We start from the raw sequence: 57671 nt of genomic DNA, 5'->3' as shown, positions 1-57671 counted from the left end.
CGTTGGACCTGTTGGGCCTGCTGCTCCAGTATCTCCTGTTGGACCTGTTGCTCCAGTTGCTCCTGCTAGACCTGTGTCTCCCGTTGGACCTGTTGCTCCTCCTCCTGGACCTGTTGGACCTGTTGGACCTGTTGCTCCTCCTCCTGGACCTGTTGGACCTGTTGGGCCTGTTGCTCCTCCTCCTGGAGTAGCACCAATTAATTGAGTTAATAAGTTTAATAAAAGTTGTAAACTTGCAGGGTCAATAATTAAAGAGAAGAAGAATGGTGCAAGAGCACTATAGAATTGTTGTAATAAAGAAAGCAATTGACCTAAATCTGGGTTAGGAGATTGTAGTAAATTAATAATACTTTGAATTAATTGTTTTAAGAAATTCCCTTCTGGAGAAGGTGCTAATTCATTTAGTAAGTTCAATAGTTGAGTAAACAAATTGAGTAAAGCTAATCTGTTTGCATCACTTGGATTTGCAAAAAACGCTGCAATAGCCGCTATTAAAGAGTTTAGTAAAGTAATTAATCTACCTAATTGCTCACTAGTAATTGGAACTGTTTGTGGATTATTACAACAATCTGGAGTGAAAACAATCGGATTATTGCAGTGGTTATGACCAAAACAATTATTGTTTGTCATTTATGTCCTCCTTACTTGTTTTATATTTGAGTTTTTCCTATTATAAGGATCATAAAGTTGTAAAAAAATATGTTATATATTGACTTAAAATAGGAAACATGAAATATAATTAAACTTAAAAACGTTATTTAATTATGTTCATGACTCACATATTAATTATATGTTTTTAATAATTGACTGCTTAGATTAAATACCTAAACTTACGGGTTTATTTTATTTTTCCACGTTTATCTCTTAGGTTTAAATACACATATTAATTTGAATATACTAAACAATTAACAGTGCCATTTTTTTATATAAATATACATTATTTCTTTACTAAGATTGTGTTCTCTTTTTAAACATGAAGCCATTTGTATTATAGAGAACTCTCATATAAAATATATTGAAAAATTCATTCTATATTTTATTCCCATACACTATAAAAAGAATTGAAGTTAAAATTCCTATCAGTCAACCATTTATGACAACTAGAAATTGAATGTACCTTCACTTAATTTTAACTATTTAAATATAAAACAAAAAGGACAGATTCCTTTTCATTAAGGATCTGTCCTTTTAATTAATAATGATAAATTGTAATATAATTGAAGATCCTTGCGATGGTGGTTGCGTATCCAATAAAGTTAATTTACCAGCACTCACTTCATATAATGGTTGTGGTTGCAGTATTCCGTTAACAAACAAATTAATGTAAGAAACTTCAATAGGAGACAAAATATTCGTTGTACCATATTGAGGTATCCCGTCAGCATCTGTATATATAAGCTTCTCTCCATCCGCAAAAGTGTAATATAACAAATTGGTTGTTGTTATAGGGCCATTACCCCCAGTTGGACCTGTTGCTCCAGTTACTCCGGTTGGTCCTGTTGCTCCGGTCGGCCCCGTTTCTCCGGTCGACCCCGTTTCTCCGGTCGGCCCCGTTTCTCCGGTTGCTCCTGTTATTCCGGTCGGTCCCGTTATTCCGGTTGCTCCCGTTTCTCCAGTTGGTCCTGTTATCCCTGTTGCTCCTGTTATTCCAGTCGGTCCGGTTGCTCCCGTCGGTCCTGTTATTCCGGTCGGCCCCGTTATTCCGGTCGGCCCCGTTATTCCAGTCGGTCCGGTTGCTCCTGTTGGTCCTGTTATTCCGGTTGGTCCCGTTATTCCAGTTGGTCCTGTTGCTCCGGTTGGAATATAAATTGGTGGAAGAATCGGAAATGTAGGTCCAATATTTTCTGGTCCTATCATCCCCTTATTCAATGATAAATTGTCATTGCGTTTCAATTTAACACCTCATTCCACATGTTTTTTAATTTATACACATCATTATGACCCTATCATTAAAGAATAACTTTATAACTATTCTCTTTTTTCTTCCCAAAGAATTATTACATATATTAAACATTTTACCGTTGCTATAACCGCTTTAATTAATATAATAAATTAATCATTCTATTTAAAAAGTACTAAATCTATAACATTCTTATTTAAAAAGTTGAGGTGATTTATATTCAAGATAATAATGAAATTAGAAAAAAGGAATTAATGTCAATGGCTCTTGACATTATTTTCCCTTACAGGCTTACGGGGCCTACCGGGAATACTGGATCTACCGGAAGTACTGGCCCTACCGGAAGTACTGGATCTACCGGGAGTACTGGCCCTACCGGAAGTACTGGGTCAATCGTTACAACAAACTCTATGTTCGCTAATAATACATCAGGTGGTCCTGTTTCAGTCATATTAGGAGGAACAAACATTCCACTTTCAAATAACCACAGTCTTGGTAATTTTACAGTTAACGCTTCAAATGACGTATTTACAATTCCTGTAACTGGAAGATATCATTTAACCTACCAAGTTAATACGACAACCGCTCTACTTGCTGGAACTAGACTACTACTAAACGCTTCTACGCCAATTTCTGGCTCTATTTTTTCTCCCGCTTTATCAACTTCAAATTATAGTAATAATTTAATTACTAATTTAAATGCTGGTAATACAATTTCACTACAATTATTTGGTATATTATCTGTCGTGAATTTAGTTGGAGGTGGATCAACAGGTGCCTCTCTTACAATTATACGAATCGATTAAAAAATGATTCATTCTTTTTATAATAAACAACTTAAATACTCAATTGGTAAATATTACGATAGTGATTACGTAATAAAAGTAAATTGTACTATATCCATAGTAGAAAACATCTATACTAAATTTTCCGTATATATATTATCAATTTACACTTCCCCCATGTCGATGTTACATTAAAGATGAAGATCGTTTCTTTTTTACAGACCATCTCAATATGTATTTGAGGAACATCTCCAATCCTATACGCGAGAGCAATACTACATTGACACTCAATTGAGTGTCTTTTTTTATATTCAAAAAAATAAAACCATCTCTTATAGATGGTTTTAACAATACACATTTACTTTTACTCTTTATATTATTGCCAGCTTATAAAGCTGGATAATAAATAGTTATACTTAACCGAGTTAATGTTCTTCCTGAATTAGTATAAGTATGCGGTCTATCCGCCTTAAAGCGAATTGAGTCTCCATTATTTAACGTATATTGACAATCATTTATGTCAATTGTCAATTTCCCTTCAAATACCGTTATAAACTCTTCTGTTCCTTCTCTATGCGCTTCTGAACTTAATTTCCCTTCTGTATCAATTTCAACCATATAGATTTCAAAGTTCCTATCATCTTGGAAAGGAAATGAGGGATACACCTTATATCTCCCATTGTCTTCAGACAATACTTGAACATCATTTCGTAAAACTACTTTCGTATCAGGCTGTGGATTATTGATTAAAGAGGTAAATGATACTTTCAAACCATTAGCAATTTTCCATATTGTTGTTAGTGTCGGGCTTGAATCTCCTCTTTCTATTTGTCCAATCATTGTTTTACTTACACCTGTTAATTGAGAGACCTTTTCTAAACTTAATTTTTCTTTTTCACGTATTGATTTTAAATTTTTTGCCAGAATAAGTTGAATTTCTTCCATAAAAAACACTCCTACACTGTATACAATATAACGACCGTTATGTATAATAAAAAGCACACGTCATATTGTTCTTTTTGGTCATTATAACATACAAAAAATGGGGGTTTTGAAATGCCTATATTTTCTTTTTTGTTATTTGTATTTATAAGTAGCTTCACACCTGGCCCCAACAATTTCTTAGCTATGACATACGCAAATCAACATGGATTAAAGAGAAGCATAAACTTTTGCTTTGGAGTAGCATTCGGTTTTTTCATCCTTATTTCTTTATGCAGTTTCTTTAATATTGTATTAATTAATATTATCCCTATAATTGAATTTCCTTTAAAAATTTTAGGTGTCGCGTATATGCTATATTTAGCCTTTAAAATAATCACTAGTAAAGGCGGTGCAGATCACAATGAAAAAAATAATAAAAACTTATTTACAGTGGGTATTTTCATTCAATTTGTTAATCCAAAAGGAATATTATTCGGACTCACAGTAGTCTCTACTTTTATACTCCCCTACTACAATTCATATTCAAGTTTTCTGCTTTTCTCATTATTTCTAGGTATAGTCGGTTTACTGAGTACATTTAGTTGGAGCCTTTTTGGTGCCATGTTCCAAAAACTTTTATTAAAACATAATCAATTATTTAACATCATCATGGCTGTTTTATTAGTTTTCAGTGCCGTTTCAATCGTTATACACTAATTCGATGCTCATTTTAGATTTTGTACTTTTTAATACCACTCTTTATCAATCAGACTACTTTACATACTAATCCATCCACATACCCTATGTGGTTTAAAACTTTTAAGAGGAAACCTTCTAACAATAGGTTTCCTTCCATATCATATTAAATAAGAAGCAGGTTAAATACGGAGGTGATTTTGATTAAGACTACTTTAATTTCTCATTTTTACAATGAAGAATATCTACTTCCATGGTGGTTAATGCACCATACAAAGCTATTTGATCATGGCATTCTTATTAACCGTGGATCCACTGATCGTTCAGTTGAAATCTGTAAAACATTCGCTCCTAATTGGGAAATACGAAACTCAAAATCACTCGAATTTGATGCTTATTTAGTTGATCAAGAAGTTATGGAAATTGAAAGAGAGATTACAGGATGGAAAATGGTATTGAATACGACAGAATTCCTGTGCTGTTATAATAAAGAACAATTTTTCAAATCACTTAACACTATGGGCGGCAATATGTTTTCAATAAGAATGATTATGATGATTGATGAACCGACTCATGGCTACACTAATCCAAGATATAGCTCTCCGCTTGTTAAACAACGTTATCACGGCATAATAATTCAACCTAATCCAAACCAACTATATCTTAACGGTAGATTAATTTACAATAATTCGCACGGGAACTATAGAGTCGGGAGACATGGTTCGCATTATCCTTATAGCATTTACATGGAACCTACTTTTATTTTTAAATTTTTTTATAGTCCATGGAACGATGCAATGAAAAAACGAAAATTACAAATCGGGCCGACTCTTTCTCAACATAGTGTACGACGCGGATTAGGTTCTCATCACTTAACAACAATTGAAAAATTAGAAAAAAAATACAAATACTATGCAACCTTAACTACGGATCTCCGGTTATTCCCAGAATACCAAATTATATTTTCTGATCTTTGTCCTTAATGTCATGAATATTTAGTTTCGACATCCATCCGTTTTTTATTAACATACCAACTCCAACTAAATACTTTTCTCTAGTAGAAATCTGAGCTAGAACTCTTGCTGCACGGAAATTCCTCTTATTTAATCTCGTATCACTAACCTATAATCTTTGATACCATTTCATTAAGCACTTGATGTTGGATCAGAAATAAAAAATGGTAGTTCATTTGGAAAATTTTCAATTTCAGATTTTATACCTTATAAAACAAAGAATTCAAACAATAGAACCTAAACTAAGATTTTAAGTTATGGCTTTATTTTTTTCTTATTATTCACTTTAAAATCTTTTTATAATAATATTGAAAAATACGATATACTATAAATTACTGCTCTTTAAGAGGATCACAATGGCTGATAAGTATAAATTTTTTATTCTCATTGTTACCGCATTTTTTTCATTCTTTTCTTTAATAAAAGATTTCCGCAACACTTCAAAAAGTTTCTTTTGGGGTAGTTTTATCATTCTTACAAGCTTCATGATACTATTAATACATGCTCTAGATTTAACTCAAATACTTTTTTATCCAAAGCAAATTGCGCTTGAATTTATTACCATACCACGTAAACCATTTTCAGCCCATTCATATATAGGTGCTTTTAATTTCACCTTGTCCAAGAATCCTTTACGTACAAATGAATGACCTTTCCATATATAATCTTCACCCTGTTTAAATAGTAAACCAACCGCAGCAAAGTCTTTGATACTGGCAAAGTCGAGTCCCCCTACAGCTACTTTATGTTTTAAATCAGGAACTTCTCTGAGCGTTTCTCCATCTTCTTCAAAACCAGTACGCATGATTTCTTCCCATGAAGCTACAGACTTTGTTAAATCTACTTCTGGTATATTCATTCTCTTAGTCATGAAATTTTCTCTATTAGACGAATCGTTTTCTAGATTTTTATACTGACGCATAACTTTCTTAAACAATCCTCTAGCGTATTGACTCATTGGCTTACTAAACATCGGATTTACTTTTTCCCACATATCAGGATTATCAACTTCTTCAGCGTTATCAAGCTTACAAATAAAAGGAAACAATCTATCTTCTTTTTTTCCCTTTCAGGATATTCATAGCTCGCTCTTTCATTTTGTCAAGATAACCCTCACGAACAAATCCATCTGTGGTAATAAAAAATCCCCTAGAGTTAGGAACTTTACCTAAACCACTAGAGAACACTTCTACAACATCGCTATTTTCATATCTATGTATCTCATCGTAAATAACACACTCATCCCTTAACGAGTCTTTACTCCCTGCATTAGACGTATGAAATTCAAAAGTCGAACGAGTAGCTTTATTTGTTATCAATTGTTTTGTTGATACAAATAACTCGTCTAATATTTCATGTTTTTTATTCTTTTCATAAACATCAATAAAAGAAGTTTTAGCCTGCCTTTCTGTATTAGTAACTACTGATACGTTGTAATGCTCAATACCGTGCAATTCGCTAATAAAGAAGTGTGTCAATGTACTAATCAATCCGTTTTTACCAGCACCCCTTGCCATCATCCAGAAGTGTTGATCAAAATAAACATCCTCATATTCATCAAACAAAAACACAAATGCTATTAAAAATTTCTGAAAGGAGTTTAATTTGAAATGCCACTTTTCTATGAAAGTTACACATTTATGAATTAATTCCACATCAAAATGTAAATCATTTCGGGTTAATATATCTTGCTTTAAATAATTTATAAGCATGATACGTTCTTTATTTAATACCACTGTTCCTATTTCATATAGTTCTATATATTCACTTACATACTTATGAACAATCATATTAAATCACTTGCCGAATATTTCTTAATTTCTTTTTTATTATTTCCTTCTGGCAACAAATCCGTTAGTTGTTTAATAACCCTTTGATATGATTGATCACGGGTATTATATAACCGGGCAACAGGTCGTTCTCTTTCATACGGCTCTGTTTTATCAGATTGTGAGAACATTTCATAGTCACCATTCTCAGATATATCCATCCACATCTCATTTAATAAAACTCGTAATCTTGCTGCCTGAATAATTAATCCTTCAACCACTTTTAACTTACTAGGTGGGATGTCTTTAAATAATCTTTTCAAACGATTTTTTTCTTTGTTAACTAGCACCTCACGCTCATCAATATCCGCCATAATATCACCTCGATTCAATCATATTTTCATACTGGGTAGGGGTCCTATACGATACAACTTAAAAATCCGGAAAAACGACCCCCTCCTCCGGTGCCCCTTAGAGCAATTTTTTATGAAATATTTTAAGGGGGGGATTATTAATGAATCATTTTTACCACTTTTCATCATGTTCCCATTTATTCTGATTCTTTTTGAATGTTCTACCGTGTTCTTTATTGTGGCAATTAACACAGACGGTTTCAAGGTTATCTATTTCAAGTGCAAGTTCTGGATGATGTTCTAGTTCTTTTATATGATGGACAACGAGTTGGATTTTCTTACGTTTTGCACTCTCACTGTATTCATTGGTATCTGTTTGCACTCGCCCATTTCTTTTGCATTCCTGACACTCATAGTTGTCACGCTTCTTTACTTGTTCACGTAGCTTCTTCCACTCGACACTGTCATAGAACTTACGCTTCTGTTGTTTGGATTTAAACTCTTTCATAACCGATAAAGCTCTACCTGTTCTTCCACAATAGGATGATTATGTTGAATGATCTTAGTATTGCAGCGTTTATTATTAGATGGTACATGTTCAATATGAATGTATGTCCTAGTAATCTTATCAATCGATTGTGATTCCCAATCAAATGCAACCCGTAACTTTCTATCTATCTGTTTACCTTTGTAATGAACTATTGGTTTAGCATCTATATCTGATAATATAATGTTTAACAAAGGTTGTTTTTCATCCATTTGTCTCACTCCTTGCTCTTCAGGCACTCATCCATAGTTTTATCTAACTAACCATTGCTTCTCTTCTTTGCTTTGGCGTTGTGTTATCTTCCATCTATTTCATTAAAGATCGGAACGACACTTTCTAACTTCTGTTTATTGATGCGTTTATTTACAACGCCTGGTCCCAACATCGAAATAAACATGTCAATTATAATTGCTTGTTCTTGTTTAGTTAATCCCATTTACTCATCACCCTTTTCAATTAGATAGTCAATACCTTAAAATACTTCTTCATCATTAACATTTATCGTTACATTTCTTAAAGTAGTAATTACATCATCTAACGATTGGATTTTATTTGGATCAATTTTATATTGCTTTAAAAGTTTAAATGTTATTATTTCACTTCCGATCCCTCATTCCTATACAAAATAAAAAGCACCCACTGGATGCTATTTATTTGCTAAAACTTTTCTCGGTCCTCTATCTTCTCTTGGCTCGATAATATTATTTTTTTCTAATTTATTAATAATTCGAGCAGCCCTCGTATACCCGATTCTAAATCTACGTTGTAACATTGTCGTTGATATTATCTCCCTTGTAATTACCCACTCTTTAACAGATTCATAAATCCCATCTACATATTCTTTAATCTTCTCTTCCACTGTCCTTCACCTACGTAACGTAATTTACAATTGAATGTAAAAGCAAGAAATACTGTCCGTCCAATATGCAATCACCCTTGTTAGTTATAACTATCCAATTTCAATTATCAAAAGGATCTCGAGCAATGTTTCACATTACTCACAATACAAATATAACACGTTACCTCCAAAACAACCGACACATTTTCTGCCAAAAAACGGCCATTATCCTGTCACTTTTTTTTATTAGATTCATAGTATAAGATACCTTTATAATAACAAAGGAAATAAACAATATTACCTTAATAAAAGAAGTTTTTTTAAAATTTCCATCTTCTTTTTAATATAGTATCCATAAAAACAGAGATGTCGAAAGATTCGAATTAATATAGAATGAGTTCATTTTTCATCATTATCGTTTTCTGATTTCGTACCATTATCTTTAAAAAAATTACCTGCTAAATTAAGTAGTTTTTTTCCGCCTTCACTATTCATTAGATTCATTAAAAATACCGGATCTTGAATTTTTTTAAGTAGCGTTTGCATAAATACAGATTTAGCAACACTTAATATCTCTGTTGAAGTTATTTTTATATTAAAATACGGAATGTTAATTTGAAATGGCGAAGAATCTGATGGGTTATTTTTCTGTTTATTAATGGTTTCATCTGTAATTTTATCTGGGGTTTCATCTGGGGTTTTATCTGGAGTTTCATCTGGGGTTTCATCTGGGGTTTTATCTGGAGTTTCATCTGGAGTTTCATCTGGAGTTTCATCTGGGGTTTCATCTGGGGTTTTATCTGGGGTTTCATCTGGAGTTTTATCTGGAGTTTCATTAGTTAATTCGTTAGTCTGTTGAGGAAGTGTAATGGTTTCGACCGTTATAATACGAATTTTTTTCTGAATTACCTCGTTTGTTGGAATAGCTATAGTTTGGTACGAAACATCTTTGTGAAAATATGGATTAGATTCCATTTTTTTCTCCTTTCACAACGAACATATTGATAGTCCTAAACATATATTATATTATATTAATAAGGGATTACTTCACATGATGTGAAGTAATCCACAGTTTAATCTTAGAATAGGATTTACTTAAGCACCATATCCCCCACCCCAACAGCTTGCACCAACAATAATAAGCAAAATAAACAACACGACTAGTAATGCAAATCCGCCGCCAAAACCACAACCATGTCCATATCCTTTTTCTGCAGCCAAGATACTCTCCTCCTTTCTAGAAAAAATAAACTTTATAAACTAACAAAAACAAGCAGCACCAACGATAATAAGCAAAATAAACAACACGACTAGTAATGCAAATCCACCGCCACAACCATAACCATAGCCATACCCTTTTCCTGTAGCCAAGATACTCCCCCCTATCCTATATAAAGGTAAATTTCATAATTCTAACAGAAGTTCTATTAATGCTGCTTGTAATGAAAACAAGTTAATATAAAAATGACTTTTTTCATTGCAATCACTTTGTACTTGCTTATCACTACACTGACACTATATGTATTGGGCCGTAAACGGTTATGTGCTTTTATATCAACTTTTCCATTTTTGATAAAAATGCCGTTATCCAATTTGTTAATCGTTACATACAGATTAATAATTTTAAAGTTTTCTATTTAAACTCAATCTTTTATATCTTCTTACTCTAATTTAGCAATTCAAAATCATTATTGTCTTAATCCATACTATTTTCATTAAGTAATTAATATATTATTTCAAGTTCTCTATGAATTACCCATATCTTATATTGTGTGTAACTGACCCCTTCACTGAATCCCTTGGTATCATTGATTTCATTTAATTTTCCCTTTTGAGTTACACAGTACAAAAATTATGAGTAACTGTATAGGGATACCTCCAGCATTTTGCAAAATAACCTACGCTATGCGGAAAAATAAAATCAGCTTCCCATATGGAAAGCTGATTTACATAATTATTGATTATTGGTAGTTAATACATCTAGAAGTCTACAAAAATATCCTCCAGTTAAGTACTCTAGAGGATATTCATATTTACATCATTATTCTTAAAAGAAGCTACACAAAATGAAACCTCTTTAGCTCCCAAAAGGCTTACTCTTATCTATTAATAACTGTACATCGTCTTGCTCCTCTACAGATTAAACGCTCAGCTTCTCTTAATGAAATTGGAACAAGTACAGCTTCATCAACACCGTCTTCTACATCAAAAAACGCAAATATTTCTCTTGCTAGTTCTTCTAAAAATACAGGTGTAACATATCGCTGTAATTCTTCCACAAATGGTTGTAGTTCATCTTTAATCGAAAGATTTATATGAAAACGTCATTCTTTCTAATCTAGCTTGTTTAGAAAGAATAACGTTTTTTTGTAATTAGGAGTATTAAAATCTCTTAAGTTGATGGGCATATATAGTGACCCCTATTTGAGATTTTTTATCATAGAAACAACTTTTATATTTATGCCGTTTGGTTTATTTACAACTTCCTCATTATAGATTTCATAACCAATTGAACTATATAACTTTATATTTTTAGGCACAGTCATACGAACTTTGCAAAATATCATAGCCACTCCTTTTTTTATTGCGAATTCTTCTAAAAATCTTAATATTTTTTTCGCAATACCAAAACCCTGTTTTTCTGGAACTACTGAAAGTCTATAAAAATATAAACCCTCTTCTTTTAATTGAAAACGAACCATTCCAACTGGCTGATTATCAACATAACTTATTAAAGCCTGCTCATCGTTTTTTAAAGCACTTAAAAGGGACTGTGCAGTTTCCTCCAAAGCACTTGAAGGTGGTACTTCGTCTTTATATTCCATAAACGCCTTAATCATTAAGTTGTGTATAGTCTGTGCATCTGATACCTTAGCAAATTTTATCTCCAAGAATATCCCTCCTTTTAAGTTATAAATATACAATATTATGTATTTTTAATCAACAAATAATATAGCTAATTATCTAAAAATTACTTCTCTTACTCAAGATGGATCGATTGTAGCATAGAGTAACTGGAGCTTTTAACTTTCCTGCTTTTTTATAAAGTAGAATTTGTTATGTAATCACTGTAACATTATTAATCGTAATCCTTTTTATTACACAAGGAATCCTTTTATATTAAGTTTTCTTTTCCTTAGCGTGGGTTTTATGTTAGTACATTGGCTGTATACCCCATGTCCATTAACTTAACAGTACAGATTTCCCCAAAAACAAGAAAATTGACATCTTCATGTAAAAATGTACATTTTTTGTTTTGGGGTGTTATAAAATTCTTAAGTTGATAGGTATGTGCGATACCCCTAAATAAAAAAAGAAATAAGCAATGATTAGATTTTAAACCTAGTCATTGCTTTATCCATTGCATCTTGATTTACACCTATATAACGTAACGTGACCTTCTCTGACGAGTGATTGAATATCTCCATGAGTAATGCTATGTTTTTTGTTTGCATGTACATATGGTACCCGTACGTCTTTCTTAGGGTATGCGTTCCGATTTCATCTAATCCAAACTCTGCCGCTGCTCCGCTTAATATCTTATATGCCATGCTACGACCAATCGGACGATTCCTACCTTGTCTACTTTGTAATAGGTACTCATTATCTTCTCTTTCTTCAATAAACTATTTAAGTTCTCTTTTCAGTGCTGCAGTAATTTGTATTCGTTTCTGTTTTCCTGTTTTCTTTTCTCTCATAGATATATGACTACCTTTGACATCTCCTACCTTTAGTTTCAAAATATCCGAGATTCTAAGACCTGTATTAATCCCCATAATGAAGAGAATGTAATTACGTAAGCTCTTTTCTTTAAAATAATCTTTTAGTTGCTGTATCTGCTCTAGATCACGTATTGGCTGAACAAAATTCATTATTCATTACCTCCAGTTTCTTCAGTCTCATAAACTTCTAATCTAAGAGCAAAAGCAAGTTTATAAAATACTCTTGCCTTAACACGTCGATAAGTACGCTCGCTCATGCCGATTTCGTTATATATCATATAATCACATACATCTTCATCTTCTAAATAACGCTTAATGATGATGTCTCTTTGATCCTTTCCTACACGTCCATTACCCAAACGACTAAGAAACTGGTCAATACAAAATGATGTTTGCTTAATCCACTCTTCTCTTTTACTTTGTTGGATATTAGCCATCGCTACATCTTCTAATGGCTTTCCTACATCATTTGTAGGTCCGTGATATCTAATTTCATAAGAAGGAGTGACTTTCATTTCTTCACGCATCATTCCAAACTGTCTATATAAACGTACATTTTCGAGAACACCTTCTAATTTTTTCTGCGTTGCTACTCTATCGATTTTTGGTAAGAAAGATAATTGTTTAGTCATGCAAGACCACTCCTTTTTATTTTTTAATTACTTTTGTCTTAATGCTCCACGTCTACGCTCGTAACAAGGTCTATGTATCCCCATTAAATCCTCAATTTCACGAGTGCCTAACTTCTCTTTTGTTTTTTCTTGTTTTTCTTCTTTCCTTGCTTGGATTGCTTTTTCCATCCACGTAACTGATCCTTTAACGCCTTCATTCTCCCATCTCCCTTTTCAAAATAAAAAGGACACTTATTCCTAAAACTGCTTTAATGAATCAGTGCCCTCTAGTTTTCTAGCCGGATTATATTCTGTTTGCTTTACTTTAAAAGGATTATTTTGTTTAAATTTATACGACATCTAATAAACACATAAGAATTATACTTTTTTCCTAGTATACAAGCCGTATCTCTTAGTAGAAGCACAGCATAATATACGATACAGGACAAAACTTTCAAAAAACTTGTCTAAGTTAATTCTCAAAAAGGGGTGAATATAAATGCCTATCGTTAAACCTTTTATAGCAGGAAGACGATTTGTAAGTACAGCAGCAACAGGAACTGCTGCTGGTGCAGATTTAACTTTTGCTAACACAGACTTCACTGATGACACTGGTGCTGTAACAACATTCCCTGCTTCTTATGCCTTTTTAACACTTTATATTAATGGTGTTATTCAAACAGGTGATACTATTACTGGTGTGACTACTACAGCTGCTACTATTGTAGGAGGAGCAGTCCTAGATGGAGGCACTCCTATCGCAATTGAATTTACTATAACGTAAATTTAGTTGTCTTTTTAGAGGTTTCATTAAAAGAAACCTCTAATTTTAAAAATTCACATCAATTTTAGTAGCAACTACATAATACAGTGCAAATACTAGATAGAATGATAGAAATTTATACTCACTCTCAAAAAGAGCACTTATCTATAGTGATCTTTTTGAGAGTGCAATAATTTTGCGCCTATTTGCTCTTGGAGAACCTACTAAGCAGTTACCTAACTGCTTTTTCCATATAGTATTTATTATTATTCATTGCCTTATTCGTAATAGTAACGCTTATGCACTATCTACTATAAATTTTCATATATTGTATTATGCTTGTCCAAAATGTGAAGTTAATACTCACAAAATCTAAATACAAGAAAGGAGTGAAAATATGCGCTCATCCATTCGTAAATTTGCTAATTTTAATTGTGAAGCACAAGCACCTAGTACACTACCTGCCCTAGGTTTTGCATTCAATGCTACTTCACCTCAATTTGCAACATTATTTACACCACTACTATTACCTAGTACAGGCCCAAATCCTAACATTACTGTCCCTGTAATCAATGATACAATTAGTACTGGAACTGGTATTAAAATTCAGGTAGCTGGTATTTATCAAATTAGCTATACATTAACGATTAGTCTTGATAACGTTCCAGTAGCCCCAGAAGCAGCACGCTTTTTCTTGACATTAAATTCATCGACTAATGTTATTGCAGGATCCGGAACCGCAGTCCGTTCTAATATTATTGGAACTGGTGAAGTCGATGTATCAAGTGGCGTCATTCTAATTAACTTAAACCCAGGTGATTTAATTCAAATTGTCCCCGTTGAAGTAATAGGTACAGTAGATATTCGTTCTGCAGCGTTAACAGTTGCACAAATTCGTTAATAAAGTGAAACTTTAATCATTGGGTTTTAGTTCATCCCCCCATAATTATTAGCCCTCACCAATTGGGTTGCCCGTTAATGCGGGATAAAAACAAAAGACTTGGCTAACTAACATTTAATGTTCCTTATACACACTAAAAAATATTTTTATAGATTTGACACACATTTATATCAAACAAGCATATTTTATTGTATGTTGACTATATAGTCATACAAATCTAAAGCGTTCATAAAAGCACACTTATATGTGTGCTTTATTTTTCATTAAAACCTACAACATTCTCACACAATTTCCATATATTATCTTGATTCCTCTCTAAATATATGGTTTGTCTCAGAGCGCTTTTAACAGCGCTCTTTTTATTTAAATTCCAATTTTTAAGGTTCGATTTTATGATTTACATTATACACATGCTACGCTACTTTTGAAACAAGGTATACATCCAAAGACTGTAAGTAAACACTTCAGTTATAAAGATATGTTCATAACATTAAATCGTTATTCACATGTTTTTCCTAGAATACAAGGGGATGCTGTTAAAATATGTAGTGAAAGACCATTTGAATAGTAACATTTACAAATATAAAAAATGCGGTTTCTCCTCTCAAGAGAAACCGCAACATATCAATGCTTTTACTATATTTTAAACTGACTCGTATACAAATCAAAATAAAACCCTCTATCTTCCATGAGAGATTCATGATTCCCTCTTTCTAAAATATTTCCATCTTTTATAACAAGAATTTGATCTGCTTTTTCAATTGTTTTAAGTCGATGAGCGATCACAAAACTTGTGCGACCTCTCATTAAATTATTTAGTCCTGCTTGTATTTGTAATTCTGTTCTTGTATCAATATTTGATGTCGCTTCATCGAGAATTAATATATCTACATCTGCTAAAATTGCTCGTGCAATCGCTAGAAGTTGTTTTTGTCCTTGACTTAAATTCGATCCTTCTGAAGCAATTTCTGTTTCATATTGATTTGGCAAATGCTTAATAAAAGAATGTGCAGATGCTGCCTTAGCTGCAGTGATAACTTCTTCATCAGTAGCATCTAAGCGTCCATAACGGATATTATCCATAATCGAACCAGCAAATAAATACGTATCCTGTAAAACTACTCCTATTTTACTTCGTAAAGAATTAATATCATAATCTTTTATATCTTTTCCATCAATATGAATTTGTCCTTGCTGTATATCGTAAAAGCGAGTTAACAAATTAATGATTGTTGTTTTCCCTGATCCAGTCGGACCAACTAAAGCAATTGTCTCTCCTGGCTGCGCTTTAAGACTCACTTCTTTTAAAATCGTTTTATTTTCTGCGTAGCCAAATGAAACATTCTCAAGTGCAACATGCCCTTGTAAATTTTGTACAACGAATGCGTCTTTTTTATTTTGAATTTCTGGTACCTCATCCATAATTTCAAAAACACGTTCTCCACCAGCAACTGCCGCTTGAATTGTATTCATTAAAGTCGCAAATTGACTTAGCGGTCTTGAGAATTGACGAGAATAATTAATAAAAGCCGCAATAACTCCTACTGTTGTCATTCCGTTTAAGACCATAACTGATCCAGTCCCAATGACAAGGCCCATACCTAAATTATTAATAAAGTTCATACTTGGAAAAATAAAAGCTGAAAATGTATCAGCCTTCGTAGCTGAAACTCTTAGCTGTTCATTAATTTTATTGAAATTTTGTACAGTTTCTTTTTCTTTTCCGTACAACGTTGTAACATCCGCACCTGTAATTGCTTCCTCAATAAATCCATTTAATTCACCTAAATCTTTTTGACGCTTCGCAAAGTTTTTACCACTATATGCAACTAGTTTTTTTGTAACGTAAAACATAATAGGTACTGTAATTAAAGTTACAATTGCTAAAATCCAATTTAAGGCGAACATTGCAATCGTTACACCTATAAAAGTTAATGCTGATGAAATAATTTGTACAACGCTTTGTGTCAAGGCTTGATTCAAATTATCTATATCATTTGTCACACGGCTCATTAAATCACCTTGAGAACGCACATCAAAGAACCGTAAAGAAAGCGTTTGGATTTTCTCAAAAATATCTTGTCGTATTTTTTGAATTGTTTTTAATGCAACGTTAATCATGACAAACGTTTGTAACCATGTTAAAAGTACAGTTACACCATAAATCGCGATAAGTAACATACACATTCTTGCTGTACCACTTAAATCTTTCGGTACAATATATTGATCTATAATGACTCCCATAAAATAGGGACCTAATAATCCAAGTAATGTAGTAACAACGACTAGAAATATAACAAACATAAGAGCAGCTTTTTGATAGCCCATATAGTTCCATACCCGCATTACAGTTCCTTGAGCATTTTTAGCTTTTCCCATCTTTGGGGTGTTTCGTCCACCTTTATTAGCAAATTGCCCTTGAAAATTACGCATGTTCTTCCCCACCTTCTTTATCCAAATTACCACCTTGGGAAAGATAAATTTCCTGATAAACCTCACTTCGTTGTAACAATTGTTCATGTGTACCATTGCCAACTAATTCACCATTATCTAATACAAGTATTTTATCCGCATCCATTATGGAAGAAATTTTGGACGCAATTAATAAAGTTGTTGTGCCTTTATATTTTGTTTTTAAAGCTATTTGAATAGTAGCCTCTGATTTTGCATCAACTGCTGATGTAGAATCATCTAATATGAGAATCGGTGGTTTTCTCACAAGTGCCCTTGCAATTGATACACGTTGTTTTTGTCCACCTGATAGATTTGTCGCGCCTTGTGTTAAATTATATTGATAAGATTCTTCCAGCTTATTGATAAACTCAGTCGCACAAGCTGATGCAGCTGCTACTTCCAGCTCGTCATGTGTTGCATCTTCTTTACCATAACGTAAATTTTCTTCTATACTGCCTGAGAACAACAACGCCTTCTGAGGTACAAACCCTATTGAAGCACGGAGTTTTTGCAAATCATATTTTTTAACATCTATTCCATCTATACATATTTCACCATGATCCACATCATATAGACGTGGTAACAGTTTCACTAAGGTAGATTTACCACTTCCAGTTGATCCAATAATCCCTACTTTTTCACCTTTTTGTATGCTAAACGAAATATCTTTTAAAACGTATTCATTATTTTTCGTATAGCTATAACTAACATTTTTAAATTCGATATTTCCTTCAATTTTCTCAGGTTCGATCGCATTCGCTTCGCTTATAATATCAACCTCGGTATTTAACACTTGCTGTACACGATCCGCAGATGGAAAAGCTCGCGCAATTTGAATAAATACCATGCTAATCGACATAAGTGACATTAAAATGATATTCAAGTAATTAATAAATGCCAAAATCGCTCCTACTTGAAGCGTTCCATCGAATACTTTTTCTCCACCAATCCATAATGTTGCGACAATCCCGCCACTTACAACTAGCATAATGATTGGCATCATTAAAGAAATAAGTTGCACAGCTCGAATATTTATCTTCGTTAAATTTGTATTTACATTTCCAAATTGAGCGATTTCGTATTTTTGTCTTACATACGCTTTTATAACACGCACACCAGATAAATTTTCTTGTAGCTTTGTATTCACTTTGTCTAATGCCTCTTGCACCTTTTTAAATGTACCACTTGCTTTACTTGCAATTAAAATAATCGCAAGTAATAAAATCGGAACAACTACAAGTAATATTGGAAATAACTCTCGCGCTGTTACAAAAACAATAATTATACTTCCGATAAATAACAGTGGACCACGAACGAGAACACGTAATGTCATCGTCATTGCCGATTGAATGGAAGTGATATCATTTGTCACGATCGTTAATAATTTACCTGTTCCAAATGAGTCCCGATTATTACTAGAAAATGTTTCTATTTTCGCAAACACATCTTTTCGTATGTCTGTAGCGAAATTAACAGCTGCTTTTGTAGAATACATCATACACCCAAGCCCTCCAACTAAACCGAGTGCTGCTGCTCCTATCATAAGAAGCCCCATTTTTATTACATAATTTAAATCCCGATTTGCAATCCCAATATCAATGATATGTTGCATAATAGTCGGTTGAATTAAGTCCATCGCAACCTCAAGTACCATAAATAGCGGCCCAATAATAGAGAAGAACATGTATGGTTTTAAATACTGTAATAACTTACGAAATGATTTCATACATAATCTCCTTTTCCCATGAAATTACCACTGAATAATTCATATCCTTCCTTATTTAAGCTATATATTTTGTAATTTCTTTATTACTTCTATTATATTATGTAAATTAATATTTAACATTATTAAATGATAAGTATTAATGACTTTCTAGTCAATAAATGTGCTTTATATTATATAAATACAAAAACCGCATTCTTAATGAAAAGAATACGGTTTTTCATCTATATTTCTTCAATTGTAAAATGTAAAAACTCAGTCTCAAATCCCTTATTTTTAGAAGGACTACACGTGTAAAAACCTATTTTAATAGGCTCATTTCCTATATCCTCCATTAAATGAGCGATTCTTATTTGTTCCCATTGATGGCTCTTTTTCACATATATTGTATAATCACCGCGTTTTCGAATAATTCGAAAACGAAGTTGTTGCTTAGCTGCTTCAGTTGGATAATCTTGCGTTGACCAATCAGAATATCCATTATTCGTTACGACAGCACCTAAGTGAGATGGCCCTTCGGGGATATATTCTAAAGATGTTTTTAGCCAACAGTTCTCCGAAATCATAACAAAAAGACCTGCCTGATCGAATTTTGAATTTGGATTCATACGTAACTGAACTTCAGCTTGAAAGTCTGTCATCATCTCATTATAAAACACATGACCATTCATTACTTCAAAACCATAATGTGTTTTTAGCCAAAAATCAGTTTCTGCTTTCGAACGGACAATAAACGCATGATTATCATTAATTTTATAGTAATCAGGTACATTCATTATAGTGAGTTGCTCAATACGTTCTGGTATATACGATATATTCATAGCTCCTCCATAATAAAGCATTTATATAGACATTTAAAACTCCGCTAATACTGGGAATTTATAACCTTTAAAATCTAACTCTTTATCACTTCGCACCATTAAATACTTGCTAGACTGTAATTCTGTAAACTGTACATCCTCAACCCCTAATTGATCCGGAGAAAAATAAAATTCGATTTCAGTAAACCTTTCATTGATTTCTCCACATAATTCATCTAAAACCGGAATTACTGGCGCAAATACTCCAAATAATTTCAACTTTTCATTGTCTACCTCATAAACGATTAAAGCATCTAGTTTCTCTGAATAATACAATTTCTCATTCCATTCCGAATCATACATATTCAAATAAAATGAAGGATGGAAGTTTAAAGTTGAAAAACTATTTGAAAGTCTTTGGCTACTATCAATAGTTTCATGTATTAACTGTCTATTCTCTATATTATAGTAATCTAACTTTTTAAGTAGTGAATCGTTATTATTAATATTTTTATCATATGGTATAGTCATCAAATATTCCTGCACAACTTTAAATCCAAATGCTGTATATAGTTCAGGTTTTTCCGTAAACAATAATGCACATTCACATTTCTTATCGATTTCTTCTATCATTTTACCCATTAATTGTGTCATTAGCCCTTGTCTACGGAAATTAGGGTGTGTCATTACTGATTGAATACCCGCCGCATTTATTTTTTCACCATTAATTAATAATGGGAGTGAAAATGCCGCAACATTTGCAATCACTTTATCTTCTTGTAAAAATGATAAAGCTTTATATGTATCATCCCAATATCCTTTATCCGAAAAATCATTCAATGTTTGAGTTGTAATTCCAAACACTTCTTCAAATAAAGGAAATAACTGCTCTCTTTTCGGTTCTTCTATTAGAAGACTTGCCAATTTTTCAACATTCCCCATGTTGTACCTCCAAATGTTAAATTCCATTAAATTAGATATACTTATATGACCTACTCTTAAAAATAGAGGTCTTACCAATCAATATACTATCACAAAACATAAAAAAAAAGTCTAATTAATTTTATGTTTTGACTATTTGAAAATAAGTCGAATAAAACGATATTAAGATTTCTGGATATTAATTAGTTTATTATACAAAAATAGCGCTTTCTAATTAGCTTTTACTAATAGAAATACACTATTTATAATAAAATATTTTTAGTCTTTTATTCCTTCAAGTCTTTCCTTCGTATTAATTTCTTCTCCACTTATACGCTTTTCAAAAGACTTTCTCCAACTACATGAGAGTGCATTTACTTCTAATATCCTTTTTACCCCTTCAATATTTTGTTTTTCCTTATGCATGATACGATTAGCAAACGCTACTGACACACCTTTTGGATCAGACTGTAGTTTTTTTAAGGTATCGACTGATGATACCCATCCTTCTTTTAATACACGAAAATAAAATCCTGTATATCCTGTTTCTTGAAAATATAGTGGTAACTTTGGAATATTATATTTTTTTGCTAATTTAAAACAAGGTTGCCTTGGTTGTGTTACCTGTACGATTGCCTGTCCTAGCTCAAACGTATCACCAATACAAACATCCTCTTCGCGCATACCACTAACTGTTATATTTTCTCCGAAAGCCCCATATACAAAATCTTGATTCAATTCTTTTTCCCAATATGGATAGTGATCACCAGTATAAACACAAACTGCTTTATCTACTCCTCCATGATGAACTAAGTCAGCTTGTCCATCCCCATTAAATTTTACAAAGGATAAATATACCGGTTCCTTTACTTGTTTCTTATTTATGCCTGTATGAATTACTTTTCCGCCGTATGTAACCTCTTTTGGTAATCCTATATTTAAAGATAATAATTGATATTCATTAGCCATTCTATTTCCTCCTTTAAAGGTGTTACATGTATTTTCTCTCGATTAATTTTTACAACCCTCTCTGTTACATAAAGATGATTATAAAACCTCTAAAATCATTGTTCAATTCAATTATTTATATAATAATGATAGGTATAACCTATCATTATACTTGAGGTGATTCCAATCGAATTACGACAACTTGAATACTTTTTAGCTGTTTCAAAAGAATTACATTTCACAAAAGCGGCTGAAAAATTAAATATTTCACAGCCTTCACTAAGTCAACAAATACGTGCATTAGAGCATGAAGTAGGAATGCCACTTTTCGATCGAATTGGTAAAAAAATATCATTAACTGAAGCAGGGAAGATTTTATTATCACATAGTAAAACCATTTTTCATGAAGTCGAACAAGCTCGTTCAGCTATTCAAGACCTAAACGGATTACAGCAAGGTTCCTTAACAATAGGGGCTTTGTTAACCGTCGTAAATTATTTACTACCACCAGCTATTTTAAATTTTAATAATTTATATCCCAATATAGAGCTTTCTGTATTAGGGCTTCGTACAGGAGATATTCGTGAAAAATTATTACAAAACGAACTAGATATTGGAATTACATTTCTCCCGGTGCAAGATAAAGAGATTATCTCCATCCCTCTATACAAAAGCGATCTTACATTGGTCGTGCCCACTGGTCATCGATTAGCTGAACGTAATCATGCATCTATTGCTGAATTACAGAACTACCCTTTAATTCTTTTACCTAAAAATTTCTTTTTAACCGAACTAATTACATCTCATTGTCAAAAGTTAAACTTTAAACCAAGGCCAATTTTAGAAATTAGTACGATGGAATCTTTAATCCAAATGGTTTCCAAAGGAATGGGAATTACAGTGTTACCCAAACCATATATAGACTTTTTACAAAATAAAAACATTCAAGCTATTAAAATAGAAAACCCTACTCCAATAATTGAAATAGGGCTAATTTATAGAAAAGATAAATATATGTGTGCTGCAACTCGAGAATTTATTGAGCAACTAAAAATCACAGTACGTTCTTTCCAAAACTAAACAAAAGAGATTATCCTATGAAACCGTTTCACAACAATTTAGTAGAATAATCTCTTTTCAAAACAAAGTAAACATTATATTTAACTCTTATAAACTTTAATGTACCTTTTTAGATATTGGAATATATTTAGTAAAATATGCACCAACTAGCAATAATACAATTGAAAATAACCAAGTAAAAGCACCGCCAAAATGAAACCAATATGCAAACATATTTAAGATTGCAAGTGAAAAGAAGCAAATAGAAGTTACCGCACTTTTCAATCCTTTTATCCCAGACTTTTTTCTCTTTTGATAAGCGATATACATCGCAATAATAAGAAAAAAGATAAGGACAAATGGTAACATAACTTTCAGCATTGGTAATCCCTCCAGTGTAAATGCACTCTTTACACTACCATATTATACCACATAGTACTAAAAAACTTTTATTCATTCCTGTTGTTTTTCACTATCTTCCCTTCACATCAGACCTCATCAAAGCTCTCAACTAATGATTATTTGCTAACTGATAATTGCCTTGTTAAGATTATGGTAATAATAGAGTTCCAAAATAAAGTGATTTGACATCCGATGAGCAAAACAATACATTGCCCCCACTTATAAGCAATCATCTAATTCATGAAATCAAAAAACTTATTTATCAAAATAAAAGGAGAATTTATGTATGAGTAGTTGCAAACCAATTGATAAATTAACTATTGAGGACCTAAAACAAAACCCCATTTGGGAATGGGCAATAGATGAAGAGGAAAACGAAGAACATGACGAAACATGGGTAAAACCAGCGGCAACTACTAATTTTACAGAAGAATTAAACGGTTCAATCGTACTAGGCGAATTATTCTTACATAATGGTGAAAAATTCCCTATGATGTGTGAAATTGATATTGAAGGTGACGAGGCCGTAATTCGTTCTGTTGTTTATTATAAGGAAGCAAAAAATGAGTATATTGCTATAGAAGATATTGTGAAAACGGTCGAAATGCCGTTATCGATTATTATTAATCTTACAATTCATGCAGAATCCAAAACCTTACGCTTCACTGCACATAAAGTAGACATTTATAAAAATTCAATAACGACTAATTTTAATTAAAGTCGGCCGAAATAAAGAAAACAATTATGAAATACAAACTGGGGAGTCATTAACGATTCCCCAGTTTTTTAAACTATATTAAAGTATCCCCTTTTCCACTAAAGTCTCTGCAATTTGAACTGAATTCCAAGCCGCACCTTTTAATAGGTTATCGGAAACAATCCAGAGGTGGAATCCGTTTGGCGTATCAGGATCTTTACGTATTCTTCCGACAAATGTATCTATTTTCCCTTCTGCATATAATGGCATTGGATACAGCTGTTCACTAGGGTTATCCTGCAAAATAACACCTGGTGCATCCATTAGTATTCCCTTGATTTCCGCAACGCTTGCTTCTTTTTCCAGTTCTATATAAACCGATTCTGAATGCCCCGATACAACTGGAACACGTACACAAGTAGCTGCCATTTTCAAGTTTTCATCTTCTAATATTTTCTTCGTTTCTTGAATCATTTTGACTTCTTCAAAAGTAAAATCATTGTCTGTAAATATATCTACTTGAGGCAGTACATTAAATGCTATTGGATAATGTTTTTTATCTTTTTTCACCGGTAATATATCACTCTTCACTTCTTCACCTGCAAGTATAGACTTAGCCTGCTCTCGTAATTCATGAATCGCATGAATGCCAGAACCCGATACAGCTTGATATGTTGAAACGATAATTCTCTCTAAACCGAATGATTTTCGAATCGGCTGAAGTGCTGTTACCATCTGTAGTGCTGAACAATTTGGAACTGCAATGATACCTTTATGCTGTTTTAAAGTGTGCGCATTCACTTCCGGAACAACGAGCGGTACACCTTGTGCCATTCGGTACTCACTTGTGTTATCAATTACAATCGCACCACTAGAAACTGCATGAGTTACAAATTGTCTAGATACTTCTCCCCCAGCGCTAAAAAAGGCAATATCTACACCTTCAAAGCTAGTTGTTTTTGCCTCTTGTATAATTATCTCTCGTCCTTTGAATCTTACTTTCTTACCAGCGGATCGTTTTGACGAAAGCAATGTAACTTCAACTATATTAAACTTCATTTCATTCTCTAACAGTTCAATAATTTTTTGCCCTACCGCACCTGTAGCCCCAACAACAGCTACATGATAGCCCTTTTTGATCATCTTTTCTCCTCCAATATCACCTGAATGAATATTTCTACAATTTCATTTTATACAGAATTTAATCATTTGGAAAATTAAAATACATGATATAATCATTCACAAATCATGATAATAAAAGAGGGATCGCTTATGGAAATGAGACATGTTAAAACATTTTGCGCCATTGTGAAGTATGGTAATTTTTCTAAAGCTGCGCACGCGCTAGGTTATGCGCAATCTACTGTTACAGCACATATGAAAGCTTTAGAGAACGATTTACATATTCCTCTTTTCGATCGGTTAGGGAAAAAAGTGCTACTTACAAAAGCCGGTCATCAATTTCATCCTTATGCATTAGAATTACTTTCAATATATGAAAAAGCGCAAGAAATCCCCCAAAATACAGATTATTTAGAAGGTACATTAAGTATTACATCTAATGAATCATTAGCGGTATACCGATTACCACAATTATTACGTACTTATAAACAGAAAAATCCGAAAGTAAATATCATGCTTGAAACGAACACAAATGAACAAGCATTACAAAAATTACGTGAAGGAGAAACAGACGTTGTCTTTATAATTGGAGAAAGTATAGAACATAATGATTTTATTACGCGTACTTTTAGTAATGAAACATTTGGATGGATTTTACCAGCTTATTCCTCTGCGCATACAAATCCATTCCAGTTATTACAGGACACCCAGTTCATTTTTACAGAACAAAGCTGCGGCTATAGGCCAATGGTAGATCGTTTTTTACGTCAAAGCGGGAATATTCCAGATAAAACATTTGAAACTTCCAATGTTGAAGTCATTAAACAATCCGTTATGTGTGAGTTAGGCATTTCAATTCTTCCTTATATCGTTGTACAAGAAAGTTGTCAAAAAGAACAACTATGTTTTCAGCCTATCGAAACTCCAACAGTTATTCAAAGTCATGTAATCTATCATAAATCTAGATGGATTTCCCCGGTGTTACAGTCGTTTCTTTCCTTACTTGAACGAGACTAAAATATTAAGACGTACATATAAAGAGAGTAATTGCCTAATAAGCAATTACTCTCTTTCATTAATTAGTATACTATTTATTAGTCTGTCCCCCACCTGCAATTAATTTACTACCTGAATATGTACCTTTGTTCATAAACAATTGATTAATTAATTCTTTTTGCTCAGCTTCCGACATTACTCCTTTTCCTTCTCCTAAATTCCCACTTTGTAATTTCCAAATCTTATTGTGATCCCCATCAACCTTTTCATATTTCCCTTGTTTCCATCGTTCTAAAATTTCTACATATGTACTTCCCTGCACAAGATCATTACTCTTTACAATATCAATTAAGCTTTCAATCCGCTCTTGTGTAATAAAAATATAGCCCCACTTTTGATCAGCTTTCGCTTTTTGATGTGCCATTTCATGTAATGCTGTCTGTATGTTCTCATCTGTCCATTTAAAATTTTTATTAAAACCACTATTTGGCAATGAATAATTGCCATTCTCTAAAAGCTTTGCATCTTCTGCTTTTACGTTACTATCAGCTAATACTTCTACTGCTGGAGCAGCTGGTGATGCCTTTTTCGCAGCTGGTTTACTATTATTTAAATAATGCAGCATACCATATGTTAAACCTACTCCGATTACCGCCATACCAGCTATAACACCTATTATTTTCAAAAATGTTTTCATCTCACTTGTTTCCTCCCAAATATCTCTGTTCTGACTACCTAATTATTTCTTATATAAAAACTGTTACTTCATTCAAAATATCGCATCCCCTATCATATTATTTATATATACTTGCTCATATTGTATTTCTTTTCCTTTAAAATTGAAAGATTATTCTGTTAAATAATGAAAATATTCTACAAATTTTCCCTTTATATTTATAAAGAAACAAAAAAACAACGAGCGCGTTCTACAACACTCGTTGTTTTTACTTTATGCACGATTTTCTTTTAACCACTTCGTAATCGCATCTAACCTCGAAACATCAAAACGTCTTTCTTCACACACGTTCAAATTTTTTGAGTTTCTCACTATTTCTAATTCATTATTTCTTACACTTTTCGCCTCAATTAATTTACAATACCCATCTGTAACAGTATTTAAATTTTCATAATAACGCTGAAACGATTTTGATATATGTAAATGTTTTTCAAAGTTTCTTCTTCTTTTCGTCTCATCAGATACTTTCCGCTTTCTAAGTTCTTCATCGTTCGTATATAAATAAAAATATTGATCCGGAAAACCAATTTCCCTATTTATCATCTTTTCTTTATAAAAATTTTCTATTAAAGATAATGGCTGATTAAATATATCAAAATGAAAGCACCAATTATAACTAAGTGGTTGATATATATCCCCATCGAGTATTACTAATTCATATTGCTCTGACTTCTGAACAGCTATATTCCAGCGCTCAACTTGTTTTTCAAAATACCATGTTCTATGTTCATTTTTTGGCCTTTCAAATAAAGAATTCACTTCAGGTATTATATAAGCACCATAATTCTTTTCTAATTCACGGCACGTGGTACTTTTACCAACAGCGCTTGCTCCCTCAAATGCTATTATCCCCATAGTTTCCCCCTCTTTCATTAACTAAAATTTCGTTGTTTCGCTTTTCTTCCCCATAACTTTCTCCATAAAACAATTGAAGCGATAGTGAGCATGATTGTTGTAATGATACTACCTTCAATTCCGAACGTGCCTCCATGAAGGAATTCAGGGCCATTTGTTGCAGGTTTAAATAGCGGAGTTGAATATATGGTCATCCCACTAACTGCAAAACCGTAGACGTTATATTGTGCCCAATTCCAAATGGAATGCCATGCGCAAATCCCCCACAGACTACTGTCTTTTAAAACGTAAAAAGCTGCAAATACACCAACTAATATTATATTCGATATTGAAAGAATTGTAATACCTGGATTAAGTAAATGAAGAAAACCAAATAAGAAAGACGTCACAACAATCCCAACCCATATACGACTTCTAACAGAAAGAACCGGGAATAACCAACCTCGTACAATAATTTCTTCCGTTGCCCCTTGTATTAAAAATGCAACTAGAGATCCTACTATTCCTACTATTACTGTTGAGGTAATATGTTGTACTTGCAATTTCACACTCCCCATTAATAATAGTAGAATAACTGGCATTGAAATAAATACAAACCCTATTAACGCACCTTTTAAATACTTTCTCATCCATTTCTCTTTCCAAAAGCCAATGGATGAAAAAGGTCTTTTTTCTACAAAACGAACCCATATAAATAAAATAAATATAGCTCCGCCAAACGTTAACACCATTCTAACATTGTCATAAATACCTTTCATGAATATCGTTTCAGCTTTTGGTAAAAATAACATAAATAACATAAAAAGTTCGCCTAAAGTCAAAAATATAATGGCTAATATTACAGCAAAGACTGGATGCACCTTTTTTCTCCCTGCTTTTGCTGCTTCAATTATTATAAATGAATTATTTTTCACTTTCTTTTCTCCTTTTATAATATTTAACTACTACCAGTCAACAACCATATTTTGCCATAAAAAATGCAATATTAATATTTACTCTAAGTTTTTCTTACATGATTTTGCATAAATCCAAATTAGGAATAATATATAAATAAAAGAGGTGCCTTTGTGCCTTTACTATTATCACCCAGATTACTCAGTGGTATTACCAGCACTTGCTATTTCCAACCATTTGTTGTAAGATAGTAATTAAGGTCAATTTAACACTATATTTTCTTTGCATATTATCAAGTATCAATCAGGGACATTTTGTATTCCTTATGGGTTTTTGATAATATGTGAACTTTTATTTTCATTCAAATAAGGCCGATCATATTGTAATTTTTCTACTTTTAGGAGGCATTACCATGACATTAACAGGTAAAGTAAAATGGTTTAACAGCGAAAAAGGTTTCGGTTTCATCGAAGTTGCAGACGGTAACGATGTATTCGTTCACTTCTCAGCTATCACTGGCGACGGCTTCAAGTCTCTTGACGAAGGTCAAGAAGTTAGTTTCGAAGTTGAAGAAGGTAACCGCGGACCTCAAGCTAAAAACGTTGTAAAGCTATAATTCAAACAATAAAAAGGTTGTTACCAGCAAGGTTAACAACCTTTTTAATATATAACTAAAATTTTTTACATAAAAGGAGTGGTTACATGTATCGCAATCGAAAGAACGATGTAGCAGAAGTACCACCAGAACAAACCCCTGTTTGGGAATGTGAATCAGAGGATTGTTTAGGATGGATGAGAAAGAACTTTTCATTTGAAGAAGAGCCTAAATGCCCTTTATGTAAAAGTAGCATGAAAAGCGGAGAACGTTTATTACCTAAATTAGGTTAATTTATAATAAAAAAAACCTCTTTTAATTAAGAGGTTTTTTTTATTATAAATTTATGTCCTCAATATCAGTTCGTACTATAGAATACAATAATGCATCGTGTTGCTTATTTCCTTGATGAATATATCCACGCAATAGACCTTCCTTTTGGAAGCCAATTTTAGATAACATTCTACAAGAAGTATCATTTTCAGGATATGTAATAGCTCCAATTCTAAACAAACCTAAATCTTTAAATCCATAATCAATAATTTCTCGAGCTGCTTCCGAAGCGTAACCATTTCCCCAATAACGAGGATGCAGATCATATCCAATCTCAGATCGTTTACTCCATAATTGTAAATTGTTTAGTCCAATTGTTCCTATTAAAACGTTCGTTTCTTTTAACACAATTCCCCATCGTATTGCCTTTTTCTCAAAGTAATTTTTTGAAAAAGATTCGATCATACGTGAAGCTTGTCCAAACTCCGTAAAAGAATTCATACCGTAATAACACGTCACTTCATCCAATGAAAAGATTTCATATATTTTTTGACAATAAGATTGTTCTATTTCAACTAAACGTAAGCGTTCTGTTTCTAATATAGGAAATGCCATAGGATCACTCCTTTCTCTCTACTCATTCATTATATCAGAAAAAATATGTATAATTAGTAAAGTCCTTATTGTTCCATAAATCAAACATTTCTAATGGCGCATTCCCTCTTTATTCTATATACACGAATTGGATACCTTCTGATTGCGATTCAAACATGACGCTATAATTTTCATAAATCAAATTTTAAATTATCAAGAACTGTAAAGAATTTGTTCCTTCATTTTTTCCTTCTAAACAACCACCCTACCCCATAAATTTATGGTAAAATATAGTTAATCCATTTTACGCTATGGAGGTGTAAAAATCTATGTATATATTCATCGGCTTATCCCTCTTACTCATATTACTTATTTTTTTATTCGCAAAAAAATTCACACCAAACTCATTCATGATGACTAGCTTTAAAGGCAATGGCTTTAAGACATTTTCAATCGGTATTTTAATCGCTGCCATACTCTCACTTTCATATGGAACTTATCATGCAGTAACATATCAACCTAGTTATTTAGATATTAAATTAAAAAATCAAAACTATACTGTTTTCGGTAATGTAGGCGAATTCGGTTATTTCTCCGAAGAATTATTAAAAAAAGATACAGAAGTACAACTATATTTCGTCTCTTGGAAAACAATAAAGTTAAAAAATCCGGTAATACTTATAGAATATCCTTCAGGAAAACAAGAAACATGGAAGCCAAATATCGTATCAATACCGGTAAATAAATTACAAGAAAAACTTGATATAAAAGATATTTATCAACTATCACCGTATTCATTTAAAGAGTCTGGAGAAATAATATTAACAATAAAAGAAAACAATGCAAAAAACAATACAATTTCCATTCAAATAAAATAAATAAAAACTGTTCCTCCATTTTGCTGAAGGGACAGTTTTTATTTATTCTACAGTATTATTTATTTAATGTATCCATTATTTCATTGGCTATATTCTTTCCATTTCCAATACACGCACCAATTCCAACACCATAATATGAGGCACCAGCTAAATATACATTTGGATAAAGATTCGTCATTTTTTCTTGTAATGCTTGAACCGCTTGATTATGTTCTAAATGATATTTCGGCATTAAATCTTTCCAATTTGTAACTTCAACTACTTCTGGTTCACCTTTAATTCCGAGACTCTTTTCAATATCATATAAAGCGACTCGTACTAATTCTTCTTCACTGTAATTCTTGATTGTTTCATATACCGGATTGGTACTCTTATAAAACATTCTAACTAATAATTTTTGTTTACCCGATGTATGTTTCCACTTTCGACTTGTCCATGTACAAGCATCACAATGTAAATCACTGTTTTCCGTTACAATAAACCCCGTACCATCAGCTGGTAGTTGTTCATCTAGTATGTCAAATCCTAAATAAATACTTATAAGAGATGAGTTTTTAAATGTATTAAACTGCTCATTTAACTCATTAGACTGTAATAAAGTTTGTGCAATATCATGTGGAGCTGCTAAAACAACATAATCAGCTTGTATTGTTTCATGATTTGCAAAAGAAATCTCATATCGATCTTCTTGTTTACTTACAGCCGTCGTTATAGCACCTTTTTTTACGACAGTTTCAATCAGCACTTCTTCTAATCGATTAATTATCGTAGATAGTCCACCTTTAAATGATACGAATTTTTTATTTCCTGCTGATTGAAATTGTTTTTTATTCTCTTCAAAACCTTTAATAATACTTCCATACTTATTTTTATAATCCAGTAAATACGGTAATGTAGATGCCATTGTAAGCTCATTCAATTTACCAGAATATACGCCTGAAAGCACAGGAGCAATTTGTCTTTCCACTAACTCTTTCCCTAAAAAGCTTTCTAAAAATAAAGCAAGTGATGTATCTTTCGTAAACTCTTTATTTTTCGTTATGAAATCTTTTAAAGCTACGATTTTCCCCTTCGTTGAGACTAGCGTACTGCTAAACAACGACTGGGCGCTCATCGGTATCCCAAATATAGTATCAGAAGGAATCGGATGTAACATGTTTTCAGAATATATGTAAGAAATACCTGTTTCATTATATACCATTTCATCTTCTAAATTTAAATCTTTTACAAGTGGCATAACGTGTTCATTACGAGCAACGATTGAATCCGCCCCTGACTCCATAATGAAATCCTTTTCTTCCACACTATGGATTTTACCACCTAAATACTCTTCTTTCTCAATAAGAATTAAATTTAAATCGATATTATAATCCTTTTTTAATTTTTCTAAATAAAACATAGTAGAAAGTCCCGTTATACCTCCACCGATAACAACAACTGTTTTCATATGTGCTGCGCTCCTAACCGATACAATTAATAATTCCTTTTTATTATAACCAAAAGTCCTTATATTCGACTAGCAAGTTGCGCATTCTGTAAGAAATTAGACAATATATTTTAATATATTTTCAAATTACCTAATAAAAAAGAACTATAACATTTACAAACCCCGTCATAGTTCTCTTTATTTTAAAAACATAAAGTAATTGATTAATTTGTCTAGTTCTTGACTCAATGCCAATACTTTTTCATGTTGAATTCCATAATCCGATACTAAATATAAAAGTTCTTCTTTTTTTATTTCAATTACTTTTTCCAATTTCGCTAGTTCCATGTCGTTTTACATCTCTCCAAAAATAAAATGTATGTATTTCAGTATAGCCTACTTACATAATTAGTAAAAGTAAAATACACATGTAAAATCTTACATATTTGAAAAAATAATATACTACTAACAAAAAAAGAAACTAGATTAAACATCCTTTTACAGATCATTAACGTTCATTAAGAATGAATAACATAACGGAATTTTTCTAATGTGATATCTTTATAATTTGGAGCTCTCTGTATATGATTAAAATAACTATATGAGAATTTAAATACATGACCAAAATCCCAATCGAATTCACTATAGTCTTTTATCCAAAATATATTTTCAGTTGGTAAAATATTTGCACGTTTAGATTGAATTAAAGGTAATCGATCTATAGGTGAGTGTAAAGTTATTTCCGTATTCAGCTTGAGCTTTTGGCTAGCTCTTAGTACGTATACTAGTTTTAACAGCGGACGTATCCCTCGTTGAAATATATCTATATGTCCTAAATCGTACATTATATTAATTGCGTGGGAGTATGTAAGCAAATGCCCAATTAAATCATGATGTGATTCCGCTCGATAAATACTATTAAATTTCGATAACTCATTTAAAATGAACTGAGATACTTGTGTTGGATTACTCAATTCACTTTGTATCTCCTCTTCAAAACTTAATTGTTTTACTTCTTTCGTCGTATAACCAATCCACGATCTACCTGGAATTGTTTTTCGAAATGATAAAATAAGAGTAGTAATCTCTTCAATTGCTTGATTATCACCCCATTTTTGTAGCTCTTTCATAGCTAATAAACTTAATGACGCATAAATGACGTTATGCCCCACCCAATGAAGCTCATCAATCGTTTGTTCTAAAGATTTTATAATCATATTTTCCGCAATTTTAAAATCTATTTCTTTTTTATCATCAATCATCTCACCAATTTTTTTCTTGTTCAGCATCATCCTTGTTTGCGAATACATATTACGAGCTGTTTCTTCATCAATATTATTATCTTTCATAAAAAAATAACTAGCAATTGCAGCTGCTCCAAAATGTGCATGCCAAATATCATTTGTTTCTTTTTTACATTGAGAAATAATTGAAAGACCGCCTTTCAAAATACTTTTTTCCATTTTCTTTCTCCCCTATTAAAAATCACTATATTTTCATCCTAAAGATGGTGTCAGTACAAATAAAATGTGATTCGATTCATCACTTTTATTCAAAAATCGATGCTTCACATTCGGTGGAATACGTACAACATCGCCTTCTTCTAAAAAATATTCTTTTCCCTCCAATTCCACATACACTTCCCCTTTCATAATAACAGCAATCTCTTCCTTATCTTCATGGGAATAATGGCTTTCTGTTGTGTTTGCTCGTTTATTTAAATCCATCATTAACATTTCAATACGTGCTTTCATAAAATCAGGTGTTAATACATCATATACAATGTGATCATTGTTTTCCCGATATACTTTTTTTCGATCTTTTTTCTTAGAAATGAGCGAATCTGTATCGATATCATTAATAAAAAGTGTAAACAGCGGTACATTTAATGCTTTTGCAATTAACTCCAAAACATTTAAAGAAGGATTAGCATGTCCTCTTTCAATTTGGCTAATTAGTGATGTACTAATTCCTGCATAATCAGCGAATTCACGAATTGTCATATTATTTTTCTTACGATAACTTAATACTGTTTGTCCAAGCCTATCATGTATCATAGTAAAACTTCCTTTCATCCATCATAATGCATATTTCATTGTCTTTGTGCTGACATACTAAACAAAGGCAAATAATCCTTTCCTATTATCTCCGGGACTTATATACTTACCTTTGTACATTATATCGTATTAAGTTTATTATAATAAACATTCTATAGGAGGGACAAACTTTGAAATCACCTATTCTTTCATATTTCATCTTATTTTTTGGTGTATTCGCCTTATCAACTTCAGCAATTTTTGTAAAATTGGCAGATGCTCCTGCGACAATCATTGCTTTTTACCGATTATTCTTTGCCACACTGATCCTGTTACCGTTATTACTATTTAATAAAAATAGTCGAAATGAGCTAAAAACTTTAACGAAAAAACAATGGACATTCGGATTCATATCTGGGCTATTTTTAGCTGCACATTATGTACTATGGTTTGAATCATTACAATATACTTCTGTAGCAAGCTCTACAGTTATCGTAACGTTACAACCTTTGTTCTCAATGATTGGTGGTTATTTTTTATTTAAGGAAAGATTTACGAAAGGAGCGGTTATTGGTTGCCTCATCGCTATTTCAGGTAGTATCATCATTGGCTGGCAAGATTTCCAAATTAGTGGAGAAGCTTTATATGGAGATATTTTAGCATTTATTGCTGCCGGTATCATTACTGCTTATTTTTTCATTAGCCAACACGTTCGTAAAGATTTGTCACTTATACCCTATTCAGTAATTAGTTATGGAAGTAGTGCTGGCTTTCTTGGCATATTTGCTTTCACGCAACAAGAATCTTTCATCCATTACTCTACACAAACTTGGTTGTGCTTTATTGGATTAGCTTTCATTGCTACAATTTTAGGACAAACCATTTTTAATTGGTTATTAAAATGGATAAGTGCTACTGTAATTTCAATGAGTATTTTAGGTGAAACAATTGGCACTTGTATACTAGCGTACTTTATATTACATGAGACCATTTCTTTACAACAAGGACTAGGAATTACCGTTATTTTTATTGGTTTAGTATTATTTTTATTGCAGCCAAGTTCTAATAAAAAAGCATGACAGTATACTGTCATGCTTTTAACTATTCATTATGTACAATTAAACCATTCGGTCTAAAACGACTCATCATAATTTCATTAATAAACTTTCCATGAACTTTCAAATTCCCTATCTTTACTCCCTCTTCTACAAATCCAAATTTTTCATATAAAGCTTTTGCTTTTGGATTCGTTTCTAACACACCTAGTTCTACTCTCTCTAACATTAACCAATTATCAGCCAAATCAAGCATCTTCGTAAGAAGTGCTCTCCCAATTCCTTTATTATGATATTCACTGTCTACCCCAATGAATAAATCGCCTGAATGAGATCTTCGGCCCGGACTTTGTGTTAAACCTACAAACCCAACAACTTCTCCATCATATTCTGCAACAAATTCAAATTGATTTGGTGCTAAATTTCGAATTCTATTTTCCATAGCCTCTACACGCATGCTAGGTAAGAAAACCATATACGGTAAAACATCATCCTGTATACATATACGATGAATTGCTCTAGCATCTTGTATTTCTACTGCTCTAACGTTGATTCCCATCTTTCTCTCCTCCATATAAATAACAATATATTTGTGTGTATTCTAGAAACGTTCACGAATGACCTTCTCGCCCAGATTTCTTTATGTCATTTTTACATAATTATTTCGATATAATACTTAATTTCCAAAAAGATTAAAGACTATATATGGATATGGATTTGGTTAACTTTTCACCTTGTTATATAAATCAAGCAAATTTTCAATCAGAATACCATTTAGTTTCATGCCGACTATATCACAATTTTCTATTTCAATATTTTTCAGATTACTATTACTTATAGTGCTACATTCCAAATCACATTTATCGAATACAATAGGTTCCTTCTCATCTCCGAGACTTGTATTTTTAAATTGCACTCCACCTAAAGTCACCAAATTAAATTTACTACCAGAAAGATTTAAATCTGCATATGATGACCATCTAAAATTTATATTTCTAAACTTGGATTGACTTACATTACAATTACTCATATTCATATTCATTATATTGCTACCAACAAATGAACTGTTTTTTAAATTCACTTGATAATACTCTGTATTTGCTAAATTACAGTTTTCGTATTGACTATTTTTCATATCTTTATTTGTAACTACACTCGCTTTGTTTGAGCTTGTTTTTATTCTTTTCACGTAACAATACTCATCTTCCGATTCAAAAATCATTTGGTAACCCATCTTTTTATAAAAGTGATGATTGTTAATTTGTCTACTAGATGTTTCGAGATCCCAAATCTTTATGTTCGGATATTCCTTTTCTATTAATTTCATAACATGTGATCCAATTCCTTTTCCTTGATAAACAGGATCTACAAAAATACGATCAATTCGACCGTACGACTTACCAGAAATCGTAACTATTATCCCTCCGATTATTTCTTTATCCATTACAACTTTGAAAGAATCCAATTCTTCAATGGAATATTCCATCATTTCAACTGAAGAATATCCTGGCGGTTGAATGTTATAATCAATGACATCATCTTGGCCATATAGCCATTGTTTTGCTTCTGCATCAAATGTTCTTTTCATTATTTCTGTTAACTTCTCAGCATCTAAAATTGTAGCTTTTTCTATAGATATTTTCGTCATTTTCGTTTTCCCCTTCATTATTACAAACCAACCATTTTTGTGAATGGCATAATTATCAATTCACTTTTGTTTTTAATGCTTTTCCCATTATTACATATGGAACATCATTTTTACTTGGATGAAATGGTTCTAATACATTTACCCAATCTAATCTTTCATATAACGAACGTGCTTTTTCATTGTTTATTTGTGTTGTTAAAACACTCGTTCTATTTGGAATCCCTTCTAGTAATTCATTATGTAATTTCGTTCCAAGACCTTCATTTTGATATTGTGGGTGGACTGCTAACTCTACAAATTCAAAACAATCTTGTAACCATTCGTCTACTTGCTCTAGATGTAACGCTTCTCTCATTAATTGATTATAGTACTGTCCCTCGATTGAGCGATAACCATAAGTAAAACCAACTACTTCATTTTCATCATTTATTGCTACTATACCTTTAAAACCTGTATATTCTATATGCCTATTCATTCGCTCGATCATTTCATTGAAATTTGTTTTCTCAAATACTTTACAATACAAATTTGCCATATTCCCAATTAGGATCTCATCTTTTTCAATGCTTATGAATTTCACTTTATTACCCCCTATTAAAACATTTATATCCTTAAATTCTTAAAAACAAAGAAAATTAACACTAATCACTCTCTTTACTATTAAACTACAAATCACCCTATATTTTCCACGATTACTTAATATTAATGAATAATAAAAAGAGACCATGTAATATAAACATGTTCTCTTCTTTTATTCATTTTCAATTTTATCCCGCTATTTGCCGGGCAGTAAGACCCCCACCTCAAAATTCAGCGAAAGCAAAGAAGTTAGGTGGGGGTCGGGCTAATAATCAGCGGGGGCTGACACCCCACTGATTAAAGTTTCACTTTATATAATTAAAAATTAGATATTACTTAAGCCACTCGTTGCAAGTATTACTTAACTGCTGTAAATCTTCTATAAATTGACTCGCATCATATCCATCACAAACCGAATGATGTACTTGTAATGAAACTGGTAGCATAACCTTGTTTCCTTCGTTAAAATATTTCCCACAAGTTATAATTGGCAATAGAAAATTTTCATCATTATTAATATTAAGATTAAATCCAGTAAAACTAGTCCAAGGTATGCTAGAAATAGGAAATACATTAGGCGGAATATTTTCTTTCGTGAAAAGACCATGAACATTAGCATAGCATCTCATATCGTCTTCATAATTATTATAGAAAGTGCGGAAATCACTTGAATAATCCGTCCATATACTTGAAAAAGACTTATCATCTTTATGAAAGATTGTATAACTCGGTATCATCTCCTCCCAATAGCCTAAAACTCCTTCATCGTTAAAACATGTTCGAAATTTTTTATGATTATTTACTACTCTAGAAATTAAATATATAAAAACGGGATAAAATTTTATTCCCTTTTGATATACTTCCCCTAATAACATCGTGATATCAACATTCACAGTCATACTAAATGTACATTTCAACTTTAAATAATGCTCAAAATACTGATCTCTATTCCAATCTTCTCTATCAATTACATGGAACTTCATTCTAATAGCCTCCTAAAATTTTCTTTTTATTTTAGAAGGCTAATTCCCTTGCTTTCACCATACTTGTTCACTCCTAACAGTTTACAACTCACCCTAATTATTCATTTAATTATATAACATATTTGAGACTCCCACGACTAAAGTCGCAAGCCCTAATCCTTACGGATTGACGGGTGGGATTCTTGAATGACTAAACGTTCGCAGTCCATTTCTGTTTTGAACAGACTTCAAGATGAGGGCATCTCATTGCCCCTCCTAAGACAGTGCGTATAGCATCTTAGGCTGATTGACTGTTACCATCAATCACAGTTGCGTAGCGAATATTCATCGCCCCAACAATATCACGATGTTTCTCAAATCCACATCGGCACTTGTATTTTCTGTCTGGTGCTTTGTTCTTTTCAGAACATTTCGGACATGTTTGACTTGTATAAGCAGGGTTCACATATTCTACCTTAATACCAACTAAATTCGCTTTGTATTCAATGAATTGTGCTAAACGATAGAATGACCAAGTGTGTAGATTTTTCTCGTTTTTACGGCTTGTTCTTGCCGTCTGTCTAATATTCGTTAGTTGTTCTAAACGAATAACAGAAATGTTATTATCAGTTGCAAAGTCAATGATTTCACGACTTACTTTGTGGTCTTGGTCTTGCATCCATCTTTGTTCTTTATCATCAAGTTGTCGAATGGCATTTAATTTCTTATTTTCACCTAACTTCTTACGAACACTACGAAACTTACGTTTCATATATTTGTTTTGTCTACCATTGCCGAAGAAACGAACTTTCTCATCGTCTGTGATGGCTACCGCAGGGACTTTAAGACCTAAATCTACCCCTAAAATCTTCGTTCCTGTTTTTTCATTTGTAGGAATTGTGACAGATATTTGAGCAATCCACTTATTAGATTTCTTCGTGATACGAAGTGTACCTAACTTGTGTGTTAACAAATTAAAATTGCGATTATATTTATCAGTTAATAAAGCACGAACCTTTAAGCGAGTTGATTTTCCATTTACCATGAGTGGAACTGAAATGTGCGTGAAGTCAAACGAATAGTTTTGATTGTTCCATACACAAACAGGTCTCTTTAGAATCGGAATAACTTTGTATTTACTTTTTTTCACCTTTGTAGAAAACACACTTTTAGCGTCTTTAATTGCTTGGTTCTTCACTGCGCTTGGAAGATTCGCTTCAACATCTTTTGTACTTTTCTTAGTGCTCTTCTTCGCTTCAGCCATTTCAGATACAAGTGTATTAATGACTTTGATATACTCATAGCTACTTTGTTCCAATAACTGAATTTGTTCTTTTGTTGGAAGCAATTTAACTTTGACTGTGATTGTTTGTGACACAATTTTCACCCCCTCGTCTTTTGATTTTCAACATACTGTTTAATTGTCTCAGTCGATACATTTCCAGCAGTAGAAACAAAATAGGAACGTGTCCATAGACTTGGCAAGTGTTGAAGATGAGGAAACTCTCCTCTCAAACGCTTCGATGTCACTCCTTTAATTTTCGCCATTGTGTCAGCAGGACTAAGTGTTGGTAGTGTATTTAAGAACAAGTGAACGTGGTCTTTGTCGCATTCCATTGCGACAATAGCAACATCCATTTCTCCGCATATTTCTTGAACCAACTCTTTGAAACGTTCTTCTACTTTTGTGTTAAGAAAAATTTTTCTTCTGTATCGCGGGCAAAACACAAAATGGTAGTTAATTAATGACACAGTTGTTTTGGTTCTTCTATAATCATTTATCATATTCACATTGTATCAGTTTTACTTTTAAACTACACCACAAAAGATACCAATATTTTGGATACTTAAAGTACCACAAACTTAGCGATTTTTAGTGGTACTCCGTATCCAACCTCACTTTCATCCCATGTCTAAAGGCGATGGGCTTTCCCGTTCGGAAAGGGCTGTAAGAATCAATTCACATATTTCTGGAAATCCATCCACATACTATAGATAAATCAAATGAAATTTGGAGGATACATACATGAATAACAAAAATATGAATAAAAAAGAAAATGTTACTGAAAACACTACATCTATTCAAAATAATAATACTGCAAATCTTACTATCGAAGAACAAGCAATGAACGGCTTATACGGAATGCCCGAAACAACAATTGAAGATGCTGATCACGCTGCAGCTGATGATTTAACTTCAAAAAATTAATTAACTACATTGAAAAAAGCCAAGGAAAATATCCTTGGCTTTTTTAACTATGCATCCACCTTTTGTATTTCTTCACTCTTTCTTGAAAGTTTACCTGGCCAAAAAGCAAATCGGCCTAACACAACTGTAATTGCGGGTACAAGTAACGGTCTTACGATAAATGTATCTAGTAATACGCCAATTGCAGTTACAATACCAAATTGAACTAATACTTGAATTGGAAGTGTACCTAACACTGCAAAAGTTCCTGCTAAAATTAAACCTGCCGATGTAATAACACTACCTGTTTGTATTACACCATTTTTTACTGCATCCAAGTGATTTTGTGTCTTTCTGTTTTTCCATATTTCTGAAACCATAAAGATATTATAATCTTCACCTAAAGCAACTAAAAATACGAATGCGTACAACGGTATCGCACCTTGAATGGCCGGCGCTCCCATACCGTAATGAAGTAATACCCATCCTGCTCCTAACGCTGAGAAGAATGATAAGACAACAGTTACAATTAAATAAACCATTGCAACAACCGATTGTAAATAGACAAGTAATAGTAAAGCGATAATGCTAATCATTACTGGAATAATTACTGATTCATCACGTTCCGTAATTTGCTTTGTATCATATAATGAAGCTGTTTCCCCACCAATCCATAATTGTTCTTTAGCTTTACTAATTCCAGCATCTTTTAATACTTTTTCCACACTGTTTTTCAATTTAGGGATTTGATTTAACGCTTCAATTGAGTATGGATTTTCTGCTAAAGAAACTTCATACATTTGTATTTGCTTATTTTCTTTTCCCTCTTTTGGCTCTTTCACTGTATTTACGAAAGAAAATTTCTCTAGTTCTTGTTTAATAGGAAGCTCTTTTCCTTTCGTATCAACAACAACTTTTATTGGTGCTAGTTCACCAGCTGAAAAATGATCACTAATTAACGTAAAACCTTCGCGTGAAGGCATATCTTTTGGAAACGACTCTAATAAGTCATATGTGTATTGAATACGTGGTACGAATGAAGCCAATCCACCTAATACAAATACAGTTAGCATAATTATTGTCCATGGTCTTCGTATTACAATATCTCCAAGTTTTTTACTAAAAGAGCCTTTTGATTTTTTAACTTTTACAGCCCTCTTTTTCTTTCTTGCAAACTCCTCATTCATTGAAGTTGTTCTCGGTATAAACGGGAAAAATGCAATTCTACCGAAAATTAATAATAGTGCTGGTAAAATCGTTAAAGCCGCGATTCCCATTATAAATACAGCAACACTAAATGGTACTGCAAATCGATGAAAGGCACCATAATGAGCAAGTAGTAATGTTCCTAATCCAAGTACAACAGTTAACGCACTCATTATTATTGCACCGCCAGATGCTTTAATCGCAAGTTGCAATGCTTTATATTTACTTTCTTCTTCTAACAAGTACTCTCTATATCTCGAAATTAAAAATAGACAATAGTCCGTTCCAGCGCCAAACAATAATACTGTCATAATTGATATCGCTTGGGCATCTACTTTAATCCATCCGTGATCAGCTAAAAAACCGAGTGTAGGACTAATAATACCGTATGCAAAGCCAACAACAAGTATAGGTAAAATCGCTAAAATTGGTGAACGATACAGTAAAATTAACAAAACTAACACTAGTAGTACAGTAGCCACTAACAATTTCACATCTGCTTGACTAAATAAACTAACTGCATCTGTTTGAATGCCTACAGGTCCTGATAATCGAACATGTAAACCAGATTCACTTATTTTTTGTTTAAATGGATCTTCATCCACCTTACTATTCACTATTTTTCTAAACTCTTCAAGATTTCCTTTTAATATATCCGTACCAGCAGATTTATTAAAAAATACCGGTGTAACAAATGATGTACCATCTTTTGACGCACTTTTTGATAATACTTGCTCTGGAATTGTATCAAATGGTGGTAACGTTGATTGTTCTTTTAAAGGACTAGATTTTAACTCTTTATAAACATCTTGTATAAGTTTATAATCCTGTGACTGTAATCCACCATCTCTATACCATACTACTAACAAAGGATTCCCTGCATTATTCGGAAACTCTTTTTTCATAAGCGCTTCCGCTTGCTGTGACATAGCTGTTTCAGGTAAATTTTTCGGATTCGGTTCTTTCGTACTGTTTACTTGTGGTAACGTAAATGAAAGTAATAATGTAATAAGAACCCACACCGATAAAGTGATCCACTGCGTATTTCTCCCTGCTACAAGCCTCCCTAACATATGTAACGGGTGCTTTTTCATAAAAAACCCACCTTCCTTTTTTTCTCCACTATTAATTATATATACTGGTCGGTTAATTAATCAAGAATGATTGAAAATTATGTTATAATTATCTCAATCATAAATGTCAGGAGCGAATGTATTTGGAACAAAAACAACGTCCTCTCGGAAGGCCGCGTCAAAATAAAAATACAAAATCTACAAAAGAAACCATTTTAGAAGTTGCAACCCGCTTATTTCTTACACAAAATTATCAAGTCGTTTCTATGGATGAGGTCGCAAAAGTTTGTGGTGTTACGAAAGCAACTGTCTACTATTACTATTCAACAAAAGCCGATTTATTTACCGCTACTATGATCGAAATGATGGTACGTATACGTGAGAATATGTCTCAAATACTCTCTACAAACAAAACTTTAGAAGAAAGATTATTAGACTTCGCTAAAGTTTACTTACACGCAACGATGGATATTGATATGAAAAATTTTATGAAAGATGCAAAACTGTCGTTATCTGAAGAACAATTGAAACAATTAAAAAATGCTGAAGATAATATGTATGAAGTACTAGAAAAAGCACTCGATAATGCTATGCACATCGGAGAAATTCCGAAAGGAAACGCTAAATTTGCGGCTCATGCTTTCGTATCTTTATTATCAATTGGGAATTTTAAAGATGAAAATCACAATCCTATTCTTGCAAATATAGATGAATTAGCACAAGAAATCGTTTCTTTTTATTGGAACGGATTAGGACGTTAAAATTACATGGGTTTCCTTTAATAAAAAAGCATGTTTGTATTTCTTCAAACATGCTTTTTTATCATTTAAGTGTTTTATGTATATACCAATAATTAGACTACACTTTAGCATCCATTATCAAAAAATTATTATCTTCGACTTTTACAAATTTTGAAGTTGAATCTTTATATTCCCCTTACTTAATCCCCCGTGGTAACAAACTACAGATTTAATATCTAGATTTAAATACTTCTTCAAAGACTCCTGCGCTTCTTTAATATTTAAAGTTGTTGGGGCGTGAATTCCTCCTAACTTTCCATTCACACTATACATCGAGTCTCCTGCAATAAGAGTTTTACTTTGTTTCAAATATAAACTAATATGCCCCGGAGTATGCCCTGGAGTATGGAGAATTAGTATTCCACCGCAATACGGAAGTTCTTGCCCGTCAATCACTGTGCCACTCACTTTTCCTTTTGGTGGATTCTCTACATGTACATCTTTCAATAAAGGTAAATCTCCCTCAATATATGGCTTATCTAACTCGTGCGCATATACTTTAATATCGCTTACACCATTCTCCAATACATCAGGAAGGCTACCTATATGATCTATATCCTGGTGTGTCAAAATCACAACTTTTAGCTTATCAACAGATACCCCAACTCTCTCCATCTCTACTTGTATATCTTCGAATTGTCCAGGAAAACCAGTATCTATTAAAACTGCCATTTCATCATTCCATAAAAGAATTGGGTGAATGATAAATTCTTGAAATTTAAGTTGTAACATTTCTACCCCTTCAGCAATCTCCATACAGCAATTCTCCTTTATAACTGAAGTTTGAAAATATGTACGAGTAAACTGAAAATATAAAGTACCGCTATCTCATAATATGTTTTGTCATCCCAATAGAGAATGCTTCAAACCCAATAGATTCATAATAAGATTGCAATTTTTCCACACACATAAGTTGCGGAATAACCTTGTTTTGTTCGCAGTGATGGATTAATCGTTTCACTATGTCTTTTCCAATACCAATATACTGATACTCCGGCATTACACATACACCGCAAATAACACCTGTTATTACACCATCTGATATAACACGCCCCATACCAATTAATTGTTGCTCTTTAAATGCGTATATTGCATACCAACTTTGTTTACACATTTGTTCTAATTCATTCACTGTTAATTTAATAGAATTCCATCCTAAAGATTCATATAAAGCTAATAATTCATTAAATTTTGTAGGATGTTCACTTGTGTAGTGTATACTATTTTTCATGTAAATACTCCCTATTCTATAGTTTGTTAATGTTCCATAAAATTCTCCTTATGAAAATTGCGATTGACGTGAAAATAACTAGAACAAACTTCAATAAGAAAGATAGAATTCCTTCTCAATATAAAATAAAAAGAAGTTATCTCACTTAAGATAACTTCTTTTTATATAAGACTCTCATTATATTATCAACCAAAAAATATACAACTGCATACAATTAGCACAAACAAAACTAATAAACCATTTGAGAAATAACCCATTGAATACTACCCCTTTATTAAATTATGTAAAAGATTTTATCATAAAATGATTTACAACTTAATAACTGAAAAAGACATTGTATTCATTAGTTATATATGTTTAGTAATATTTTATTTTCGGGTATATTCTGCTTAACTTAAACCACTTCCCATTCCCTTATACTTAAGTTCTGATAACTTCAGAACAATACATAAAGAAGACCTCAACTTATTGACGTCTTCTTTTCAACTACACTAATAGCTAATTCACGTTTTTTTTCGAATATATATAGACCCTTCACTAACAGAGACATATATGAAATGCCTTCCCCAATACATAAACATCTATAATCTGATTATTAACATCCTTATAGCCTTTAAATCTCATCCTCAGTTATTCTAATAGCTCTCTTATTCGAAAAGATATTTTTAAAAATTCCTACTCCAAAAATTAATAAGCCTATACCAACTAACTTATTTATTTGTAATGGGACGATCTCCATTCCGAACAATCCAAATGTATCAATGCATAATGCAACGACCAATTGAGTAATAAGACTAATTAGCACCGTATATGCTGGACCTAAGCTCTTTATTGCACCCATTATACAAATAATTAACCCGATGCCAAACAGTCCACTTACATAAAACAAATAATTTGTAGTATACACTTTAATGTTAATACTGTTTTCTGTAATGATATAAAATAGAATAGAGCTAATGAGACCTATTCCAAGGACACATGTAGTCGTTAACCACTGTCCTACATTTTCATTTACTTTTGCATTAAAAACAGATTGTACGCTAATTAATATTCCCGCTAATATAGCTAAACTAAATCCAATCAAAATCTTCCTCTCCCTTTCATTGCTCATATATATTATCTTTAGCGACTTCCTTCATTCTAGAAAAATCTTTAATTACAATAACTACATTACTCTTTTCAATTAGTTTTTCATTATAAAATCTTTGTAATACCCGAATTACGTGCCTATAACTTACCCCTATAAAATCTGCAATACTCGTTACTGAAGTTGCATCCAAATCCCCTTTATACATATTCCCGTTACTATCTGTTGAAATTGAAAGCAAATAACTAGCTACACGTACTTCTACAGGATAAAGTAAATTAAGAGCAGTAAAACGAGTCGATATTTTTAACGTGTTGGCAATGTTTTCAAGCAAGAACTTCATAAATATAGGATCATGTAATAACTTGTTTCTAATAACCGTATTAGAAATAGAGATTGCTACAACATCTGAACAAGCCTCAACGACATTATGTGCTTTGCTATTTTGAATTAGTTCAATATCACCAACAATGGCCAATGGATTGATAAAGCGAAGAATTAGTTTCTTCCCTTCAGGTGTAATCGTATAAACTTTTACTTTCCCTTTAACAACAAAATATAAACGATCCATTTCGTCATCTATATTGCAAATAAGCTCGCCTTTTTCAAAGTGATTTAATTGAAAATATGCTGTATCTATTTCTGAAAAAACCTCGAGCGTTTTATTGATTTTCAAATAATGCGTAATTAAACTTGATCTATTCTCCATATTCATTTCCTCCTTTCATTTACATATTAAATACAACAATACCTATAATCATTACTATTGTTCCCACAATATGATATCTCTCCATCTGTATCTTTTTTATATGAAACAGTCCTTTCATTTCAATAACTGTTGCCGTTAACAATTGAGCAACCATTAGTGTGCCAGCTGTCAATGTAACTCCTAGTGAATATATCGCCATAGTTTCTGCGCAAATAATGAATCCACCAAATGCACCCGCTGCTAAATATACTTTTTTCACACTCTTTAAATCTGTTACTTTCTCTTCTTTCTTTAACAAAAATACAGTTGTTGCAATAATGAATCCAATTAAATGGGTTATAATACTCGTCGACCATATACCGATATGTGAACTAAGTTTCGCATTAAAGGTTCCTTGAAGTGTTATAAATATCCCCGCAAAAACAGCAAATAGAATACCTTTCAAAAAATCATCTCCTCATCCTTTATTTCTGACTTAATTAAAAACCATCATCCTATAATGGCAAAAGGACAAATGTCACATCACTATGAAAATAACTTGGAATGAAAAAAAAACACACCTCAAAAATGCGAGATGTGTTTTTTATTTATATATAGTGTTTTATAAATGAAAATTACGCTACATTAAAAGATTTCTTTTTCATAACAAACTTTGCAAATAAGAAACGTACAAGCGGTCCCATAATAATTAATTGTAATGGATATGCCATTATGAAATTTTTAATAAAAATCGAAAAATAAATTGAAACAAATGAAGCTCCTTGTAGTCCACCATGTAAATGCATCATAGCCATACCGAAAAATGACATAAAGAACACCATTCCGATTACCATAGTTGTCGCCATCGCAACGATAATATTTATTTTCTTAGATTTATCAAATGGCAACATGAATACAATTTTTTTCGCACAAGGTCCAACTATACTTATTTCAATTAATAGCGCAATAATAAAGCCAATTAATAGTTCTAATGCAATCTCTTTAATATAAATTGGTCCTCCTGTTTCATTCATTAGTAAATTGTAAAACGTCATTACGATAACCATTCCAAGGCACATCATCATGCCAAATTGGAGGTTTTCTTTTCTTGTTGTTGGCAAATTTCATCATCCTCTCTCTTTGAGTCTTTGTCATTATATCGACATTGGAACCCCCTTCGTAAGTGAACATTTTGTGAACAAATTTAAAACGTTTTCATGTATTTTCTTTACTTTCAACTCAAATTCTCACTTTTACTTATAAAGGTTTTATATATTTCAATGTTGAATTACTAAATTTAACATTGCATTACATTATTTCTAGGAGGATAACCATGAATGAAACAGAATTTTACGCATATCACATCGTAACAAGGAAAAAAATGCATATCGGACAAATGATTCCTTTTAACAAAAATCAACACAATACTCTATATCACTTCTTTTTTGAAAGAAAACAATTAAATGCTAATGGTGAAGATGGCATACAAATTTTAAATAATCACTATAAAAATGACGAATTACATATAAATAATGAAAATGCTAAAGTAGTTATAAGTTATATGGATCAAACAGTTAGAGAAACAATTGTAGAAATGGTTAGACTACAAGAATTCCCTGAATACCCTTCCAGGTTATCTTGTTTATACGCTTCAAAAAGCTATGAAGATGCTTTAAAATGGAAAGCATTATTTGATTCTTACAATCGAGAAGTTTTACAGATTGTTAAACTACGAGTAATCGGAAGTTCTTTTGAAGGTGACGGTAATCTTTTACCGAAAGAAGATGGTATTCCTTTTTCTCAAAAAATCGAACAAGCTAGAGAGTATTGGAAAGGAAATATTAGAAATGAACTTCCTGAGCTACTGATTAATGGAGAAATTGAAGTGGTGGAAATTATTGATGACTTCTCCTCAATTCATATTTAATTTCTAACTAAATCATATAGGATGGAGATTACAATGAAGAAAAAAGTGTACTTCAATCATGATGGCGGCGTAGATGATTTAATTTCATTATTTTTATTACTTCAAATGGAAAACGTTGAACTTACCGGTGTATCTGTTATCCCAGCAGACTGCTATTTAGAACCCGCAATGTCTGCCAGTCGTAAAATTATCGATCGTTTCGGCAAAGGTAATATTGCCGTAGCCGCTTCAAACTCTCGTGGGCAAAACCCGTTTCCGAAAGACTGGCGGATGCATGCATTTTATGTAGATGCTTTACCAATTTTAAATGAGTCTGGAAAAGTTGTAACACCCGTGGTGGCAAAGCCTGCACATCACCATTTAATAGAAACACTTCTACAAACGGAAGGAAAAACAACTTTATTATTTACCGGGCCCCTAACTGACCTTGCTCGTGCATTATATGAAACTCCCATCATAGAAGATAAAATTGAACGTCTCGTTTGGATGGGTGGTACATTTCTTACCGCAGGCAATGTACATGAACCAGAGCATGACGGAACAGCTGAGTGGAATTCATTTTGGGACCCTGAAGCAGTGGCTCGTGTATGGGAATCAAAAATTGAAATCGACTTAGTGACACTAGAAAGTACAAACCAAGTTCCATTAACTATAGACATACGTGAACGTTGGGCAAAAGAACGAAAGTATATTGGTGTAGATTTCCTTGGCCAATGCTATGCGATGGTTCCTCCCCTCGTTCACTTTTCAACGAACTCTACTTACTACTTGTGGGATGTACTAACAACTGCGCTTGTCGGAAACACTAACCTCGCAAAAACTCAAACGATTAATAGTATCGTTCATACATACGGACCAAGCCAGGGGCGTACAGAGGAAACTGCTGATGGACGACCTGTAAATGTCGTTTATGATGTAAAACGTGATGTATTCTTTGAATATATTACTAAATTAGCTAAAAAAGCTGCTACTTGAAACCTCAATAACACGAAAAAAATTTATTAAGAATGATATACTTTAATTAATATAACATGAGGTGATAAGATGGATTATGAGTTACTAAAAGAACGAATAGAAATTATAACTTCTAGAATTAAATACATAGGTGGTGAAGTTCAAGAAGTTTGTATAGATGAACCATCTTCCCTTGAACAAATAATCCAAGTAGAAGAAAAACTGGGTATTAAACTACCAAATAGCTTCAAAAAGGTACTTTTAGAGTTCTCAGGAAATTTTAGCTTACGCTGGTTTTTACCTGACGATGTAGAGCTACCAAATGAACTTACTGATATTTTTTGCGGAACACCCCACTGGAGTTTAGAAAGTCTTTCTGAATTCGAAAAAAAACGTAAAGACTTGATTGACGAGTTTTTTTCAAATCTAGATGATGAATATGATGTAGTTTGGCACAACAAATTAGCATTTTGTGAAGTGGGAAATGGAGATTATTTAGCATTTGATATGAAAGATGATATAGATGCTCCAATAATTTACCTAAGCCACGACGATGGAGAAGGACATGGGTATAAGATTGCGAATAATTTCATTGAATTCATTGAGAATTGGTCAAGAGTAGCTTTTGTAGGATGCGAAGATTGGCAGTGGTTACCTTTCACTACTAGTTTTGAAAGTGGTATAAATCCAGATGATGAACCAGCCAAAAAATTTAGAAATTGCTTGGGACTTAATATTTAAAAGAGTATTGAATTAAATTTCAATACTCTTTTTGTGCAATTTAATTATATTGGATTAATGTAGTGTCTTATTGATTATTCATTTCATAACCATTGACAAAATAAGTTATTGTTTCTAACTCATCTTCATTTAATTCTCTTTCTAGTTCTTGTTTATACGCTGCCTTTATCTTCTCTTCATCGCCTTTATGCATTTTTGTATAAGTTCCTACTGTTTTTAACATACGAATCTCTTGTAAAAACTCCTCTCGATTTATCGCTTCTCCATGAGAAAGAATATATGTCTCAGCATCAAATTTTTCTAATTCATCTATTAATGCAAACGTTCTTTTCGTCGTATAGTTCCACTTCGAAGAAAAAATATCTGCATATATACAGTCTCCTAAAAATAATATCTTTTCTTCTTTCACGTAAATAACAACTGAATCATGTGCATGATCTCCGCCCACATGTTTTAACACGCATGTCACTTCACCAAGATCTAATTCCATTTGATTCTGGAACGTTAAGGTCGGAGGAATAATGTTAATATTTCTCGCTTTTTCTTCAAACTCTTTTTTTATGCAATCCGCACAAAATGCAATTTCAGTACCCTCTTTTACGCGTGCGTCCAAAGCTTCATCTGTCCATTCATAAGAAACAAGTGTACGCATCTCTTTTTTCGTTTCAGAATGTGCAATAGACAATGCATCTTGTAGTACAGGCAATCCAAAAATATGATCCCAATGCCAATGGGTTAGTGCTACGAAATCTGGATTCGATACATTTTGTTCTTTTAACATTTCTAAAAATAATTGTGCATGTTCTTCTGAATTCCCTGCATCAATCATTAACGTTTTTTCTTGTCCAACGACCATTCCTAAGATAGGTCTATCTGTTTCAGAAACAGGTGTCATATACCAAAATGAGTTTCCTATTTTTTTAATTTGTTGCATAACCAATTCCCCTTTTCATTTCCTCACTTAAGTTTAATATATAGATTATAACGAATCACTACTTTTTTCTCTATACTCAAACACAATTACTTGGACTATTCTAACTTTCCTTTTCGTAAGCTAAAAATAAGTGGAAGAATCGGAGTGTGATACTATGGAACGATTATGGATTCCAATGATTGTTACGTTTTTTTCATTTGGTGGATTACTATTAGGCGGTGCTGTTGGAGTAGCAACACGCCAACTCATTGAAGAAAAGATGCATCGTTTATACGCATTATGTGGCGGTATTTTACTTGGGCTTTTATCCCTTGAAATTATTCCTGAAACATTTTCAAGCTACGAAATGATTGGGCCTATATTTGGTATAGCCATCGGTATTTTAGTTATGAGCTTATTAGATAACTATTGTCACCATCCAATGATACATAAAAAAGATCAACAAGCATGGCAAACCTTCCTTTTTCTCTCTTTCGCTATATTTATTCATAATATACCTAGTGGATTTGCGTTAGGTACAGCTTTTATAAATCATAATGACTCTGCCATTCCCTTTTTAATAGCAATTGTCGTTCACCATATTCCAGAAGGATTAGCTTTAATTATTCCATTTCTTTTTACAAAACATAAATATATTTCCTTTTTATTAACGACTTTATTACTTTCTCTTATTCTCGGTACTGGCACAGTTTTTGGCATTTTGATGGAAGGAAAAGCTCTTCACCTGCAAGGACTCATTATGGGAAGTGCTATTGGTTCACTTGGATATGTCACAATTCATGAAATGCTTTGGAAAGCTAAGAAACAGCTCTCTTTCCCTACATTTCTAATGTGGGCAACTAGTGGTTTTCTCCTAATAATAGCGTTTACTCTACTAGCTGGACATCACTAAATTAAACAAAAAAGATAGCTGAAAACAATTTGTCTTCAGCTATCTTTTTTATTCTTTCTATTTCTCTATAGCTCCCTAGAAAAAACATGCATATACTTTGTTTTGAAATAACTGTAGTATTTCTTTCATACTTCGTATCGTTTCTCTCGACAAAACATTATTATTTTAGTCATTTATTAGAAGTTATATTATATTTTTTGACCATCATCTAATATTTTCGTTATTTGTAAAAAACATAAAAAAGAGCCCCTATTTTCAAAACAAGGACTCTTTTCATAAAATAAAACTTTAATCAGCCCTCACCAATCGGGCTGCCTGGCAAATAGCGGGATAAACTATTTAGCTACCTCTTCTTTCGGCATTACCATACCTTTATAAAGTTGAACAGTTATCCAGTAATAGATGAAATAAATGACTAAGAATATCCCAATTGGCACCCACACTTTTACAAACGGGTCAACTAATATAAAGCTGAATAAGTTAAGCCCTACTAAAACGTGAGAAATGCCAATGATTGCTGGGAAGATAAATAAATATGAAATTTCTTTATATATACTTTTCGTTAACATACTGCGTCTCACACCAATTTTTCGTAACATTTCATAACGGCGTATGTCGCGAGAAGCACCTGTTAATATCTTGAACATAAGGGAACTTGCCATCATTGCTAAAAAGGCAATTCCGAGGAAAAATCCCATAAACATTGTTCCGCTCATGAAGCTGTTCATAAACTGATAAATTGTCATTTTCGTAAATAAGTCTACCTTTTCACCTGTTGCTTTTTCAATTTGTGCTTTTTGTCTCTTGTCTATTTCGATCAATAACGGTTTATATTTTTTCATATCATCTACTTTTGCTAATGTTACAGTGTGTTCTGTTCCTTGAATTCCTTTATAATGCTCTTCGTCTGCAATTCTTACTGGTTTTCCGCTAAATTGATTATGCGTAATTTGTATCTCTCTTACAACTGCGTCTTCCCAATCCTTTGGCATACGAGGGAATTTTGCTAATTCAGGAGCCTCTAAAGCTGAATATACAGGTTCAGTTAAAGGTTCAGTCACACGTTTACGAACAGGCTCTTTTAACGTTTTTGTATCAAAATGGTCTGAAACAAGTGGTGGTTTCGCAGTTAAGTCGTTACGTAAATAATAAACCGCTTCTCCATCTACTTTATAGTTGTACTTGCTTTCTTCAACAATTTCCATTTCTTTTAAGGCAGCTTTGTCTTGATCATTCGGATCATGAATTACAACATCATATACACGAGAAAAGTCTGTCATAATACCTACATTTTTTTGGAAAGCCATACCTGCCGTCATCGCACCTGCGCCTAATGCAATTAACATCGCTACAGTACCTAATACTCTCGATAAACTATTTACTCGAAAGCGTAGCTGTGCATATGTAAAACTATTTAGACCAGTTTCATTTCGTTTTTTATTCCCCTTAATTTTCATCACAAAAAATGGGAGTAATGAACTAAAGATAAAATATGTTCCAAGTGTTGTAACGATGGTTGCTATAATAAAACCTAATTCAGCATATATTTTTACATTGATCATAAAATAGTACCCTATACTTACTAGTAATACACCAAGTACTGTCATTATAATAATGCGAGTTTTACTTTTCTTCACTTCATCTAGTGTTTCATCTTCACGAATTAACTCTAGTTCAGTTTTACGTAACAATCGGACACTGTTCATTAAGCCAGTAATGAAAAATAGTATTAAGAAGAAAATAACTGTAACTAAAATTGCTGGTGTGTATACAGATGCATAACTACCTTTTGCTGAAATTTCCATTCCATTCATTAAAAAGTTTCCTGCTACACTTGCAAGTAACATCCCTACTAAAATACCGATAATAATACTGACAATACCCATACCGAATGTTTCAATAAATAATAACTGTGCTACTTTTTTCTTTTTTGCACCAAGCATCATGTACATACCGAGTTCTTTTCTTCTTAACGTGAGTAAGAAAGAGTTGGCATATATAATATAAAATACAGTAATGAAAGATAATAGTATTGCACCTACCCAAAAGACGAGTCTAATACTACTAATTAGGCTATTATCTTTCGTAAATTCGCTATTCATCGCCATCGTTTGGAACATATAGAAAATACTAATACTAATAACGAGGCCAATAAGTAAAACCATATAATCTTTTAACATTTTTTTCATACTATGACGTGATAATTTAAATAACATAGTTTCGCCCCCTACTTAGACTCAGCAGCTGAGCCCATATGAGCGAGCACACCTAAAATGTCTTGATAGAAATTCTCTCTAGTGCCTTGACGATTTAATTCTTTATAAAGAAGACCATCTTGAATAAATAAAATACGCTCACAATAACTTGCACTAAATGCATCATGTGTAACCATCAAAATACTTACATTGTGATTTTCATGTAAATCTTGCATTGCTTCTAATAAACTTTTTGCGTTTTTACTATCAAGCGCACCTGTCGGTTCATCTGCTAATACAATTGCTGGATTATGTACTAAAGCTCTTGCCGCCGCTGTTCTTTGCTTTTGTCCACCAGAAACAGCAGTTGGATATTTTGTTAAAATTTCAGTAATTCCTAATTTCTTCGCAACGTCATTTACCTTTCCAGTAATCTCACTTGATGGTACGCCTTGCAGAGAAAGTGGTAAAGCTATATTTTCATAAATTGATAAGTTTTCTAGTAGATTAAAATCTTGAAAAATGAAACCTAATTTTTGAGAGCGAAAATCAGATAACGCATTGCCCTTCATAGAAGTAATATTTGTACCAGCTATCGTCACACTACCACCTGTCGCTTGGTCAAGTGTACTTATCACATTAAGTAAAGTCGTTTTTCCAGACCCAGAAGGACCCATAATCCCGACAAATTCTCCTTCTTTAATACTTAACGATACACCCCTTAATGCTTTTGACTGATTCTCATTTCTTTTTCCATACGTTTTTTCTACACTTTCTACAGTAACTACATTTGTTGACATCTCTTTCACTCCATCCCTTTTGTATAAAATTAATTTCTCACATATTTCTTATTATTTTGTCATGTAAATCCTTAAGATTTTTTTAATTATTCATTCAATAAGAGTTACACCTGTAACATGAACCTATTTCCTACTTCATATTCTCATTTTTCTACAACTCGTTCCCTCGATTTCGCTTACATTTACCTTACATTTTTGTAAGATAAAAAAGAAAACACACTAATTTCTAATAGTGTGTTTTCTTTACAATCAATATTTTCTATTCTTTATTTCTTCTTCAATAGTTGCCACAAATACATCTAGTGCAATAACTTCTGACTTCTCTTCCCCATATTTACGTACATTTACAGCTCCGTTTTCCATTTCCTTATCTCCAATAACAAGAACATACGGTACTTTTTGCATTTGTGCTTCTCTTATTTTATATCCTAATTTTTCATCTCGTGCATCTTGTTCAACACGAACTCCAGCTTGTGCTAATTTAAGTGCAATCTCATTGGCATATTGTTCATGTACTGCATTTGAAACTGGAATTACTTTCACTTGAACTGGTGCCACCCATGCCGGGAACGCACCTCCAAAGTGCTCAATTAATATTGCTAAGAAGCGATCTAATGACCCTAAAACTGCCCTGTGAATAACAACTGGTCTTTTCTTTTCATTATTTTCATCTATATAATTTAAATCAAATTTCTCTGGCATTTGGAAATCAAGCTGGATTGTTCCGCACTGGTGACTTCTATTTAAAGCATCTTTAATATGAAAATCAATTTTCGGCCCGTAAAATGCACCGTCACCTTCATTTAGTCTATATTTATAATTTAGCGATTGTAATACATTTTCTAATGCTGCTTCTGCTTGCTCCCATAATTTATCATCACCCATTGAGTCTTCTGGACGAGTAGAAAGCTCTACTTCATATTCGAATCCAAAAGTTTTATATACGTAATCAATTTGCGCCATTACGGATTTGATTTCATTTTCAATTTGTTTTGGAGTTACAAATAAATGTGCATCATCTTGGCAGAAAGTACGTACTCTTAATAATCCGTTTAACGCACCACTAAATTCATGGCGATGTACTTGACCGAATTCACACATACGAATCGGTAATTCACGATAAGAATGCAATTTATTTTTAAACATAAGCATGTGCCCTGGACAGTTCATCGGTTTTAATGCAAAACTTTTATTATCTACTTCAGAGAAATACATATTATCTTTATAATGTCCCCAGTGCCCTGATTTCTCCCATACTTCTTGGTTCATCATGAACGGAGTGCGTACTTCTTGATAATTGTACTCTTTTTGAATTTCTCTTAAAAATGCTTCCAATTCGTTACGAATCATTTGTCCTTTCGGTAAATAAAACGGCATTCCCGGAGCCTCTTCAGAAAACATAAATAACTCAAGCTCATTGCCTAACTTACGATGATTTCTTTTTGTTGCTTCTTCAACGAAATGTAAATACTCTTCTAATTCTTTTTGAGAAGAGAATGCAACACCATATATGCGCTGAAGCACTTGGTTATTACTATCACCTCGCCAATATGCACCGGAAACGTGAGTTAATTGAAATGCTTTCAAATAACCTGTAAATGGTAAATGTGGCCCTCTACATAAATCTACAAATTCACCTTGTTTATATAGTGTTACACTTTCCCCACTAGGAATTGCTTCTAAAAGTTCTAATTTCAAGCGATCGTTCATTTCTTGAAACAGTTTTGCTGCTTCTTCTCGAGAAACCTCAACTCGTTCTATCTTTATATTTTCATTTATAATCTTTTTCATTTCTTTTTCGATTTTTCGTAAATCTTCTACGTTTACACTACTTGGAAGATCCATATCATAATAAAATCCATTTTCAATAACAGGCCCCACCCCAAGATTTATATCACCATACATTCTTTTTACAGCTTGCGCTAAAATATGTGCCGCAGAGTGTCTTGTAATTTCTACACCTTCATTTGAATCTATAGTAATGATTTCTACTTCCGCATTTTCTTCAATCTTTCGGCGTAAATCATATAACCCATCATTCACTTTCCCCGCGACTGCTTCCTTTTTCAAACTACTGCTAATGGATCCCGCAATTTCTTCTAAAGTAATTCCTTTTACAAATTCTTTCACGCTACCATCTGGAAATTTAATTTCAATCATTTGTTCTTTCATTTTTCATCTCTCCATTTCATAATAAAAAGCACACTCATCCCTAACATAGGGACGAGCGTGCTTTTACCCGTGGTTCCACCCAGATTCCCATCACAAAATGCAATGGCTTCTTTTACGGTAACGTCGTTTATACGGCACTAGATACTTAATTTCCCCAGTGCAGCTCTAAGGTGGTAAGTTATTTTTCTGCGTTAGGAAGTTCTCAGCTTTCCTTCCTTCTCTGTATAACCGGGGAAAATAACTCGTGTCCTTTTCTTCGCTTTTTATGAAATTGAATGCAAAAAAGCATATTCATCCCTAAATATAGG

64 protein-coding genes, 4 pseudogenes and 2 other annotated features (2 of these 70 cut by a window edge) are annotated in these 57671 nt (G+C 32.6%); of the genes and pseudogenes, 19 read left to right on the top strand and 49 right to left on the bottom strand.

Annotated elements, in window-relative coordinates:
* Nucleotides 1-630, bottom strand: part of the annotated coding region (locus tag MR136_RS15565) for a collagen-like repeat preface domain-containing protein (RefSeq protein WP_242259516.1) (this coding region is incomplete at its 3' end). Its footprint begins 18 nt before the window's first position; 630 of its 648 annotated nt are in view.
* Between the two features lie 558 nt (nucleotides 631-1188).
* The gene (locus MR136_RS15560; RefSeq protein WP_242259515.1) at nucleotides 1189-1893 is read right to left on the bottom strand and encodes a DUF4183 domain-containing protein; all 705 of its coding nucleotides are present in this window, start codon (nucleotides 1891-1893) and stop codon (nucleotides 1189-1191) included.
* A gap of 216 nt (nucleotides 1894-2109) precedes the next feature.
* On the opposite strand from MR136_RS15560, the gene MR136_RS15555 reads away from it, so the two are divergent.
* The gene (locus MR136_RS15555) at nucleotides 2110-2706 is read left to right on the top strand and encodes a BclA C-terminal domain-containing protein (RefSeq protein ID WP_061457191.1); all 597 of its coding nucleotides are present in this window, start codon (nucleotides 2110-2112) and stop codon (nucleotides 2704-2706) included.
* 366 nt (nucleotides 2707-3072) lie between these two features.
* On the opposite strand, the gene MR136_RS15550 is transcribed toward MR136_RS15555, so the two are convergent.
* Nucleotides 3073-3687: a helix-turn-helix domain-containing protein gene (locus MR136_RS15550; RefSeq protein ID WP_139365854.1), complete on the bottom strand. Its 615-nt coding sequence runs from the start codon at nucleotides 3685-3687 to the stop codon at nucleotides 3073-3075.
* A gap of 54 nt (nucleotides 3688-3741) precedes the next feature.
* On the opposite strand from MR136_RS15550, the gene MR136_RS15545 reads away from it, so the two are divergent.
* The 3 genes from MR136_RS15545 (at nucleotide 3742) to MR136_RS15535 (ending at nucleotide 5968) form a co-directional block, all read left to right on the top strand.
* Nucleotides 3742-4326, top strand: a complete 585-nt coding sequence (locus tag MR136_RS15545; RefSeq protein WP_078421177.1) for a LysE family transporter — start codon at nucleotides 3742-3744, stop codon at nucleotides 4324-4326.
* A 179-nt stretch (nucleotides 4327-4505) separates the two neighbouring features.
* Entirely contained in the window at nucleotides 4506-5288 is a 783-nt protein-coding gene (locus MR136_RS15540; protein ID WP_242259514.1) for a glycosyltransferase family 2 protein, read from the top strand.
* A gap of 386 nt (nucleotides 5289-5674) precedes the next feature.
* The gene (locus MR136_RS15535; protein WP_078421179.1) at nucleotides 5675-5968 is read left to right on the top strand and encodes a hypothetical protein; all 294 of its coding nucleotides are present in this window, start codon (nucleotides 5675-5677) and stop codon (nucleotides 5966-5968) included.
* Here the strand turns inward: MR136_RS15535 and MR136_RS15530 are convergent.
* From MR136_RS15530 to MR136_RS15465, 14 genes and pseudogenes are all read right to left on the bottom strand, one after another.
* Nucleotides 5878-7108: pseudogene (locus tag MR136_RS15530) on the bottom strand (terminase large subunit domain-containing protein); the annotation flags it as partial. The gene MR136_RS15535 and the pseudogene MR136_RS15530 sit on opposite strands and share 91 nt — an antisense overlap.
* Nucleotides 7105-7461 carry a hypothetical protein gene (locus tag MR136_RS15525; protein WP_000763336.1) on the bottom strand — a complete coding sequence of 119 codons (357 nt, stop codon included), beginning with the start codon at nucleotides 7459-7461 and terminating at the stop codon, nucleotides 7105-7107. The gene MR136_RS15525 and the pseudogene MR136_RS15530, both read right to left, overlap by 4 nt.
* Nucleotides 7462-7612: 151 nt before the next feature.
* A complete protein-coding gene (locus MR136_RS15520; protein WP_017674061.1) occupies nucleotides 7613-7948 on the bottom strand; it encodes an HNH endonuclease in 336 nt (111 codons plus the stop codon).
* Nucleotides 7945-8187, bottom strand: a pseudogene (locus tag MR136_RS15515) (hypothetical protein); the annotation flags it as partial. The pseudogene MR136_RS15515 and the gene MR136_RS15520, both read right to left, overlap by 4 nt.
* A 17-nt stretch (nucleotides 8188-8204) precedes the next feature.
* Nucleotides 8205-8423, bottom strand: a pseudogene (locus MR136_RS15510) (hypothetical protein).
* A 210-nt stretch (nucleotides 8424-8633) separates the two neighbouring features.
* Nucleotides 8634-8846 carry a DNA translocase FtsK gene (locus MR136_RS15505; RefSeq protein WP_017674065.1) on the bottom strand — a complete coding sequence of 71 codons (213 nt, stop codon included), beginning with the start codon at nucleotides 8844-8846 and terminating at the stop codon, nucleotides 8634-8636.
* A gap of 378 nt (nucleotides 8847-9224) precedes the next feature.
* Nucleotides 9225-9800 carry a hypothetical protein gene (locus tag MR136_RS15500; RefSeq protein WP_061457187.1) on the bottom strand — a complete coding sequence of 192 codons (576 nt, stop codon included), beginning with the start codon at nucleotides 9798-9800 and terminating at the stop codon, nucleotides 9225-9227.
* Between the two features lie 120 nt (nucleotides 9801-9920).
* Nucleotides 9921-10046 (bottom strand): YjcZ family sporulation protein, encoded by a 126-nt coding sequence (locus MR136_RS15495; protein WP_153016482.1) that lies wholly within the window; start codon nucleotides 10044-10046, stop codon nucleotides 9921-9923.
* Between the two features lie 39 nt (nucleotides 10047-10085).
* Entirely contained in the window at nucleotides 10086-10199 is a 114-nt protein-coding gene (locus tag MR136_RS15490; RefSeq protein ID WP_370658443.1) for a YjcZ family sporulation protein, read from the bottom strand.
* Between the two features lie 725 nt (nucleotides 10200-10924).
* Nucleotides 10925-11104 (bottom strand): hypothetical protein, encoded by a 180-nt coding sequence (locus tag MR136_RS15485; protein ID WP_017674070.1) that lies wholly within the window; start codon nucleotides 11102-11104, stop codon nucleotides 10925-10927.
* A 141-nt stretch (nucleotides 11105-11245) separates the two neighbouring features.
* Entirely contained in the window at nucleotides 11246-11716 is a 471-nt protein-coding gene (locus MR136_RS15480; protein ID WP_061457186.1) for a GNAT family N-acetyltransferase, read from the bottom strand.
* Between the two features lie 438 nt (nucleotides 11717-12154).
* Nucleotides 12155-12697 (bottom strand): annotated as a pseudogene (locus tag MR136_RS15475) (site-specific integrase).
* Nucleotides 12697-13179 (bottom strand): ArpU family phage packaging/lysis transcriptional regulator, encoded by a 483-nt coding sequence (locus MR136_RS15470; protein ID WP_061457184.1) that lies wholly within the window; start codon nucleotides 13177-13179, stop codon nucleotides 12697-12699. Before MR136_RS15470 ends, MR136_RS15475 begins: the two are co-directional and overlap by 1 nt.
* A 27-nt stretch (nucleotides 13180-13206) precedes the next feature.
* Complete coding sequence (locus MR136_RS15465) at nucleotides 13207-13347, bottom strand: hypothetical protein (protein ID WP_170879407.1); 141 nt, start codon at nucleotides 13345-13347, stop codon at nucleotides 13207-13209.
* Nucleotides 13348-13657: 310 nt separating this feature from the next.
* Between MR136_RS15465 and MR136_RS15460 the strand changes: the two genes are divergently transcribed.
* Together MR136_RS15460 and exsF are read left to right on the top strand one after the other, a co-directional pair.
* On the top strand, nucleotides 13658-13942 hold the full coding sequence (locus tag MR136_RS15460) for a DUF4183 domain-containing protein (RefSeq protein WP_001123247.1): 285 nt from the start codon (nucleotides 13658-13660) through the stop codon (nucleotides 13940-13942).
* 376 nt (nucleotides 13943-14318) lie between these two features.
* Nucleotides 14319-14822, top strand: coding sequence for an exosporium protein ExsF (gene exsF, locus MR136_RS15455; protein WP_001257877.1), 504 nt, complete (start codon nucleotides 14319-14321; stop codon nucleotides 14820-14822).
* A gap of 636 nt (nucleotides 14823-15458) precedes the next feature.
* Here exsF and MR136_RS15450 read toward each other — a convergent pair.
* The 5 genes from MR136_RS15450 to MR136_RS15430 all read right to left on the bottom strand — a co-directional run bounded on the left by MR136_RS15450 (nucleotide 15459) and on the right by MR136_RS15430 (nucleotide 21689).
* Nucleotides 15459-17255: an ABC transporter ATP-binding protein gene (locus MR136_RS15450; protein ID WP_061457183.1), complete on the bottom strand. Its 1797-nt coding sequence runs from the start codon at nucleotides 17253-17255 to the stop codon at nucleotides 15459-15461.
* The gene (locus MR136_RS15445; RefSeq protein ID WP_061457182.1) at nucleotides 17248-19002 is read right to left on the bottom strand and encodes an ABC transporter ATP-binding protein; all 1755 of its coding nucleotides are present in this window, start codon (nucleotides 19000-19002) and stop codon (nucleotides 17248-17250) included. Before MR136_RS15445 ends, MR136_RS15450 begins: the two co-directional genes overlap by 8 nt.
* A 221-nt stretch (nucleotides 19003-19223) precedes the next feature.
* Entirely contained in the window at nucleotides 19224-19820 is a 597-nt protein-coding gene (locus tag MR136_RS15440; protein WP_061457181.1) for a DUF1349 domain-containing protein, read from the bottom strand.
* 33 nt (nucleotides 19821-19853) lie between these two features.
* On the bottom strand, nucleotides 19854-20741 hold the full coding sequence (locus MR136_RS15435) for a GNAT family N-acetyltransferase (RefSeq protein WP_017674074.1): 888 nt from the start codon (nucleotides 20739-20741) through the stop codon (nucleotides 19854-19856).
* Nucleotides 20742-20999: 258 nt separating this feature from the next.
* A complete protein-coding gene (locus tag MR136_RS15430; protein ID WP_001262990.1) occupies nucleotides 21000-21689 on the bottom strand; it encodes an MOSC domain-containing protein in 690 nt (229 codons plus the stop codon).
* A 156-nt stretch (nucleotides 21690-21845) separates the two neighbouring features.
* On the opposite strand from MR136_RS15430, the gene MR136_RS15425 reads away from it, so the two are divergent.
* Nucleotides 21846-22748 carry a LysR family transcriptional regulator gene (locus MR136_RS15425; protein ID WP_242259513.1) on the top strand — a complete coding sequence of 301 codons (903 nt, stop codon included), beginning with the start codon at nucleotides 21846-21848 and terminating at the stop codon, nucleotides 22746-22748.
* A 96-nt stretch (nucleotides 22749-22844) separates the two neighbouring features.
* Here MR136_RS15425 and MR136_RS15420 read toward each other — a convergent pair whose 3' ends face one another.
* A complete protein-coding gene (locus MR136_RS15420; protein WP_061457180.1) occupies nucleotides 22845-23108 on the bottom strand; it encodes a hypothetical protein in 264 nt (87 codons plus the stop codon).
* Between the two features lie 307 nt (nucleotides 23109-23415).
* Here MR136_RS15420 and MR136_RS15415 point away from each other — a divergent pair, with 307 nt between their 5' ends.
* A complete protein-coding gene (locus MR136_RS15415) occupies nucleotides 23416-23847 on the top strand; it encodes a hypothetical protein (RefSeq protein WP_000093107.1) in 432 nt (143 codons plus the stop codon).
* Nucleotides 23848-23925: 78 nt separating this feature from the next.
* On the opposite strand, the gene MR136_RS15410 is transcribed toward MR136_RS15415, so the two are convergent.
* Nucleotides 23926-24969, bottom strand: coding sequence for an aspartate-semialdehyde dehydrogenase (locus MR136_RS15410; protein ID WP_000591709.1), 1044 nt, complete (start codon nucleotides 24967-24969; stop codon nucleotides 23926-23928).
* 129 nt (nucleotides 24970-25098) lie between these two features.
* On the opposite strand from MR136_RS15410, the gene MR136_RS15405 reads away from it, so the two are divergent.
* Nucleotides 25099-25965: a LysR family transcriptional regulator gene (locus MR136_RS15405; RefSeq protein WP_098584005.1), complete on the top strand. Its 867-nt coding sequence runs from the start codon at nucleotides 25099-25101 to the stop codon at nucleotides 25963-25965.
* A 70-nt stretch (nucleotides 25966-26035) separates the two neighbouring features.
* Here MR136_RS15405 and MR136_RS15400 read toward each other — a convergent pair whose 3' ends face one another.
* The 3 genes from MR136_RS15400 to MR136_RS15390 all read right to left on the bottom strand — a co-directional run bounded on the left by MR136_RS15400 (nucleotide 26036) and on the right by MR136_RS15390 (nucleotide 28449).
* Nucleotides 26036-26641: a PRK06770 family protein gene (locus tag MR136_RS15400; RefSeq protein ID WP_000846980.1), complete on the bottom strand. Its 606-nt coding sequence runs from the start codon at nucleotides 26639-26641 to the stop codon at nucleotides 26036-26038.
* 252 nt (nucleotides 26642-26893) lie between these two features.
* Nucleotides 26894-27553, bottom strand: coding sequence for an AAA family ATPase (locus MR136_RS15395; protein ID WP_119683340.1), 660 nt, complete (start codon nucleotides 27551-27553; stop codon nucleotides 26894-26896).
* Nucleotides 27553-28449 (bottom strand): CPBP family intramembrane glutamic endopeptidase, encoded by an 897-nt coding sequence (locus MR136_RS15390; protein WP_242259512.1) that lies wholly within the window; start codon nucleotides 28447-28449, stop codon nucleotides 27553-27555. The genes MR136_RS15395 and MR136_RS15390 overlap by 1 nt, the downstream gene beginning before the upstream one ends.
* Nucleotides 28450-28841: 392 nt before the next feature.
* Here MR136_RS15390 and cspD point away from each other — a divergent pair, with 392 nt between their 5' ends.
* Nucleotides 28842-29045 carry a cold-shock protein CspD gene (gene cspD / locus MR136_RS15385; RefSeq protein ID WP_000176366.1) on the top strand — a complete coding sequence of 68 codons (204 nt, stop codon included), beginning with the start codon at nucleotides 28842-28844 and terminating at the stop codon, nucleotides 29043-29045.
* A gap of 86 nt (nucleotides 29046-29131) precedes the next feature.
* Complete coding sequence (locus MR136_RS15380) at nucleotides 29132-29317, top strand: cold-shock protein (RefSeq protein WP_000286203.1); 186 nt, start codon at nucleotides 29132-29134, stop codon at nucleotides 29315-29317.
* Between the two features lie 43 nt (nucleotides 29318-29360).
* Here MR136_RS15380 and MR136_RS15375 read toward each other — a convergent pair whose 3' ends face one another.
* A complete protein-coding gene (locus tag MR136_RS15375; RefSeq protein WP_000885396.1) occupies nucleotides 29361-29912 on the bottom strand; it encodes a GNAT family N-acetyltransferase in 552 nt (183 codons plus the stop codon).
* A 308-nt stretch (nucleotides 29913-30220) separates the two neighbouring features.
* Here MR136_RS15375 and MR136_RS15370 point away from each other — a divergent pair, with 308 nt between their 5' ends.
* Nucleotides 30221-30769 carry a hypothetical protein gene (locus MR136_RS15370; protein ID WP_119683339.1) on the top strand — a complete coding sequence of 183 codons (549 nt, stop codon included), beginning with the start codon at nucleotides 30221-30223 and terminating at the stop codon, nucleotides 30767-30769.
* Between the two features lie 55 nt (nucleotides 30770-30824).
* On the opposite strand, the gene MR136_RS15365 is transcribed toward MR136_RS15370, so the two are convergent.
* The 4 genes from MR136_RS15365 to MR136_RS15350 form a co-directional block, all read right to left on the bottom strand.
* Nucleotides 30825-32216, bottom strand: a complete 1392-nt coding sequence (locus tag MR136_RS15365; RefSeq protein ID WP_061457176.1) for a protoporphyrinogen oxidase — start codon at nucleotides 32214-32216, stop codon at nucleotides 30825-30827.
* Between the two features lie 177 nt (nucleotides 32217-32393).
* Nucleotides 32394-32543, bottom strand: coding sequence for an aspartyl-phosphate phosphatase Spo0E family protein (locus tag MR136_RS15360; protein WP_000417698.1), 150 nt, complete (start codon nucleotides 32541-32543; stop codon nucleotides 32394-32396).
* A 170-nt stretch (nucleotides 32544-32713) separates the two neighbouring features.
* Complete coding sequence (locus tag MR136_RS15355; RefSeq protein WP_061457175.1) at nucleotides 32714-33658, bottom strand: hypothetical protein; 945 nt, start codon at nucleotides 33656-33658, stop codon at nucleotides 32714-32716.
* A 33-nt stretch (nucleotides 33659-33691) separates the two neighbouring features.
* Entirely contained in the window at nucleotides 33692-34252 is a 561-nt protein-coding gene (locus MR136_RS15350) for a helix-turn-helix domain-containing protein (RefSeq protein ID WP_000581031.1), read from the bottom strand.
* A 170-nt stretch (nucleotides 34253-34422) separates the two neighbouring features.
* Between MR136_RS15350 and MR136_RS15345 the strand changes: the two genes are divergently transcribed.
* Nucleotides 34423-35310, top strand: coding sequence for a DMT family transporter (locus tag MR136_RS15345; RefSeq protein WP_061457174.1), 888 nt, complete (start codon nucleotides 34423-34425; stop codon nucleotides 35308-35310).
* 22 nt (nucleotides 35311-35332) lie between these two features.
* Here the strand turns inward: MR136_RS15345 and MR136_RS15340 are convergent, their stop codons facing one another.
* From MR136_RS15340 to tnpA, 6 genes are all read right to left on the bottom strand, one after another.
* The gene (locus MR136_RS15340; RefSeq protein WP_061457173.1) at nucleotides 35333-35845 is read right to left on the bottom strand and encodes a GNAT family N-acetyltransferase; all 513 of its coding nucleotides are present in this window, start codon (nucleotides 35843-35845) and stop codon (nucleotides 35333-35335) included.
* 162 nt (nucleotides 35846-36007) lie between these two features.
* A complete protein-coding gene (locus MR136_RS15335) occupies nucleotides 36008-36952 on the bottom strand; it encodes a GNAT family N-acetyltransferase (protein WP_002025165.1) in 945 nt (314 codons plus the stop codon).
* Nucleotides 36953-36989: 37 nt separating this feature from the next.
* Nucleotides 36990-37514 carry a GNAT family N-acetyltransferase gene (locus MR136_RS15330; RefSeq protein WP_025689856.1) on the bottom strand — a complete coding sequence of 175 codons (525 nt, stop codon included), beginning with the start codon at nucleotides 37512-37514 and terminating at the stop codon, nucleotides 36990-36992.
* Between the two features lie 331 nt (nucleotides 37515-37845).
* Nucleotides 37846-38496, bottom strand: coding sequence for a type A chloramphenicol O-acetyltransferase (catA, locus tag MR136_RS15325; RefSeq protein ID WP_242259511.1), 651 nt, complete (start codon nucleotides 38494-38496; stop codon nucleotides 37846-37848).
* Between the two features lie 277 nt (nucleotides 38497-38773).
* Nucleotides 38774-39853, bottom strand: a complete 1080-nt coding sequence (locus MR136_RS15320) for an RNA-guided endonuclease TnpB family protein (RefSeq protein WP_000084148.1) — start codon at nucleotides 39851-39853, stop codon at nucleotides 38774-38776.
* 5 nt (nucleotides 39854-39858) lie between these two features.
* Entirely contained in the window at nucleotides 39859-40260 is a 402-nt protein-coding gene (tnpA, locus tag MR136_RS15315) for an IS200/IS605 family transposase (RefSeq protein WP_000606465.1), read from the bottom strand.
* A 241-nt stretch (nucleotides 40261-40501) separates the two neighbouring features.
* Here tnpA and MR136_RS15310 point away from each other — a divergent pair, with 241 nt between their 5' ends.
* On the top strand, nucleotides 40502-40684 hold the full coding sequence (locus MR136_RS15310) for a DUF4021 domain-containing protein (protein WP_001060657.1): 183 nt from the start codon (nucleotides 40502-40504) through the stop codon (nucleotides 40682-40684).
* Between the two features lie 47 nt (nucleotides 40685-40731).
* Here MR136_RS15310 and MR136_RS15305 read toward each other — a convergent pair whose 3' ends face one another.
* Nucleotides 40732-42963 (bottom strand): MMPL family transporter, encoded by a 2232-nt coding sequence (locus MR136_RS15305; RefSeq protein WP_242259510.1) that lies wholly within the window; start codon nucleotides 42961-42963, stop codon nucleotides 40732-40734.
* A gap of 122 nt (nucleotides 42964-43085) precedes the next feature.
* Here MR136_RS15305 and MR136_RS15300 point away from each other — a divergent pair, with 122 nt between their 5' ends.
* A complete protein-coding gene (locus MR136_RS15300; protein WP_061457170.1) occupies nucleotides 43086-43703 on the top strand; it encodes a TetR/AcrR family transcriptional regulator in 618 nt (205 codons plus the stop codon).
* 141 nt (nucleotides 43704-43844) lie between these two features.
* Here MR136_RS15300 and MR136_RS15295 read toward each other — a convergent pair whose 3' ends face one another.
* From MR136_RS15295 to MR136_RS15270, 6 genes are all read right to left on the bottom strand, one after another.
* Nucleotides 43845-44498, bottom strand: coding sequence for an MBL fold metallo-hydrolase (locus MR136_RS15295; RefSeq protein WP_000401455.1), 654 nt, complete (start codon nucleotides 44496-44498; stop codon nucleotides 43845-43847).
* A 67-nt stretch (nucleotides 44499-44565) separates the two neighbouring features.
* Nucleotides 44566-44973, bottom strand: coding sequence for a GNAT family N-acetyltransferase (locus MR136_RS15290; protein WP_061457169.1), 408 nt, complete (start codon nucleotides 44971-44973; stop codon nucleotides 44566-44568).
* A gap of 613 nt (nucleotides 44974-45586) precedes the next feature.
* Entirely contained in the window at nucleotides 45587-46057 is a 471-nt protein-coding gene (locus MR136_RS15285; RefSeq protein ID WP_000579024.1) for a DMT family transporter, read from the bottom strand.
* A 16-nt stretch (nucleotides 46058-46073) separates the two neighbouring features.
* A complete protein-coding gene (locus tag MR136_RS15280; protein ID WP_242259509.1) occupies nucleotides 46074-46769 on the bottom strand; it encodes a Crp/Fnr family transcriptional regulator in 696 nt (231 codons plus the stop codon).
* Between the two features lie 19 nt (nucleotides 46770-46788).
* Nucleotides 46789-47214 (bottom strand): DMT family transporter, encoded by a 426-nt coding sequence (locus MR136_RS15275; RefSeq protein ID WP_000676261.1) that lies wholly within the window; start codon nucleotides 47212-47214, stop codon nucleotides 46789-46791.
* A 169-nt stretch (nucleotides 47215-47383) separates the two neighbouring features.
* Nucleotides 47384-47869, bottom strand: coding sequence for a DUF2798 domain-containing protein (locus MR136_RS15270; protein ID WP_001143404.1), 486 nt, complete (start codon nucleotides 47867-47869; stop codon nucleotides 47384-47386).
* Between the two features lie 212 nt (nucleotides 47870-48081).
* On the opposite strand from MR136_RS15270, the gene MR136_RS15265 reads away from it, so the two are divergent.
* The 3 genes from MR136_RS15265 to MR136_RS15255 all read left to right on the top strand — a co-directional run bounded on the left by MR136_RS15265 (nucleotide 48082) and on the right by MR136_RS15255 (nucleotide 50370).
* The gene (locus MR136_RS15265; protein ID WP_061457168.1) at nucleotides 48082-48675 is read left to right on the top strand and encodes a DUF2441 domain-containing protein; all 594 of its coding nucleotides are present in this window, start codon (nucleotides 48082-48084) and stop codon (nucleotides 48673-48675) included.
* A 21-nt stretch (nucleotides 48676-48696) separates the two neighbouring features.
* Nucleotides 48697-49650 (top strand): nucleoside hydrolase, encoded by a 954-nt coding sequence (locus MR136_RS15260; protein ID WP_088338814.1) that lies wholly within the window; start codon nucleotides 48697-48699, stop codon nucleotides 49648-49650.
* 69 nt (nucleotides 49651-49719) lie between these two features.
* Complete coding sequence (locus MR136_RS15255; protein ID WP_242259508.1) at nucleotides 49720-50370, top strand: SMI1/KNR4 family protein; 651 nt, start codon at nucleotides 49720-49722, stop codon at nucleotides 50368-50370.
* Between the two features lie 67 nt (nucleotides 50371-50437).
* Here MR136_RS15255 and MR136_RS15250 read toward each other — a convergent pair whose 3' ends face one another.
* Entirely contained in the window at nucleotides 50438-51304 is an 867-nt protein-coding gene (locus MR136_RS15250) for an MBL fold metallo-hydrolase (RefSeq protein WP_061457167.1), read from the bottom strand.
* A 154-nt stretch (nucleotides 51305-51458) separates the two neighbouring features.
* Here MR136_RS15250 and MR136_RS15245 point away from each other — a divergent pair, with 154 nt between their 5' ends.
* The gene (locus tag MR136_RS15245; RefSeq protein WP_061457166.1) at nucleotides 51459-52196 is read left to right on the top strand and encodes a ZIP family metal transporter; all 738 of its coding nucleotides are present in this window, start codon (nucleotides 51459-51461) and stop codon (nucleotides 52194-52196) included.
* Between the two features lie 335 nt (nucleotides 52197-52531).
* Here MR136_RS15245 and MR136_RS15240 read toward each other — a convergent pair whose 3' ends face one another.
* From MR136_RS15240 to thrS, 3 genes are all read right to left on the bottom strand, one after another.
* A complete protein-coding gene (locus tag MR136_RS15240) occupies nucleotides 52532-54412 on the bottom strand; it encodes an FtsX-like permease family protein (RefSeq protein WP_061457165.1) in 1881 nt (626 codons plus the stop codon).
* A gap of 11 nt (nucleotides 54413-54423) precedes the next feature.
* Nucleotides 54424-55191: an ABC transporter ATP-binding protein gene (locus MR136_RS15235; RefSeq protein WP_000106426.1), complete on the bottom strand. Its 768-nt coding sequence runs from the start codon at nucleotides 55189-55191 to the stop codon at nucleotides 54424-54426.
* Between the two features lie 249 nt (nucleotides 55192-55440).
* A complete protein-coding gene (thrS, locus tag MR136_RS15230; protein WP_078420644.1) occupies nucleotides 55441-57363 on the bottom strand; it encodes a threonine--tRNA ligase in 1923 nt (640 codons plus the stop codon).
* A 44-nt stretch (nucleotides 57364-57407) separates the two neighbouring features.
* Nucleotides 57408-57629 (bottom strand) — a binding site (T-box leader).
* A gap of 36 nt (nucleotides 57630-57665) precedes the next feature.
* Nucleotides 57666-57671: a binding site (T-box leader), on the bottom strand; it runs 218 nt beyond the window's last position.

The organism is Bacillus cereus group sp. BfR-BA-01311 (assembly GCF_022664295.1).
Classification (GTDB): Bacteria; Bacillota; Bacilli; order Bacillales; family Bacillaceae_G; genus Bacillus_A; species Bacillus_A cereus.
This window is presented reverse-complemented; position numbering and strand designations above follow the sequence as displayed.

Excerpts from the sequence above, each read along its gene's own strand:
- MR136_RS15310 (WP_001060657.1), top strand. The coding sequence starts at position 40,502 with ATGAATAACAAAAATATGAATAAAAAAGAAAATGTTACTGAAAACACT.
- MR136_RS15340 (WP_061457173.1), bottom strand. The coding sequence starts at position 35,845 with ATGGGAATCAACGTTAGAGCAGTAGAAATACAAGATGCTAGAGCAATT.
- MR136_RS15235 (WP_000106426.1), bottom strand. The coding sequence starts at position 55,191 with ATGTCAACAAATGTAGTTACTGTAGAAAGTGTAGAAAAAACGTATGGA.
- MR136_RS15255 (WP_242259508.1), top strand. The coding sequence starts at position 49,720 with ATGGATTATGAGTTACTAAAAGAACGAATAGAAATTATAACTTCTAGA.
- MR136_RS15305 (WP_242259510.1), bottom strand. The coding sequence starts at position 42,963 with ATGAAAAAGCACCCGTTACATATGTTAGGGAGGCTTGTAGCAGGGAGA.
- MR136_RS15280 (WP_242259509.1), bottom strand. The coding sequence starts at position 46,769 with ATGGAGAATAGATCAAGTTTAATTACGCATTATTTGAAAATCAATAAA.
- MR136_RS15375 (WP_000885396.1), bottom strand. The coding sequence starts at position 29,912 with ATGGCATTTCCTATATTAGAAACAGAACGCTTACGTTTAGTTGAAATA.
- MR136_RS15290 (WP_061457169.1), bottom strand. The coding sequence starts at position 44,973 with ATGAAAAATAGTATACACTACACAAGTGAACATCCTACAAAATTTAAT.
- MR136_RS15365 (WP_061457176.1), bottom strand. The coding sequence starts at position 32,216 with ATGAAAACAGTTGTTGTTATCGGTGGAGGTATAACGGGACTTTCTACT.
- MR136_RS15370 (WP_119683339.1), top strand. The coding sequence starts at position 30,221 with ATGTATATATTCATCGGCTTATCCCTCTTACTCATATTACTTATTTTT.
- MR136_RS15335 (WP_002025165.1), bottom strand. The coding sequence starts at position 36,952 with ATGAAGGGGAAAACGAAAATGACGAAAATATCTATAGAAAAAGCTACA.
- MR136_RS15450 (WP_061457183.1), bottom strand. The coding sequence starts at position 17,255 with ATGCGTAATTTTCAAGGGCAATTTGCTAATAAAGGTGGACGAAACACC.
- MR136_RS15295 (WP_000401455.1), bottom strand. The coding sequence starts at position 44,498 with ATGGAGATTGCTGAAGGGGTAGAAATGTTACAACTTAAATTTCAAGAA.
- MR136_RS15535 (WP_078421179.1), top strand. The coding sequence starts at position 5,675 with ATGGCTGATAAGTATAAATTTTTTATTCTCATTGTTACCGCATTTTTT.
- MR136_RS15520 (WP_017674061.1), bottom strand. The coding sequence starts at position 7,948 with ATGAAAGAGTTTAAATCCAAACAACAGAAGCGTAAGTTCTATGACAGT.
- MR136_RS15440 (WP_061457181.1), bottom strand. The coding sequence starts at position 19,820 with ATGAATATATCGTATATACCAGAACGTATTGAGCAACTCACTATAATG.
- MR136_RS15420 (WP_061457180.1), bottom strand. The coding sequence starts at position 23,108 with ATGCTGAAAGTTATGTTACCATTTGTCCTTATCTTTTTTCTTATTATT.
- MR136_RS15240 (WP_061457165.1), bottom strand. The coding sequence starts at position 54,412 with ATGTTATTTAAATTATCACGTCATAGTATGAAAAAAATGTTAAAAGAT.
- MR136_RS15410 (WP_000591709.1), bottom strand. The coding sequence starts at position 24,969 with ATGATCAAAAAGGGCTATCATGTAGCTGTTGTTGGGGCTACAGGTGCG.
- MR136_RS15360 (WP_000417698.1), bottom strand. The coding sequence starts at position 32,543 with ATGGAACTAGCGAAATTGGAAAAAGTAATTGAAATAAAAAAAGAAGAA.
- MR136_RS15245 (WP_061457166.1), top strand. The coding sequence starts at position 51,459 with ATGGAACGATTATGGATTCCAATGATTGTTACGTTTTTTTCATTTGGT.
- thrS (WP_078420644.1), bottom strand. The coding sequence starts at position 57,363 with ATGAAAGAACAAATGATTGAAATTAAATTTCCAGATGGTAGCGTGAAA.
- MR136_RS15525 (WP_000763336.1), bottom strand. The coding sequence starts at position 7,461 with ATGGCGGATATTGATGAGCGTGAGGTGCTAGTTAACAAAGAAAAAAAT.
- MR136_RS15445 (WP_061457182.1), bottom strand. The coding sequence starts at position 19,002 with ATGAAATCATTTCGTAAGTTATTACAGTATTTAAAACCATACATGTTC.
- MR136_RS15395 (WP_119683340.1), bottom strand. The coding sequence starts at position 27,553 with ATGAAAGAGGGGGAAACTATGGGGATAATAGCATTTGAGGGAGCAAGC.
- cspD (WP_000176366.1), top strand. The coding sequence starts at position 28,842 with ATGACATTAACAGGTAAAGTAAAATGGTTTAACAGCGAAAAAGGTTTC.
- MR136_RS15465 (WP_170879407.1), bottom strand. The coding sequence starts at position 13,347 with ATGGAAAAAGCAATCCAAGCAAGGAAAGAAGAAAAACAAGAAAAAACA.
- MR136_RS15380 (WP_000286203.1), top strand. The coding sequence starts at position 29,132 with ATGTATCGCAATCGAAAGAACGATGTAGCAGAAGTACCACCAGAACAA.
- MR136_RS15545 (WP_078421177.1), top strand. The coding sequence starts at position 3,742 with ATGCCTATATTTTCTTTTTTGTTATTTGTATTTATAAGTAGCTTCACA.
- MR136_RS15430 (WP_001262990.1), bottom strand. The coding sequence starts at position 21,689 with ATGGCTAATGAATATCAATTATTATCTTTAAATATAGGATTACCAAAA.
- MR136_RS15460 (WP_001123247.1), top strand. The coding sequence starts at position 13,658 with ATGCCTATCGTTAAACCTTTTATAGCAGGAAGACGATTTGTAAGTACA.
- MR136_RS15405 (WP_098584005.1), top strand. The coding sequence starts at position 25,099 with ATGGAAATGAGACATGTTAAAACATTTTGCGCCATTGTGAAGTATGGT.
- tnpA (WP_000606465.1), bottom strand. The coding sequence starts at position 40,260 with ATGATAAATGATTATAGAAGAACCAAAACAACTGTGTCATTAATTAAC.
- MR136_RS15260 (WP_088338814.1), top strand. The coding sequence starts at position 48,697 with ATGGAGATTACAATGAAGAAAAAAGTGTACTTCAATCATGATGGCGGC.
- MR136_RS15415 (WP_000093107.1), top strand. The coding sequence starts at position 23,416 with ATGAGTAGTTGCAAACCAATTGATAAATTAACTATTGAGGACCTAAAA.
- MR136_RS15470 (WP_061457184.1), bottom strand. The coding sequence starts at position 13,179 with ATGACTAAACAATTATCTTTCTTACCAAAAATCGATAGAGTAGCAACG.
- MR136_RS15500 (WP_061457187.1), bottom strand. The coding sequence starts at position 9,800 with ATGGAATCTAATCCATATTTTCACAAAGATGTTTCGTACCAAACTATA.
- MR136_RS15435 (WP_017674074.1), bottom strand. The coding sequence starts at position 20,741 with ATGGGGAATGTTGAAAAATTGGCAAGTCTTCTAATAGAAGAACCGAAA.
- MR136_RS15355 (WP_061457175.1), bottom strand. The coding sequence starts at position 33,658 with ATGGAAAAAAGTATTTTGAAAGGCGGTCTTTCAATTATTTCTCAATGT.
- MR136_RS15250 (WP_061457167.1), bottom strand. The coding sequence starts at position 51,304 with ATGCAACAAATTAAAAAAATAGGAAACTCATTTTGGTATATGACACCT.
- MR136_RS15265 (WP_061457168.1), top strand. The coding sequence starts at position 48,082 with ATGAATGAAACAGAATTTTACGCATATCACATCGTAACAAGGAAAAAA.
- exsF (WP_001257877.1), top strand. The coding sequence starts at position 14,319 with ATGCGCTCATCCATTCGTAAATTTGCTAATTTTAATTGTGAAGCACAA.
- MR136_RS15350 (WP_000581031.1), bottom strand. The coding sequence starts at position 34,252 with ATGATACATGATAGGCTTGGACAAACAGTATTAAGTTATCGTAAGAAA.
- MR136_RS15400 (WP_000846980.1), bottom strand. The coding sequence starts at position 26,641 with ATGAAAACATTTTTGAAAATAATAGGTGTTATAGCTGGTATGGCGGTA.
- catA (WP_242259511.1), bottom strand. The coding sequence starts at position 38,496 with ATGAAGTTCCATGTAATTGATAGAGAAGATTGGAATAGAGATCAGTAT.